Origin of the sequence: Streptomyces sp. NPDC087263, from assembly GCF_044744645.1 — a bacterium.
Lineage (GTDB): Bacteria > Actinomycetota > Actinomycetes > Streptomycetales > Streptomycetaceae > Streptomyces.
Map to the genome: position 1 here is coordinate 56,986 of NZ_JBIUYT010000004.1, position 57,671 is coordinate 114,656.

Here is a 57,671-nt window from a genome sequence, read left to right on the forward strand (position 1 = left end):
CCGTGCCACGCATGGGCCGCCGCCGCCACCGACCCACGCACGCTCACCTCGCCCACGTGGACGCTTGCATGGCGTCAGGCCGTGGCGGTCGCCTACCACCCCGGTGGCGCGTCGGTGACCGTGGTCGACCTCGACAACGCGGAAGCCCTCGCATGGGCCCGTGCGTCCCTGCCCGCCACCCGTACGGTGACCACGACGCGGGGCGAGCACTGGCTGTACCGGGGGGTCATGCGGTCCGCCAACGCCGTACGGCCCGGCGTGGACGTCAAGTCGTCCATGCAGTACGTCCGTTGGCTCGGGCCCGGCACCGGCCGCATCATCGCCCTGCCGGACTGCGTCCGCGCGTTGGTCGTGAAGGAAGAGACCACCCCCGCCCCTGGGAAGGTGGTCTCTTCCCTCCACCGACGCGCCACCTGGGACCGCACGGTCGCCGCGGGATGCCGCCATACCGAGCGCTACGTCCGCACCGGCCTGAACCGAGGCCTGGCCCTCGTACACAGCCGCACCGAATCCGGCGCCGGATCACAGGCGTTCGGGGTCGCGCGGTTCCTCGCAGGACAGCATCAACACTGCCCCGGCCCCTGCGGGCTGCCCGTCATCGGGGAAGAGATCGTGACCGCCGCCGTCAGCGTCGGCGTCCCCGAGCCCTACGCCCGACGCGCCGTCACCAACGGCCTCCAGACGGCACAGGGACGCGCGGCATGAACAAAGCATCCCGTAATACCGCGAAAAGGCCTCAGGGCGCCGTACAGAGCCCGCCACGGCCATCCGTGGGCGACCCGAAGGTCGCCGCCCGCAAGGGCGTCCTTTCTGCCCTTCCGCGCTTGAAGCGGTTCCCGGCGGGCGAGGGACGCGGCAACGGCGGTGACCCGACGCCGGATCAGCCCGGTATCCGCATCTACGCCCCACCGGTCTACCGCCACCACAAAGACGGCGCCCGCTGGTCCAAACGACCAGGTGACACCCCGAACGCCGCCTACGCCTGCATCTGCGGGCAGACCCGCATGGCCACCGGCTCCCACGCCGTGGCCGCACTGGTCGCCGACTACGACGCACACAAAGCCGCCTGTAGCGGCGCCCTTGCCCGGCTCCCCGAAGGGAGGACCGCCGCATGATGAGCCGCCCCGAGACTGACACCGAGGAACTACCCCCGCCCACCAACCCGTTGGCCGTAGCCCGCCGGCTACTGCCCGACTGGCAGACCGAGGACGGACGGCTCCTGTACCGGCGCTGGCGGGCATCGTGGATGCGCTGGAACGGCTCCTGCTGGCGCGAGATGGACGACGCGCAGATCCGCGCCGGCATGTACACCCGCCTCGAACACTCCATCTACATCGGCCTCAACAAGAAGGGCGAGCCGGAACCGCACCAGTGGGCCCCGACAAAGCAGAAGATCGGCAACCTGCTCGATGCCCTCGGGGCAATCACCCTGCTGCCCACGGATACCGACGCCCCGGCATGGATCGATGGGCAGGGTGCCACGGGGCAGGATGAGGGGCCCATCGTGGCCTGTGAGAACGGGCTCCTGCGCATTCAGGGCCGGGCGCTGCTGCCGCACGGTCCTGAGTTCTTCAACCTCGTGTCCGTGCCGTTCGCCTACGACCCCGACGCGACCGCGCCGACGTGGGAACGGTTCCTCGCGCAGCTCTGGCCCGACGACCCGGACACCATCGCCGCACTTCAAGAGTGGTTCGGCTACGTCCTGTCCGGGCGTACCGATCAGCAGAAGATCCTGCTCATCGTCGGCCCCTCTCGCTCCGGCAAGGGCACCATCGCCCGCGTGCTGAAAGCGCTGGTCGGCAAGGAGAATCTCGCTGGCCCGACCCTGGCGGGGCTCGGGACGAACTTCGGTCTGTCCACGCTGATCGGCAAGTCCCTCGCGATCATCTCGGACGCGCGTCTGTCCGGGAACGACAACAGTCAGGTAGTGGAGCGGCTGTTGACGATCTCGGGTGACGACACGATCGACATCGACCGTAAGTTCCGTGAGCCGTGGACGGGCCGGGTCCCCTCGCGGCTGATGATCCTGTCCAACGAGCTGCCGCACTTCGGCGACTCATCCGGTGTCATCGCCAATCGGTTCATCCTGCTCAGCATGCGCGTGTCATGGCTCGGCAAGGAAGACCCGACCCTCACCGACCGTCTCACCGCGGAAATGCCCGGGATCCTCAACTGGGCTCTGGATGGGCTCGCACGTCTCCAGCGCAACGGGCGGATCACGCAACCGTCTTCCAGCCGTGACGCGATCACCACCATGCAGGACACTGCTTCACCGACCAGCGCATTCGTCCGTGAACGCTGCACCACCGGCCCGGCATGCACCGTCGCCGTGGACGACCTGTGGAACGTCTGGCGCGAGTGGGCCGAGGACAACGGCGTCCGCCACGGCACGAAACAGATCTTCGGCCGCAATCTGCTCTCCGTGATCCCGCAACTCACCCTCACTCGCCCCCGCGATGGCGGCACGCGTGTCCGCATCTACACCGGAATCACCGTGCGTCCCTCCCCAGACACATCCGAGTAGGGCAGCGCTGACATTCCGCCGGGTCGCGGACCATCGCGGACCACCTCGCCTGACCTGCGCATTCACCAGCCCCGAAACGCGCCCATCGCGGACCACGCTCCCACAGGTGGTCCGCGATGGTCCGCACACCAGGCTCTACAAAACCGCAGGTCAGGCGGGGTGGTCCGCGATGGTCCGCGACCCACGACATTGTGCCGCCAACCACACCCCGAGAGTCCCGCAGAGGAGTCGCACCATGGCTCGCCCCCAGATGCTCAAGCTCCCCGAAGTCCTCGAAGAGATCGAGATGAGTCGCGCCGCCTTCTACCGGATGCGCGCCCGTGGCAAGGCGCCGAAGCTCATCAAGCTGCCGAACGGCCAGATCCGTTGCCGTCGCAGCGACTTGGACGCGTGGTGGACAAAGCACGAGATCGCGGCCTGACCGTTGACCGACCCGATGGGGCCCGCCGTACGGCAGGCCCCATCTCCGTGAGGAGCACAATGCACAGCTACGACGTGCGCATTTGGAACGTTAGGAAGCGTCCAAGCAAGGCCGCTCCGTTCCAACTTCGCTGGCAGGTGGACGGGACGGAGCACCAGGAGAAGTTCTCAACCAAGACCCTCGCGGACGCGCGCCGGGCAGAGCTGCTGACCGCGACCCGCAAGGGCGAACCGTTCGACCCGGAGACTGGCCTCCCCGTCTCGGAGGTGCGCGAGCGGAACCGTACGAGCTGGTACGCCCACTCTCGCGCGCACGCCGCGCGGAAGTGGCCGACTGCGGCGGCAAAGCACCGGGCGAGCATCGCGGAAAGCCTGACCATCGCCACGATGGCTCTGTGCCCGGCAGGCAAGGGACGCCCGGCAGACGACCTCTTGCGCCGCGCCCTCTACCAGTGGGCTTTCAACGCTGGGCGCCACGATCAGGATGTGCCGGAAGCGGAAGCCAAGGCTCTGGCATGGGTGGACCGCAACGCGCCGGCCGTGGTCGACCTGGACAGCGCCAAGCGCATGCGCACGGTGCTGGAACACCTGGCTACACGTCAGGACGGCAAGGCCGCCGCCGCGAACACGTTCCGGCGGCGCCGCGCGGTGCTGAGCAACTGCCTACGCCTGGCCGTAGAACACGAGTTGCTGCCCGGAAACCCCCTGCTCCGCGTGCACTGGGAGACACCCAAGGCAGTGGAGGAACTGGACGTGCGGAGCGTCGCCACGCCCGCACAGGCACGGGCGCTCCTGGACGCGGTTCGTGCGCAGGGGCCGCGCGGTGTTCATCTGGTCGCGTTCTTCGCCTGCATCTACTACGCCGCGATGCGCCCGGAAGAGGTGTCCATGTTGAGCGCTGACCAGTGCGAACTACCCAAGGAGGGGTGGGGGCGGCTCATGCTCGCCGGCGCCCGGCCGCAGGTTGGTTCCGCGTGGACAGATGACGGCAAGCCGTACGAGGAAAGGCAGTTGAAGCACCGGGCTCGCCGCGCGGTCCGGCCCGTGCCGATTCCGCCTGTCCTGGTCGCCATACTGCGGGTGCATCTCGAAGCGGTCGGGACCCCGTCCGAAGGTCAGTTGTTCAGCGCCGTCCGCGGCGGGCCGATCCGGTCGCAGGAGTACGGCGCCGCGTGGAAGGAAGCCCGCCGAAAAGCGCTCACGCCGGCGCAGGTGGCCTCTCCACTGGCAGCTATCCCGTACGACCTGCGGCACGCCTGCGTGTCGTTCTGGCTCCGCTCCGGGGTGAGCCTCGCCGAGACCGCGCGGCGGGCCGGCCAAAGCGTCGCCGTTCTCCAGCGCTACTACGCCAAGGTGCTGGACGGCGAGGAAGCCACGATGAACGCGCTGATCGAGCAGGGGTTCGCGGACCATGAGGAGGGTGCCGAGGGCGCGTGAATCCTGGCCGCAGGTTGGCCGCACGCGCTGGTCAGAAGTGGGATACCGGCGAATCAGGGTGAGACAAGGTCATGCAGAAGGGGTACCGCTCCGGAGAGTGGCACCCCTTCTGACCTGCATAGCTTCTGACCTGCGCGGTGGGTGTGGGATTTGAACCCACGGTGACATCGCTGCCACGACGGTTTTCAAGACCGTTCCCTTAGGCCGCTCGGGCAACCCACCCTCGCCCCGGCCCACCTGGGACGGAGCGGGTACAGCGTACCCGCCCCGGGAGGTGTCGTGGGCTGGTGGGCCACTTGGGGGCCACGGTCAGCTGTCGCCCTCGCGTTCGCCCAGGGTGACGTCGGTGGTGTGGGTCTTGCCGTCGCGCGTGTAGGTGAGCTTGACGGTGTCGCCGGGCTGGTGGGTCCAGATCTCGCCGATGAGGGTGGGGCCGCTGTCGATCACCTGGTCGTCGAGCTTGGTGATGACGTCACCGGACTTGAGGCCGGCCTTGTCCGCGGGACCGCCGGACGTGATCGAGGCGGAGCCGCTCGCCCCCTGGTCGGTGATCTTCGCGCCGCCGGTGCCCTCTTCGAGGGAGACCGACGCGCCGATCACCGGGTACACCGGCTTGCCCGTCTTGATCAGCTGCTGGGCGACGGTCTTCGCCTGGTTGATCGGGATCGCGAAGCCCAGGCCGATGGAGCCGGACTGGCTGGTGCCGTCGAGGCTGCCGCTCGACTGGATCGCCGAGTTGATGCCGATGACCGAGCCCTGTGCGTCCAGGAGCGGGCCGCCGGAGTTGCCGGGGTTGATCGAGGCGTCCGTCTGTAGGGCGCTCATGTACGAGGCAGCGCTGGACGTGCCGTCGCTGGAGGCCACCGGGCGGTTCTTGGCGCTGATGATGCCCGTGGTCACCGTGTTCGAGAGACCGAAGGGCGCGCCGATCGCGATCGTCGAGTCGCCGACGGCGACCTTGTCGGAGTCGCCGAGGGCGAGGGGCTTCAGATCCGACGGCGCGTTCTTCAGCTTGATGACCGCGACGTCGTAACCCTGCGCGTGGCCGACCACTTCGGCGTCGTACTTCTTGCCGTTGGAGAAGGTCGCGGTGAGCTTGCCGTTGTCGACCGCGTCCGCCACCACGTGGTTGTTGGTGAGGATGTGGCCTTCCTTGTCGAAGACGAATCCGGTGCCGGTGCCGCCCTCGCCGCTGCTGCTCTCGGCCTCGATGGTGACCGTGCTCGGCAGCGCGTTGGCGGCCACGCCCGCGACGGAGTCCGCGGCGCGCTTCACATCACCGCTGCTCTGCGGGGCGGAAACCGTCGTCGAGCCAGTGGAGTCGTCGTTGTCCTTGGCCAGCGTGTAGCCGATGCCGCCGCCCACGCCGCCCGCGACCAGCGCGGCGACGAGGATCGCGGCGACCAGACCACCGCGTCCGCCACCGGACTTGGGGGCGGGCTCCTGGTAGGAGGAGCCCCAGCCGGTGCCCGAACCGCCGCCGTCCGCGTACGAGGGGGTGGCGGGCGGCGGGGGCGGCCAGCCCGCCTCGGCCGCGGAGACCGGCGCCCCGGAAGGCCCGGTGGCCCCGGAGTCGTGGCCCTGCGCGTCAGGAGCCCCGGCGCCCACGGAGGCGTACGCCGGTGCATGGTCCGGAGTTCCGTAGGCCGGTGCCTGGTCGGGTGCGCCGTAGGTCGGCGTCTGGTCCGGGGAGCCGTACGCAGGCGCCTGGCCTGATGTGCCGTACGCCGGTGCGTGCTCCGGTGTGCCGGGGACGCTCGGAGGCACCGCCGGGAGTTGAGCGGTCGGCACGCTCTCCCCCGGCGCGGCCGTCTGCGCGGAAGCAGCGGGAGTGTCCACCGGCACAGGAGGTGCGGACGGGGCCGGGGGTACCGCAGTGCCCTCGTTCTCGGTGCTCACAGCTCTTCTCCTCGATCCACGGCTGTTGTTCTCGGTCGCACTCGGTCACGCTCGCTCACGCTTGTCGGCGATCCGGCGCGAATCAGCTGTGCATGTGTTCTTGTCTGCCGTCAGCTTTTCCCACTGGACGTCAGAGCACCATAAGCGGTGCCTGTGTGTCCGAGACCGTTCTTTATAAGGGTCTTGTCAGGCGAAATTAACCCATTCCTGGCATATCCACCCTCACGCCTGCCCTTCAACGGTGGCACCATGACGCGGTGACCCATGCACGACAGCACCCGATTCAGGTCGTCGCCCACCGCGGAGCCTCCGAGGAGGCACCCGAGCACACCCTGGCCGCGTACAAGAAGGCGATCGAGGACGGTGCGGACGCCCTCGAGTGCGATGTACGACTGACCGCGGACGGCCATCTCGTCTGCGTCCACGACCGCCGCGTCAACCGTACGTCGAACGGCCGTGGAGCGGTGTCGGCCCTGGAACTCGCCGATCTCGCGGCGCTGGACTTCGGCGCCTGGAAGAACCGCGACGAGTCCCCCGACTGGGAGTACGGCCCCGGGGACCGCGAGGACACCTCCGTCCTCACCCTGGAGCGGCTGCTCGAACTCGTCGCCGACGCCGGCCGCCGGGTGGAACTGGCCATCGAGACCAAGCACCCCACGCGCTGGGCCGGCCAGGTCGAGGAGCGGCTGCTGCACCTGCTGAAGCGTTTCGGCCTGGACGCCCCGGAGTCCGCCGCGGAGTCGCCCGTACGCGTCATGAGCTTCTCGGCGCGCTCACTGCACCGCGTCCGGGCCGCTTCGCCGACCCTGCCCACGGTCTATCTGCTGCAGTTCGTCTCACCCCGGCTGCGCGACGGACGGCTGCCCGCGGGTGTCCGGATCGCGGGCCCGTCGATGCGGATCGTACGCAGTCACCCCGGGTACATCGACCGTCTGAAACGCTCCGGACATCAGGTCCACGTCTGGACCGTGAACGATCCCGAGGATGTCGACCTCTGCGTTGAGCTGGGCATCGACGCCATCATCACCAACCGCCCGGGCGCGGTCCTGGGACAGTTGGGCCGCTGACGCAGCCGCACATTTTCAGCCAGCGATCTCCCAAAACTCCACAAGAAACCATCGAAATCCAGCCATGCAATGACCGGGAGTGCTCCGGCGCGTTCGCTCCGTATTCGATCGTTACGAGTGCGTCAGCAGACGTTGATTGGCCGGTTTCCGGTCCAGTTCAAAGGGGCATCCACACCGTGGCGTGGGGCAAAGGAGGTCTCGGGGGTGGCGTTGGTGGTGGCACAGGAGGTGCCCGCGTCGTCAAGCATGGCCGTACCTCATGGCCCTGCGGGCGTGGGGGAAGCAAGACACCGGATGCGGGATCAGCTGCGTACCGGTGGCATAGCGGAAACGGTCATCGATGACGCTGTACTGATCCTTTCCGAACTGCTCAGCAACGCGTGCCGACACGGCAGGCCACTGGGCGACGCCCTGGCGGGGGACGGCGACGTCCGCGCCGCGTGGTGGGTCGACGCGTCCGGAAGGCTCATCGTCGAGGTGACGGACGGCGGCGGTCCGACCCGTCCGATTCCGGCCACACCCTCGGTCACCGCACACGGCGGCCGCGGGTTGAACATCATCACGGCGCTGGCCAAGGCCTGGGGCGTCCGGGACGACGCCCGCGGAGAGATAACGGTCTGGGCCGTCGTCCAGGACGACGTGAAGGCTTCGCGCCGAGGCGACGACCTGGGACGCGACGACCTGGCTACGCGCGTCGCCTCACCGGCCCAGCGCAGGCAGCCGCTGATTCCGCAGCAGCCGACGATACCCGGCCTGGACTTCGCGGACGCCTTCGACGACTTGGCCTGAGCAGACCCGATACGACACCGACAGCAGGCCCGATAAGACACCGACCTGGACCGAAGTGTCGGTTCCGGGACGACCTGGTGCGTTGTCCACAGGGTCCCGTCGGCCCCCGTACGAACGGCTAGGCTCGCGCCCGTAACGAGACGAGCCGTAACCGGGAGACACCCACGATGGCCAAGAAGCGACCCCAGACGAAGGCCAAGCAGCCGCAGCTGAAGGATGGTGCCCGAGCCGGAGGCGCTGATGGACACGTATCGGTGGTCGGCGCACGCGAACCCTGCCCCTGCGGCAGTGGCCGCCGCTACAAGGCCTGTCACGGCCGGGCCGCCGCGCACGCGGCGACCGAGCTGGTGCAGCGCCCCTTCGAGGGCCTGGCGGGCGAGGGCGACTGGATCGCGCTGCGCGAGCTGGTGCCCGCCGCGACCGTCGAACTGAAGCTCAGGCAGAGCCTGCCGGAGGGCGTCCCCTCGGTCACGCTCGCCACCGTCCTGCCGATGGCCTGGCCCGCGCTGCGCCGCGACGACGGCTCGGTCCTGATCGGCCTACAGAACGACACCGCGTCCGGCGACATCAGCCGCGACCTGGCCGACACCCTCCAGCGCGCGCTCACCGCGCAGCCCGGCACCCCGGTCGAGGGCCGCCGCGCCCCGTCCGACGCTCCGCGGCTCCAGGATCTCCTCGACCCGGAGGGCACCTTCGAGCCAGTTGTGCACGCGGGCTTCGAGTTCTGGGTGCCGGACGCGGAGAACGCGTCGCCCGAGGTGACCGCCTCCCTGGAGCGGGCCAACGCCGCCGCCATTCCGACCGTGAAACTCTCCGGCGTCGACGCCGCCTACTGGTGCGAGACGCCCGACAAGAATCACCTGCGCTGGGTCATGCAGTACCCGGAGGAGCGTCTTCTGGACGCACTTGCACGGCTGCACGCGGCCGGGAGGTCGAGCCTCGGCGAGGGCACCCGACTGGTCGGCTCCTTCCGCGCACACGGGCTCACCGTGCCCGTCTGGGACCTGCCGACGGGGGTCACGGCGGACGACATCGAGAAGCCGGCGGCCGAGTTCGCCGAGCGCCTCACCACCGCCCTGGCCACGGACGCACCGCTCACCTCGGACGAGCGCCGGGCCCGCGGCGGCCTCACCAACCGACAGGTGACACTCAGCTGACATACAGACAAGGCAACTGACCTCCCGGTCAGGTGGTCAGGAGTCACTCAACAGGTGACTCCTGTCACAACTCCCCGTACCGGCAGGTAAATTCGTGTCCGAATAGCCAAGACCGAATTTGCGAACCGCCGATCTCTTGTTACCGTTCGAGTAGCCCGGTTGCTGGTGCATCCCCCGTCGCCAGCAACCGGGTCTTTTCATGTGCAAGATCCCGTACGGTGCCAACCGCCTTGCTGCGTCGCCGAGTTGCCTCCCCAACGCACGGCGCCGAGTTCCTCCCTGGGCTTACGGCGCCAAAGTTGCTCCACGGCCTACGGCGCCGAGTTGCTCCCCGAGCGCAGCAGCAGCGGCCCGTCCTCGCCGCCCCTCGCGAACTCCGCGACCGCCGCGTACGCCGCCACATCCCCCGTCGTACGCCCCCGCGGTGTCTCGCACACCCCCGGGTCGTCCTCCGCGCCCACCGCGCAGCGCATCAGCACGGTGCGGCCACCGGGCTCCATGAGGCTCAGTACGGAACTCAGCCCGCCACCGGTCGCGTTGCGGTAGTAGGTGCGCGCCCAGGTCTCCTCACCCTGCGTCAGGACGCAGGTCTGCGCCTCGATGCCGTCGTCCGAGGTGAGTTCGGGGCCGCAGCGGGCGGCGGTGGCGAGACCGAGGCCGAGCAGCCGGGGCGACGGCGCGGGGTCGGGAGCGGGGTCGGGGGCCGGCGCCTTGTTGCCGCCACTGCCGACGTCGTGTTCGGAACTGCTGGAGTGTGCGGACGCACGTGCATCCGCAGGACCCTCGTCACCGACAGGTCCTGCGGATGCCACGGCCAACGGAAGAGCGACCGTGACCGCCACTACGCCCGCGAGTGCGAGCAGGCGAAGGTTCATAGAGGGGAAGATAACGACCATGGGCGGGCACCCGGTTCGCCGCGCGCCCGACACCCCTACAACTCGGGCGCGCTCACACCCGTACGAGTGAGGGCCTCCACCACCGCGTCCACCACGGCCTCCACATCGGGCACCCAGGGCGCGGCCGAGCCGGGCAGTGGTGCACGTTCCCAGCGGATCTGGCCCTGGCCCGTCCCGGACGGGGGCAGGGCGATGTAGCCGCCCTCTCCGTGGAAGCGGAGAGAGCCGGGGACGTAGTCCTTGGCGTACAGCAGTTCGCCGAGCTGCTCCAGGGAGTACGGCGCGACGAGGATCGCCCATCGCGTGGGGGCCGCGACGACCGGGCCCAGGCGCATGCCCTGGCGGTCGAGCGCGGCGAGTGCGCGGGCCGCCGCGAGGGCGGGCAGGCTCACCGCGCAGGGCGCCGTCTCACCGGTGGCCAGCACGATCGGTGCCGTCGGCCGGTTGGTCCACCACCAGCGCACCATGCGCTCGTCGGTGGTGGCCGCGAGGAGGCCGGGGTCGAAGGGGTGGGCGCCGGGCACCGTGCACTCCGGGTCAGGGCATCCGCAGCGGGCGCGCCCCTGCGGGTCGGCCGCCACACCCGGGAGTACGGGCCACTGCCATTCGGTCGCGAAGGTCAGGGCCGACTTGAGCATCTCAGTCCTCCCGTTGTTTCGCCTGGACAGGAGCCTGCGTCGCCTTCCGAGGATCTCGCGCATGAGCGCTCGTTCCTTTCCGTTGCACGCCTGGCAACACTGTGGACCATTCACATCATGTGTCGATCACTTCACTGTGCGTACCTGCTGGCGCATCACACCCTTGCTGGAGGCAAGGGGAACCCATCTGGGCCGAGCGTCGGGCTGCGTCCGCGTCCGTACTGCTGTGCCTGAATCATGGGCATGGCGTGGGGTGGCGGCGCCTGGCGTTTTGCCGTCCCGTGTATTTCTGGCCGCCTACGCCACGGGAGGATGGGGCACGGTCGTCGGTGGTTAAGACGCCCGGGTCCGTTGCCAGGTTCCGGGCGATACGCAATCGCCCCTGGCCTTCACCGAGTACGTACCCATCACGACCGCTGTGACGCTCCGTCGAACTAGGCCAGTCGACCTCAATAAGCCGCTACCCGAGTCAGTTTTAAGCCAACTTTACTTTCCCGCAAGGGTTACCGCCCGTCTCACGGACACCAGGAATCCCGGCAGGACAATGCTGGACATCCCCTCACGAGTGCGTGTACATGTGGAGACACTGCTTGCGGCGCAGAACGACATGGGGGTTTGCGATGCTATTGAGCAATACGCACCGGTCGGAAAGCCGGATGACATGACCGCCCCTCACCTTCCGAAAGTGGCCGGAATCGATTCCACGGTTCCCTCGCCCGCACACACTGTCGCGCCGAGGTCCACCACCGCGGTCACCCCCTCGGCCACCTCCTCCACCGGCCCAGGAGCCGATCTCCAAGATCGTCTCGCCGGACTGGTCTCCGATCTCACCACCCTCCACGAACTCACCGAACGCCTGGCACGCACCGCGACACTGAGCGACGCACTCGAGGAGCTGCTGCGCGCCGGAGCCGCCCTCGTGGGCGCCCGGCGCGGTCTCGTCGTCATGGAACCGAGCGACGGACTCGGCCCGGACACCACGATCGGACTGGGCCTCGCGCGAGCCGATCTCGGCCACATCGAAACGGTCCCGCGCAGCTGTATGGCGTACGGGAAACTCCTGGACACGGCGGCCGGACTGCCCGGCGGCGAGGCGGAGATCACACAGCCCGACCTGTTCGCCGAGGACGGGCTCGACCCCCGCCACCGCGAGGTGGCCGCCCAGCTCGGCTACGCGGCGAGCTACGCGCTGCCCCTGTCCACGGACGCCGCGGGCCGCCTGGGCGCCGCCGTATGGCTCTACGACGAGCCCGCGGAACCGGTCGAGCGTCAGCGCCACCTCATCGGCCGGTACGCCCGGCACGCCACCGAACACCTGGCACGGCTGCTGGAACTGGAGCGCACGCGCGCGTGCCTCACGACGATGTCCGAGGAGCTGCTGCCCTCGCGGCTGCCCCGGGTCTCCGGCGTCCAGCTCGCCGCCCGGCACCGCACAGGACCGCGCGGCGGCGGGGACTGGTACGACGCGCTGCCGCTGCCCGACGCCGCGCTCGGCCTCGCGGTCGGCTCCGTCACCGGGTCCGGGCCCAGCGCGGTCGCCGCGATGGGCCGGCTGAGGGCGTCCCTGCGGGCGTACGCGGTCATGGAGGGCGAGGACCCCGTCGCCGTCCTGTCCGACCTCGAACTGCTGATGCGGCTGACCGAGCCCGCGCGCTCCGCCACCGCCCTGTTCGCCTTCTGCGAGCCCGCGCTGCGCAAGATCACCCTCGCCGGGGCCGGACACAGCCCGCCCCTGGTGATCGGCCCGCGGCGCACGGAGTTCGTGGAGACCTCCCTGTCGGCGCCCCTGGGCATGCTCGCCTGTTGGGAGGCACCGAGCGTCGAACTGAGCGCCGAGCCCGGCGAGACGGTGCTCCTGTACACGGACGGCCTGCTGCACCGCACCGGCGATCCCATGGACCGCGCCTTCGCCCGGCTGCACGCGGCGGCGGCGAGTGTCCCGAGGACACTGCGCGACGATCCGGGCGCGCTCGCCGATCACGTCCTACGGAGTGTGCTGCTGGACGGGCTGGACGAGGCGGACTCCGAGGAGGACGTCGTACTTCTGGCGGCGCGCTTCGAGTGAGCCGTGAGTCGCGTGGGGCGTATGCCGCAGGAGTCGTACGTCGCGTGGGACGTACGCCAAAGGAGCCGCACGCCACGTGGGGCGTACGCCGCGGGAGCCGCACGTTCGCGTGGGCCGCACGCCACGTGAGCCGCACGCCGCGCTTCGGGTGAGTCGTGAGCAACGCACTGCGAGCGAGCCGTAAGTAACGGCCTTCGAGCGAGCCGTGCGCAACGCACTCCGAGTGAGCCCTGCGTAACAGGTCTTCCAGCTCTGGACCCCCTTCAGTACGACCGTACGATGGTGGGGGTCCAGAGTCGTATCTAGGAGGCAGACCGTGGCGGACGAGCTCAACCCGGAGACCCCGGACGAGACTCCCGAAGAGCCGATCAAGCAGCGCAAGAACGGCCTGTACCCGGGCGTGTCCGACGAGCTGGCCGAAAGCATGAAGTCCGGCTGGGCCGACACGGAGCTGCACGGCCTGGAGCCGATCGCACAGGCCGAGCACACCGCCGCCCGCCGTGCCGCGCTCTCCGCGCGCTTCCCGGGCGAGCGTCTGGTCATCCCCGCGGGCAACCTGAAGACCCGCTCGAACGACACCGACTACCCTTTCCGGGCCTCGGTCGAGTACGCGTACCTCACCGGCAACCTGACCGAGGACGGCGTCCTGGTCCTGGAGCCGGCCGACGCCCCGAACGGGAACGGCAGCCACAAGGCGACCATCTACCTGCTGCCGCGCTCCGACCGCGAGAACGGCGAGTTCTGGCTCAACGGCCAGGGCGAGCTGTGGGTCGGCCGCCGCCACTCCCTGACGGAGGCCGGGGAGCTGTACGGCATCCCCGCCTCGGACGTCCGCGAGCTCGCCGGCGCGCTGCGCGAGGCCACCGGTCCGGTCCGCGTCGTACGCGGCTACGACGCCGGCATCGAGGCGGCACTCACCGACAAGGTGACCGCCGAGCGCGATGACGAGCTGCGGGTCTTCCTGTCGGAGGCCCGGCTGGTCAAGGACGAGTTCGAGGCGGGCGAGCTGCAGAAGGCCGTCGACTCGACCGTGCGCGGTTTCGAGGACGTCGTGAAGGTCCTCGACAAGGCCGAGGCGACCAGCGAGCGCTACATCGAGGGCACGTTCTTCTTGCGCGCGCGGGTCGAGGGCAATGACATCGGGTACGGCTCGATCTGCGCCGCCGGTCCGCACGCGTGCACCCTGCACTGGGTACGCAACGACGGTCCGGTCCGCTCCGGTGACCTGCTCCTGCTGGACGCCGGCGTCGAGACGCACACGCTCTACACGGCCGACGTCACCCGCACGCTGCCCATCAGCGGCACGTACACGGAGATCCAGAAGAAGATCTACGACGCCGTGTACGAGGCCCAGGAAGCCGGAATCGCGGCCGTCCAGCCGGGCGCCAAGTACCGCGACTTCCACGACGCCGCCCAGCGCGTGCTGGCCGAGAAGATCGTCGAGTGGGGGCTCGTCGAGGGCCCCGTCGAGCGCGTACTGGAGCTGGGCCTTCAGCGCCGCTGGACCCTGCACGGCACCGGTCACATGCTCGGCATGGACGTCCACGACTGCGCGGCCGCGCGGACCGAGTCGTATGTGCAGGGCACGCTGGAGCCGGGCATGTGCCTGACCGTCGAACCCGGCCTGTACTTCCAGGCGGACGACCTGACGGTGCCGGAGGAGTACCGCGGTATCGGCGTGCGGATCGAGGACGACATCCTGGTGACCGAGGACGGCAACCTGAACCTGTCGGCCGCCCTGCCGCGGCGCTCCGACGAGGTCGAGACGTGGATGGCCGCCCTGAAGAGCTGAAACAACACGGCTCTTGAAGACTTCAGGACCTCAGGACCTCAGGACCTCAGGACCTCAGGACCTCAGGACTTCAAGGGCTGATACGAGACTGGTGGCCGGGTGCCTGTGGCGGTGCCCGGCCATTCGTGTGCCTGTTCGGGCGGGGTGTTCGCGCTGGAAGCGATGACATTTCTGCTCTGCGCGACCCTGCTGCTGCGGCTGCCGGCCGTGTCACCGTCGGTCGCCGTGCACCGCGTTCACGGACTCGGCGTTCTGCGCGACCGCCCCTACCTCCTGGTCACGTTCCTCAACACCGTGCTGCTGCTGAGGATGCCGCTGCTCAGCCTCGGCATCCCGCTGTGGATCACCGAGCGGACCGAGGCGCCCGCCTGGCTGGTCTCCGCGCTGTTCGTGCTCAGCACGGCTGCGGTGATGGTCTTCCAGGTACGGGATGGCCCGCGGTGCCACGGGCCTCGCGTCCGCCACGCGCGCTATACGCCACTCCGGGCTCGTCATGCCGGCGTCCCGCGCGGTCTTCGCCCTGTCGTCCGGCGTCTCGGCGTGGGTCGCGGTGAGTGCGCTGGTGGCGGGGGCGGTACTGCAGGTCCTCGCCGAGATGCAGCAGTCCGCGGGTTCCTGGCAGTTGGCCTTCGACCTCGCTCCGGCCGACCGCATGGGCGAGTACCAGGGCTTCTTCGGCACCGGCGTCACGGTCGCCCGCACGATGGGCCCCTCGTCCTGACCGCGCTGCTGGTCGGCTGGGGGACGCCGGGGTGGCTACTCCTGGGCGGGGTGATGCCGGCGGCCTCGTACGCGATGAGGCCGGCGACGCGGTGGGCGAGCGCCGGGTCTCCGAAAGGGCGCGTCAGACAGCCCGCGCCGGTGCCGGTGAACGGTGAACGGTGCCGGCGCCGGTGCCGGTGAGCTGACCGCGTAGAAGCGCGGTCGGGCAGCCCGCGCCGATGAACCCACCACACAGGAGCGCGATCAGGCAGCCCGCGCCGATGAACTCACCGCCACCGGCAGTAAGTCCACGAACAGCGCCCCCGCGAGCAGCCCTCCGCTGCCGCGGGGGCTCCACGCGCGCGCGTGGAGGTCGTCGTCGAGGGCGGACAGGGCCTCGCGGCCCGCCTCCGTGGACGTACCGCCCGCTTCGAGGACTCCGCGCGCGCCCGCCTGGACATGGCGCAGGCCATGCGGGCCCGCCGTGTGGAGCAACTCGGTGTCCTGGAGGGTGGACATGACGGTGAGGAGGGCGTCGAGCCGGGCGTCCGGCTCGGACGCGCCGACGTCACGGGCAGCGGTGAGCGCCTCCAACGCGCGCCGTACGTGTGGGAATCCCGCCCGCGCCTCGCCGCGCGCCCCGGCGGCGCCGTACTTCGCCGAGACGGACGACCCCCGGGAAGGCCGCCGCGGCGCCCGCCGGTCCTGGTGCGCCGCGATCTGCTTGGCGGCCGCGGTGAGGTCGTTGCCGGTGGCCCTGGGCTCCAGGGCCGCGGCGGCGACCAGGAGCCCGAGGACCCACAGGGCGCCGCGATGTCCGCCGCCCGCGAGGGCCACCGAGTGCTCGGTGGACCGGCCGATCGCGCCCAGTTCCGTACGGAGTTCGCGCGTGGGTCCACCGATACGGCGGGCGGCGGCCGCCATCGCCAAGAGGCCGGGCTCCAGCGCCTTGGCCGACCAGCGCAGGGCGCGGTGGTCCTGGCGGGTGACCCGGGCGTCGAGGTCGCGCGGGTCGGGCAGTCCGGGCTTGGGAGCCAGCTCCAGCTGCCAGGTCAGCGCGGCCACGGCGGCCCGCGCGAGCATCTCGTCCTCGCGGCTCCTCATGGGCGTACCTTACGAAGACGCCACCCGATCGCGGTGACCGGAGGTACGGTCGCGGCCGACGGATTCGGGGTCGCGGGGCCACCCGCCTTTGCCAGTCGACTTCCCGCCGACGCCCAACCTGGCCGTCAGCTGTCGGCGGTCACCGCCGCCGCGGAGTACGTGCCGATCAGGGTGGCGTTCTCGCGGGTAGGGCCCGCGGTCAGGCGGTCGCCGAGGTTTCGCTGGAACTCCTGGAAGGCGATCAGCTCGGGCAGGCCCTCGCCATCGACGACGTGGACGAAAGTGACTCCGTCCGCCAGTCGGAAGCTGCTGTACCGCAGGCCGGATGGTGCCGTGGCCGCCAGTTCGGCGAAGACGTTCTCGATCAGGCGCTGGTTCTCGTCGGCCGCCTCGGGCTTGGTCTCGTAGCGGATCACTGCTGTGCTCATCGGGCTCCCTCAATTGGTTTCGCTGTCACTGGTACTGACAGTGCGAAACCGGCAATCTCATCGCCGCGATTACTTCGGTCCTCCGCAGTTGTCAGTACCAGTGACAGCGAATTCATGGAGGAGCCTCGTGAGCAGCACGGAACGGACGACCGTCGACCAGCGCTGGGTGCTGGGCCTGACTGCGATCGGCTCGGTGATGGTGGCGCTCGACGCCCTGGTGGTCGCGGCGGCACTGACCACCATCAGGCAGGATCTCGGCGCCTCGATCGAACAGCTGGAATGGACGGTGAACGCGTACAGCCTCAGCTTCGCGATGTTGTTGCTGACCGCGGCGGCGATCGGTGACCGGTGGGGCCGGCGCCGGACGTTCGCGGCCGGCCTCGCCCTCTTCTCCGTCGCCTCGGTCGCCTGCGCGCTGGCTCCCTCGGTCCCGTGGCTGATCGCTGCCCGCACCTTCCAGGGGATCGGCGCCGCCGCGGTGATGCCGCTGGCGATGGCTCTGCTCGGCGCCGCCTTCCCACCCGAACGCCGCGGCTGGGCGATCGGCATCTTCAGCGGTCTGACCGGCCTGGCCGTGCTCAGCGGCCCAATGATCGGCGGCGCCGTGACGGAGGGCCTGGCCTGGCAGTGGATCTTCTGGATCAATGTGCCGGTCGGAGCAATTGCGATCCCCCTCGTGCTCCGTAGGATCCCCGAGAGCCAGGGAGCGGATCGCCAGGTGGACCTGCGCGGCACCGCCCTCATCACCCTGGCCGTCCTCGGCGTTGTCTGGGCTGTGGTCCGCGGCGAGACGGCGGGCTGGGCAAGCCTTGAGGTCATAGGCGCGTTCGCCCTCGGAACCCTGCTGTTGCTGGCGTTCCTGGCCTGGGAGCACCGCGCCCGGCAGCCGATGGTGCCGCTGTCCTACTTCCGTATCCGGGCGTTCTCGGCCGGCAACGCGGCCGGCTTCTTCCTCACCGCCGCACTCTTCGGCGCGGTGTTCTTCCTCGCCCAGTACATGCAGGTCGCTTTCGGCTCCGGCCCGATGAAGGCCGGGCTGCAGCTGCTGCCCTGGACCGCCACGCTCTTCCTGGTGGCGCCGGTCTCCGGCCGTCTGGTGGACAGGATCGGCGAACGCCCACTCGCCGTGACGGGACTGACGCTGCAGGCGGTCGGCATGCTCTGGATCAGCCAGGTCACAGGGGGATCGGTCCAGTACCCCGAACTGGTGCTGCCCCTGATCGTGGCCGGCTGCGGCGTCTCCATGGCGATGCCGGCGACGCAGAGCGCCAGTGTCGGAGCACTGCCACGCGAAGCTGTCGGAATCGCCTCCGGCATCTACAGCATGATGCGGCAGCTCGGCGGAGTCGTCGGAGTCGCCGTCCTGGCCGCGGTGTTCGCCGCCGCCGGCGGCTACGAGTCCTCCGCCACGGCATTCACCCGGGCCTTGGCCGTCTGCGGCGTACTGTCCTTGCTGGGAGCACTTGCCGGACTCGGGATCGCCGTCCGGCGTAGTCCCGGCCCGGAAGGCCGGGTTGCTCGGCCGGAGCGGGTCGAGGAGTTGCGATGAACCTGGAGGACGAGTTCGCGCAGTACCGAGGTGACCTGGTCGCGTACTGCTACCGGATGCTCGCCTCGCTGCACGACGCGGAGGACGCAGTCCAGGAGACATACCTGCGTGCGTGGCGCGGGTTCGCGGAGTTCGAGCAGCGCTCGTCGGTCAAGACGTGGCTCTACCGGATCGCCACTCGGGTCTGCCTCAACGCGTTGAAGCACAGCAGCCGCCGGATGGTGCCGTCGGCGGTAGGTGCTCCTGGCACCGATCCTGACGACCTGGCTGCGCAAGCGCCGGAAGCGACCTGGCTGGAGCCGTTTCCGGACCTCATGTTGAACGCTGACCCGGCTTTGGTCGTGGGGACTCGTCAGAGCCTGAGGCTGGCGATGGTCGCCGCGCTGCAGCACCTGCCGCCACGTCAGCGCGCCGTACTGATTCTCCGGGACGTCGTTGCGTGGCAGGCGTCAGAGGTAGCGGATCTGCTCGAAACGACGACCGCGGCGGTGAACAGTTCGCTCCAGCGGGCGCGTACGGAGATCGCCAAACTCGCACCGGCCGAAGACCAGTTCAGCGAACCGGACGAACCGGTGCGCCGTGCACTGCTCGACCAGTACGCCAAAGCCTTCGAGTCGGCCGACATGGTCGCCCTGAAGAGCCTGCTGGCGCAGGACACCCGCTGGGAGATGCCGCCGGTCCCCACCTGGTTCGACGGCCGCGAGGACGTATTGCGCCTGCTCACAGCGAAACTGCGGCCAGGAGAGGGGCAGCGGATCATGGTGGAGACGTCCGCGAACGGACAGCCCGCATTCGCGGTGTACATCCGCGGACGGGAGGGCACCTTCCACGCGCACCAGCTGCAGGTGCCGACCCTGACCAGGTCCGGCATCTCCGCGGTGCTGGCGTTCCACCGGGCCGACCTGTTCCCCCTCTTCGGACTGCCGATCGACCGCGCCGCCACGGACTGACCACCGTCTCTGGAGAGTCAGCCCGCCTCGTCGTTCAGGCGGGCCGGGCCGGGTTCGGGTAATCGACCAGGTACTCAGTCAGAGTGAGCCGTCAGCTTCATCTCGATGGCAAGTGCGCCGAGCGCCTCCTTCTTCGGCGGGTGGATGGCTCGGATGTTGGCCAGCTGTTCGTCACGGGAGGCAGTGGCGTTGACGTTTGACGGGCCCTCTCCGTCGAGGAGAGCCCGGAAGTCGGGGTACTCGGTGACGCGCAGGACATTGACATCGCAGGTCTCGTCGGTGCCCTTGATGCGGAAACGGATGGTGTCGCCGGCGGCGAGGTCTTCGAGGTGCAGGTACTTCACCCGTACTTCGATGGTCTTGGTGCCCGCCGCGACGAGGTCGAAGTACTTGCGGTAGAGGGACTTGGACAGCTTCGCGCCGGTGCCGGTGACGGTGACGGTGACGGTGACGATCTGGGGGCAGAAGAGGCGGGCGGGGAGCCGGGCTCGTGTGAGGCCCACCGCCTGGAGGGCTTCGTCGACGAGGTGGGAGCCAAAAACCCGGTCGCCGCCCATGACCATGACCATGACCATGACCATGACCATGACGTGGAACGTGCCTTCAGCCAGACGGGCACGGACTCAACGGACGAGTCGGCCACGTCGAACGAGGGCACCTCTTCGGCCGTGTGCCCTGGCTGTGCCCTCGCGGCCTGCTCGAGCCCACGCGACGGCACTCAGACCGGCCCGTCACGCCGCTCCCTCGCGGTTCAGCGAGATATAGCCGCCTCACACCGCCATCAAAGGCGCGCCCTTCTTCCACTTGAGGATCTTGTCGAAGCTGACCACCGCGCCGCCCCGCCCCGGCTTGTTGCCGATCTGGACGTGGTCCGCGAGTTCCCGGATGAGACACAGGCCCCGGCCGTGCTCGGCGTCGCTGCGGGCCGGAACCGGGCGGAGCGGGGTGTGCGTAACACGGCCTGACGGAAGGTCGGGGTCGGACGGAACGTAGGGGTCGGACGGGAAACCCGGGCCGGAGTCGGCGACTTCGATGCGGCACGTCTCGCCGTCGAGGTAGGCGGTCACCCGGTAGGCCTCGGAGAAGCCGCCCCGCGCGGTGTCGCCGCCGTGCTCGACGGCGTTGGCGCAGGCCTCGCTCAGGGCGATGGAGAGGTCGAAGGAGACGTCCGGGTCGACGCCCGCGGTCTCCATCGTGCCGAGCAGCAGGCGCCGGGCGAGCGGAACGCTCGCAGCTTCACGCCGCAAATGGAGTGACCACCAGATGCTCATGCTCCAGCCTCCCGGCCGCGGCTCGACATACCGTTACGTATTGCCGCAACCACGCGTGCGCAATCGCCCACTTGACGTGATGCCGCCCATACGGCGGATGCGCAGGCGACAGGAGTCGGTGTATGTGCAGGCGGCGGGACCGCCGTACCCGTGAAGAACACGGACAACATGGGCGGCCCGGACCTCGCGAACTGCACTGACAGCACTGGCGGCACTGGCGGCACTGGCGGCACCGATACGGGTGGCGCGGACGGAATCGACACGACCGGCACGGCCGCCCCGCGCAAGGACGGTCGCCCGGATCGCCGCCCTCCGGACCAAACGTCATCTTGCGGACCTGCCGTAGGGAACGGGTAAGCCCAGTGCGATGATGAGCCCGCCATGACTGCCCCCCACAAGCGCACGGCGCGCTCCGGATGCGATATCCGGATGCTCCGGGCCGCGGTGTTCGCCGCGGTCTGCGTCGTGCTGGCCGCGGCCGGTCATGTGCTCGCCTCCTCCGCCACGGTCCCGCCGTGGACGCTGGGCGCCGGTTTCCTCGCGGTCTTCGCCGTCGCCGCGCCGCTGGCGGGACGCGAGCGTTCCCTTCCGGGCATTGCTGCCGTCCTCACGATCGGCCAGTGCGTACTGCACACACTGTTCGGACTCGGCCAGCACGGCGGTACGACGATGACGATGGGGTCGGCCGTCACGTCAACCACCGGCGCGAGCACCGGGTCAGGGACCGGGTCCGGCATGGCGTCGGACATGGCGTCGGGCATGGTCATGGCCGACGCCTCGGTCGTCGAGCGCGCGGCGCGCCTGCTGTGCGGCGCGACCGCGGCGGCGATCAGCCCCGCGCAGGCCCAGCAGATCCTCGCCGACGCCCGGCTCGACACGGGCGCGACGCAGTCCATGCACCACCCCGCGGACGCCATATCGGCGACCGGTTCCCCGATGTCCGTGCTGCCCTCCCTGCCGATGCTGCTCGGCCACGTCCTCGCGGCCGTCGCCGCCGGATGGGTGCTGCGCCGAGGGGACATGGCGCTGCTGCGCCTCATCCGGCTGTCGGCGCACGGGGTCACCGAGGGGGCTCTCGTACGTTCCCTGCGCGCCGCGCTCGCACTCGTACGCGCCCTGCGCACAGGCCTTCCGGGTACGCCCGGCGCGGCACCGCGCACTCCGCGCCCCGCGCCGCTCACGCCACCGAAGCCTCGTACCACCGCGCTCCAGCACACCGTCATCCGGCGCGGACCGCCGCTCTCCACCGCGCTCGTCCTCGCTGCCTGACGCGACGCACCACTCCACGGAGGGGCTGCCGTCGTGCGGCACACGCGCGTGCCCGCGTTTTCGACGCCTCCAAGGGGCGCCCCACGGGTGCCTTCCGCACGCGCATCGCGTACCACGCGCGCCCCAGCTCACCGGATCCCATCCGATCGCACCGGATCTCGTCCGACCTGGCCGGATCCCGTTCGATCTGGTCGGACCTCACCCGATGTCACCGGATCGCATCCGATCCCGTCGGACTCACAGTGGAGTGCTTCCTGTCATGAAGGTTTCCCGTATCGCCGCCGCCGGTGCCGTCGCCGCCTCGGCCGTCCTCGTCCTGTCCGGCCCCGCCTTCGCGCACGTCAGCGTGCAGCCGGAGGGCGCGGCCGCCAAGGGCGGATACGCCACGGTCAACTTCAAGGTCCCCAACGAACGCGACAACGCCTCGACCACCAAGCTCGAGGTGAGCTTCCCGACCGACCACCCGCTCGCCTCCGTCATGCCGGAGGCGGTCGCCGGCTGGACCGCCAAGGTCACCACGTCCAAGCTGGACAAGCCGCTCGAAATGCACGGCGAGTCGATCTCCGAGGCCGTCACCAAGGTCACCTGGACCGCCACCGGCAAGGGCATCGCGCCCGGCTTCTTCCAGAAGTTCCCGCTCTCCATCGGCGCGCTCCCCGAGGACACCGACGAACTCGTCTTCAAGGCGGTCCAGACGTACGACAACAAGGAGGTCGTCCGCTGGATCGAGGAGCAGAAGGAGGGCGCGGAGGAGCCCGAGAACCCGGCCCCGGTGCTCGCGCTCAGCGCGGCGAGCGAGGAGGGCCACCACGGAGCGACCTCTACGGCCACCCCCTCGGACGAAGCCGCCGCGGAGCACACGGAGACCACCGAAGTCGCCGCCGCTTCCACCGACAGCAGTGACACCACCGCGCGCGTGCTCGGCGTCGTGGGCATCGTCGTCGGCGCGGCGGGCGTGGCGTACGGCGTACTGGCCGGCCGTCGGCGCACCGACGCCTGAGGCCCATCGCACTCCCGGTGCGCGCCGGAGGTCGTACGACATCGCCGTACAGGCCCTCGTACGACCCCGGTGCGCACCGGCCTCCTCACATCTGGGACATTTTTGTATGCGCAAGAAGACGTATGCCGCGGCCGCCCTGTTCGCTGCCGCCGCTCTCACCCTCTCCGCCTGCGGCAGCGGTGACGACAGCAACAAGCCGATCGCCGACGTGTCCGTCGAGGCCGACTCGGGCAAGGCCGCGACCGTACTCGACCAGCCGTTCGAGAAGCCGGACCTCGTACTCACCGACGCCGAGGGCAAGAAGTACGACCTCCGCGCGGAGACCAAGGGCGACCCGACGCTGATCTACTTCGGCTACACCCACTGCCCCGACGTCTGCCCGCTGACCATGAACAACCTCGCCGTCGCCAAGAAGGCGCTGCCCAAGGCCGAGCAGGACAAGCTCCGCGTCGTGTTCGTCACCACGGACCCCGACCGCGACACCCCCGCCGCGCTCCGCGAGTGGCTCAAGGGCATCGACTCCGACTTCATCGGCCTGACCGGTGACTACGCCACCATCCAGGCCGGCGCCCGCACCCTCGGCATCTCCATCGAGCCGACCACCAAGGACAAGAACGGCAAGCTCGTCTCCGTGCACGGCACCCAGGTCATCGCGTTCTCGCCGAAGACCGACGGGGGCTATGTGCTGTACGGGGAGGACGCCACCGTCGACGACTACATCAAGGATCTCCCCAAGATCATCAAGGGACAGAACCCGTGAGGCGTCGCACGACGGGAGCCGCCGTGCTGACCCTCGCGGCCCTGACACTCGCCGGGTGCGGCGCGGACAGTTCCGCCAACACCTCGGCCAGGCCCGAACTCAAGGTCACCGGCGCCTACATGCCCGCTCCGAGCATGGACACCATGGCGGCAGGCTTCTTCACCGTCACCAACTCCGGCGGGGCCGACACCCTGACCTCCGTCACCAGCGATCTCTCCGACGACGTCACGCTGCACTCCACCAAGGACGGCACGATGGAGGAGGAGACGGCCTTCACCGTGCCCGCCGACGGCACCCTCGACTTCGCCAGCGGCGGCAACCACCTCATGTTCGAAAAGCTCACCCACCGACCGAAGCAGGGCGAGAAGGTGTCGCTGGAGCTGCACTTCGCCAAGTCCGGCACGCTGAAGATCTCCATGCCGGTGCAGTCCGCGACGTACAACCCGAAGACCGGGCACTGAGGGAGGGATCACCTGTGACGCCGACCATCGCTCCCCGTGGCGCCACGCAAGGCGTCGCGCGGATACGGACGCTGCTGTTGCTGTTCCTCGCCGTCACCGGCGCGCTCCTGGCCGGCGCCGCGCCCGCCTCCGCGCACGCAGCGCTGACCGGGAGCAACCCGACGCAGGGGTCGGTGGTCGACAAGGCGCCCACCCAGGTCTCGCTGACGTTCTCCGAACAGGTCGCCCTGTCCGACGGCGCGCTCCAGGTGCTCGACCCCAAGGGCAAGCGAGTGGACACCGGCAGGGCGACCAACCCGAGCGGCACCACGTACGCCATGAAACTGCACGCCGGGCTGCCCGACGGCACCTTCACCGTCACCTACCAGGTGGTGTCCGCGGACAGCCACCCCGTCTCGGGCGCCTTCACCTTCTCCATCGGCGCGCCCTCGCAGACCACCGTGGCCGTGTCCGACAAGGAGGTCGGCGGCGGGATCGTCGGCGCGCTCTACGAAGCCGGGCGCTACATCTCGTACGCCGGGTTCATCCTCCTCGTCGGCGGCGCGGCCTTCATCCTGGCCTGCTGGCAGCGGGGCGCCGGAGTCCGCGCGGTACAGCGACTCGTGGTCTCCGGGTGGCTCGCACTGACCGGCGCAACCCTCGCGCTGCTGCTCCTGCGCGGTTCCTACGTCGGCTCGGGCAAGGTCGGCGACATCTTCGACCTGGCGCTGCTCGGACAGGTGCTGCAGACGAAGGCGGGTGCGGCGCTGGTGTCGCGCCTGCTGCTGCTCGCCGCGGGCGCGCTGTTCATCGCGGTGCTCTTCGGGGCGTACGTGAAGCGGGACGAGGCAGAGGCTGGGGCTGGGGCTGGGGATTCTGCAGCGGATGCGGACGCCGAGGACGCCGCCGCGAACAGGGACCTCACCTTCGGGCTCGCGGTCGGCGGTGCCGTCGTCGCGGCCGGACTGGCCGCGACCTGGGCGATGGCCGAACACGCCTCGGCCGGCATCCAGACGGGCATCGCGATGCCCGTCGACGTCCTGCACCTGCTGGCGGTCGCCCTCTGGCTAGGCGGCCTCTCGACGCTGCTCGTGGCCCTGTTCCGGGCACCCGCAGACGCCCAGATCGAGGCGGCGGCCGTCCGCCGCTTCTCGCGCGTCGCGTTCGGCAGCGTGATCGCACTCGTCGCGACCGGCATCTACCAGTCGTGGCGGCAGGTCGGCTCGTGGTCGGCGTTCACCGACACGACTTACGGACAGTTGCTGCTCGTCAAGATCGGCCTGGTGACGGTACTCGTCGGCATCGCGTGGATCTCGCGGCGCTGGACCGGACAGCTGTCCGAGCTCCCGGCTCCGGAAGCCGTCGCGGCGGCCGTGGTCGGACAGCGCGCGAAGACACGGACCAAGATTCCCGCAGGCTCCGGTGACACACGGCGGGCAGCCCAGCTCGCGCGACAGGAGGCCGCCGTGGCCACCACGCGCGACAAGCGCCTCCGCGACGCCGACCCGCTCCGCTCGGGCCTGCGCCGCTCAGTGCTCGTCGAGGCCGGTGTCGCCGTCGTCCTCCTCGCGGTCACCACCGTGCTGACGTCCACCGAGCCGGGACGCACCGAGGAGGAAGCCAAGGCAGCCACCTCGGCCACCTCCCAGCAGGCGGGACCACTGTCGCTGAAGATCCCGTTCGACACGGGCGCCGAGGACGGCAAGGGCACCGTGGAGGTCACGCTCGACCCGGCCCGCGTGGGCGGCAACGAAATGCACGTCTTCGTAGTGCGGCCCAACGGCAAGGCCTTCGACGTCCCCGAGGTGAAAATCGCCTTCACGCTCGAGTCGAAGAACATCGGACCGCTCCCCGTGACCCCCGACCGCGTCGCCACCGGCCACTGGACGGCAAGCGGGGTACAGATCCCCATGGCGGGCGACTGGAAGATCGCCGTGACCGTGCGGACGTCCGACATCGACCAAGCGACCGTAGACAAGAACGCGAAGATCGGCTGAACCACACCATGGCTGACCAGTCCACGCCGGCGGCCCCCTCCCAGGGAGGCGCCGCACAGGAGACATCCCCTGATGCCTCTCCCGAAGAGGGCGCTCTCGGTGCTCTCGAGGTGAGCCCTCCCAGAGAGGCCGTTTCCGAAAACGCCTCCCCCAAGGAGGGCATTTCGCGGCGGCGACTACTGGGAACCGCCGGGGCCACCGGGCTCGCACTCGGTGCGGCGGGCGGCGCCGCGGGGTACACCGCCGCCCCTTCCGACAGAGCCCTGCCACTCACCTCACTTGGCGCGGACACGGTGATGTTTCACGGGAAACATCAGGCCGGCATCACCACCGCACTCCACTCCAGCGGCCACCTCATCGCCTTCGACCTGGCGGCGGGCGCGGGCCGCAAGGAAGCGGCCGCACTGCTGCGCCGTTGGTCGACGACAGCCCAACGGCTGATGGCGGGCGAGGCCGCCACGCAGGACGACACGGACGTCGCGCGGGACGCCGGACCGTCGTCCCTGACGGTCACCTTCGGCTTCGGGCACAGCTTCTTCGCGCGCACCGGCCTGGACAAGCAGCGCCCGGTCGCCCTCGACCCGCTGCCCGACTTCTCCTCCGACCACCTCGACAAGGCACGCAGCAACGGCGACCTGTGGGTGCAGATCGGCGCGAACGACGCCCTCGTCGCCTTCCACGCCCTGCGCACGATCCAGAAGGACGCGGGCAGCGCGGCCCGCGTGCGCTGGCAGATGAACGGCTTCAACCGCTCGCCGGGCGCCACCGCCCAGCCGATGACGGCCCGCAACCTGATGGGCCAGCTCGACGGCACCCGCAATCCGAAGCCGTCCGAAACCGACTTCGACGAGCGCATCTTCGTCCCCGCCTCCGGCGACCCTGAGTGGATGACGAACGGCTCGTACGCCGTCGTACGCCGTATCCGCATGCTCCTCGACACCTGGGAGCAGCTCTCGGTGAAGGCCCAGGAGGAGATCATCGGGCGGAAGAAGTCCACCGGGGCAGCGCTGAGCGGCGGCACCGAGACGACCGAGATGAACCTCGACGGGACCGACGCCGACGGCAACCTCGTCGTCCCCATCAACGCGCACGCCCGGATCACCCGGCCCGACCAGAACGGCGGCGCCGCGATACTGCGCCGCCCGTTCTCCTTCCACGACGGCTTCGACCCGGCCGGGGTGCCCGACGCGGGCCTGCTCTTCATCTGCTGGCAGGCCGACCCGGTACGCGGCTTCGTCCCCGTCCAACGCAAACTCGACCGCGGCGACGCGCTCTCGGAGTTCATCCGCCACGAGGCGAGCGGGCTGTTCGCGGTGCCCGGCGGGGCGGCGGAGGGGGAGTACGTAGGGCAGCGTTTGCTGGAGGGGTGAACCGGGTCGCGTAGGGCCCATTAGGGTGAGGTCATGCCAGCCAGTTACGCGTATCTCGGCCCGCAGGGCACCTTCACCGAAGTCGCCCTGCGGACGCTTCCGGAGGCTGCCACCCGGGAGCTCGTCCCGATGGTCTCGGTTCCCGCCGCACTCGACGCCGTCCGCAACGGCGAGGCCGAGGCCGCGTTCGTGCCGATCGAGAACTCCGTGGAGGGCGGCATCACCACGACCCTCGATGAACTGGTCGCGGGCAAGCCGCTGATGATCTACCGCGAGGTGCTGCTCTCGATCACCTTCGCGCTGCTGGTCAGGCCCGGCACGAAGCTGTCCGAGATCAAGACCGTGACCGCGCACCCCGCCGCGCAGCCGCAGGTGCGCAACTGGATGAAGGCCAACCTCCCGGACGTACTGTGGGAGTCCTCCGCCTCGAACGCGGATGGTGCCCGACTCGTCCAGGAGGGCCGGTACGACGCCGCCTTCGCCGGGGAGTTCGCGGCCGGCCCCTACGGCCTGGAGGCCCTGGAGACCGGGATCCACGACGCCGAGAACGCGCAGACACGGTTCGTGCTGGTGGGAAGGCCCGCCCGGCCCGCCGCGCCGACCGGCGCGGACAAGACGTCCGTGGTCCTGTGGCAGCGCGACGACCACCCCGGTGGGCTGCGCGACCTGCTGGGCGAGTTCGCCACACGGGGCATCAACCTGATGCTGCTGCAGTCCCGGCCCACTGGCGAAGGCATCGGCAACTACTGCTTCTGCATCGACGCCGAGGGCCACATCTCCGACCGCCGGGTGGCCGACGCCCTGATGGGACTCAAGCGGATCTGCCTCCAGGTGCGGTTCCTCGGGTCGTACCCACGCGCCGACATCGGTGTCGAGGACGTACGCACTCCGCTGCGGGGGACATCGGACGACGAGTTCGTCGCGGCCGCCGACTGGGTGGCGCGCTGTCACGACGGACGGTTCTGAGCGGTCGGTCACTTCTGCCGCGCCCGGCGTGCGGACGTGCCGTGTCAGAGCTCAGCGCGGCCTTGCGCAGCGCAGCCTTGTCCAGCCCGCCCCGCCCCGCCCCGCTCATCTCTGGCCATCTCCGCTCCGCTCTGCTCTGCTCTGCCACCAGTCGTACCTGCCGATTTTCCTCATCCACAAGAGTTATCCACAGGTGCGCTTCTCGACCTGGGGACAAGTCGACAACGAAGGCCTACATCGTCGACAAATCGGCCTGTGGGCCCCTGGTTCATCCACAGGGCGGCATGTCACCCCTCGTCCACTCTTTTCCCTTGGTCAATCCTATGGAGCGAAGCATTTCTGCTCGAATCCACTCGAACGTGGGTGTAGGGATGGTTTGACCCGAGAATCCTCCGCCCTCCTTGCGCTTTTCGGAATGATCACTTCCATAGTCCACAGATCTTCCACACACCCTGTGGATAACTTTCGGAAGGTACGGCCCCCTGTGGACAACCCTCTGCTCAAGTCCCCTTCTCCGTAAGGGGATCCGGTCAACAGGCCAACCGCAATATGCCCCGATTCAGGGAGAATCGTCCGCTTCATTGACGGAAAATGCCGATCAAGAAAAACAGTCCGGCATTTCGCCCATAACGTGACAGAAGTCACGGCGCGGAATATCGAGTCGTTGACCGGAAGCACGCACCGGTAACCTTCAGGGGTGATTGACCTTCGCCTGCTCCGTGAGGACCCCGACCGTGTTCGCGCCTCCCAGCGCGCCCGTGGAGAGGACGTCGCGCTCGTCGACGCCCTCCTCTCCGCCGACGAGCGACGCAGGTCGTCCGGCCTCCGGTTCGACGAGCTGCGCTCCGAGCAGAAGGCGCTCGGCAAGCTGATCCCCAAGGCCTCGGGTGACGAGAAGGCCGAGCTGCTGAAGAAGACCGGCCAACTGGCCGCCGACGTCAAGGCGGCCGACGCCGAGCAGCACGAGGCGGATGAGGCGACCAAGCACCTCCTCCTCCAGCTCGGCAACCTGGTCCACCCCGACGTCCCGGTCGGCGGCGAGGAGGACTTCGTCGTCCTGGAGACGCACGGCACCATCCGTGACTTCGGCGCCGAGGGCTTCGAGCCCAAGGACCACCTGGAGCTCGGCGAGGCGCTGGGCGCGATCGACGTCGAGCGCGGCGCCAAGGTGTCGGGCTCGCGCTTCTACTACCTCACCGGTGTCGGCGCACTCCTGGAGCTCGCCCTCGTCAACGCGGCGATCGCGCAGGCCACCGAGGCCGGCTTCATCCCGATGCTGACCCCGGCACTGGTGCGCCCGCGCGCCATGGAGGGCACCGGTTTCCTCGGCCAGGCCGCGGAGAACGTGTACCACCTGGAGAAGGACGACTACTACCTGGTCGGTACCTCCGAGGTCCCCCTCGCCGCCTACCACATGGACGAGATCCTCGACGCCGACAAGCTGCCCCTGCGGTACGCCGGCTTCTCGCCGTGCTTCCGTCGTGAGGCCGGCACGTACGGCAAGGACACCCGCGGCATCTTCCGCGTACACCAGTTCGACAAGGTCGAGATGTTCTCGTACGTCCATCCCGATGACGCGGAGAACGAGCACCAGCGGCTCCTGGACTGGGAGAAGCAGTGGCTGACCGGTCTTGAGCTGCCCTTCCAGGTGATCGACGTGGCCTCGGGCGACCTCGGCGCCTCCGCGACCCGTAAGTTCGACTGCGAGGCGTGGATCCCGACCCAGGGCAAGTACCGCGAGCTGACCTCGGCCTCGAACTGCGACGGCTTCCAGGCCCGCCGCCTGTCGGTGCGGATGCGCGACGGCAAGAAGGTGCAGCCGCTCTCGACGTTGAACGGCACGCTGTGCGCCGTACCGCGCACGATCGTGGCGATCCTGGAGAACCACCAGCTGGCCGACGGCTCCGTAAGGGTGCCGGAGGTTCTGCGTCCGTACCTGGGCGGCCGCGAGGTCCTGGAGCCGATCTCCAAGTGACCGGCACCACCACCGGGGCGACAGGCTCGACCGGACCGAGTGGATCGACCGGTTCGGTCACTTCGGCTGGATCGGCTACTTCGGCTGGATCGACCAGTTCGGCTGGATCGACCAGTTCGGCTGGATCGACCAGGGCGTTCCCCTACAAGCTCGTCGCGACCGACCTCGATGGGACGCTGCTGCGTTCCGACGAGTCGATCTCGGCGCGTACGCGTGAGTCGCTCGCGGCGGTGACCGCCGCGGGCGCCGCGCACATCGTCGTCACCGGGCGCGCGGTGCCCTGGACCCGGCACATCCTCGACGACCTCGGTTACGAAGGCCTCGCGGTGTGCGGGCAGGGCGCGCAGGTGTACGACGCGGGGGAGCACCGGCTGCTCACCTCGGTGACCCTGGACCGGCGGCTGGCCGTTCTGGCGCTCGCCAAGATCGAGGCGGAGATCGGCCCGCTGCTGCTGGCCGCAAGCCGCGACGGGCTCGACGGCGAGGTGCTGGTCGGGCCCGGCTACCGGGTGCACGAAGGGCCGCTCCCGGCCATGCCGATCAAGGACACGGCGGACCTCTGGGCGGCGCCTCTGAACAAGGTGTACGTGCAGCACCCGACGCTCTCCGACGACGAGCTCGCCGCGGTGGCCCTGGAGGTCGCGGGCGGTCTGGTCGGAGTCGTCATGGCCGGCGCGGGGATAGTGGAACTCCTCCCCCTCGGCCTCTCCAAGGCGACCGGGCTTTCCCTGGCGGCGCGCCGTCTCGGTATGAAGGCCGCGGACACGATCGCCTTCGGTGACATGCCCAACGACATCCCCATGTTCGCCTGGGCCTCGCACGGGGTGGCGATGGCCAACGCCCATGCGGAGCTCAAGGCGGTGGCGGACGAAGTGACGCTGTCCAATGAGGAGGACGGCATCGCGGTCGTACTGGAACGGTTGCTCGGCTGACGGCCTGCGTTACTGCTGTGCCTCAGGTCTGAGGAGGATGCGCGGATCGAACGCGCGCGGGGTGTGATCCCCGATCACGACTTGCTTCTGACTGAACAGCGCAAGCCGGTGCCTTACCTCTCGGCCAATCCTCCGGGTGGGCGGCCCGCGCGAATACGCGCTCGAAGCGGCCGCCCCGGACAGCCCCCCGTGCGGCGCGGGTTCGACGGAGGTGACTACTCCGGAACCCGCCGCGGGCTGTCCTGTCGGGAGCGCGACGAACTGCTCCTGACGAACATCGTCGCGCTCCTCTCCCCGATCGTGGCGCCGATTCGAACCGGCGGTGTTGACACAACCAATGTGCCCGTACGCCGAGTTGGGCGCCACTGAATAAAACCGGGCGGGAAGCCGAGGCCGGGGGCCGGAAGCGGTGGTCAGCGGCGGGAAGCCGAGGCCGACGGCCGGAAGCGGTGGTCAGCGGCCGCAGGCCGTGGCCGACGGCCGGAAGCCGTGGCTAGCGGCGGCGCCACCTGCGCCGGCGTCCCTTGCTGAAGAACCATCCCGCGGGCGGCTCGTCGGACCGCCAGGGCTGCGGATCGGGTCCCCCGTTGCGCCAGCGGGCGGCAAGCATCCGCGCGCGGGCCGACGGCTCGGCCGTCTCGGCGGATCGTATGAAGTCCTCGTCGAGCACGAGGTCGTCCCAGACGTCCGCGCCCGCGCCCCCGTCCCCGGACTGCTCGCGACCGTCACTGCGTGGTTCTTCGGCTGCCATCCCCGTTCCTCCTGGACGTGCGTCCCCGTCTGCCCAGTGTGCACAGACAGACGTGAAGCCTCTGTCAAGAAAAAATGAGGGCTCCACGCGCGCGTGCTCAGTGGGATTCGGGCACGCGCGCGTGGAGCCCCCGCTCACTCCTCGCCGGCCAGTGTCAGCGTCCGCAGCTTCTGCCCGGCGTACCAGGTGGCGAGGACGGTGACCAGGACCAGCAGCACTGTCGCGGTCGTCAGGCTCACCTCCGAGGTGACGAGGTCGCCGCCGGTGACCTTGTGGCCCACTGCGAGCGCCCACTGCTGGACGCTGAGCGTGCGCGCGCCGGACACCAGTGACCCGAAGAGGGCCTCCCAGACCAGCGCGTAGACAAGCCCGAAGACGACCGCGTGCCGGGTGATCGTCCCCAGGAGCAGGAACAGTGCGGCGTACGCGATCGAGGCGACCAGGGCGGCCACGGTGTAGGCGACGGCGATCTGCTGGCCGTTGCCGTTGAGGATCATGCCGGCGATGAAGGTCGGCACCGCGGAGAACGCCATGGTGACGGCGACGGCGACGATCAGCTTGGTGAAGATGATCGTCGGCCGCTTCAGCGGCTTGGCGAGCAGGTACACCACCGAGCCGTCGTCGATCTCGGGGCCGATGGCGCCCGTGCCGGCGATGACGCCGATGATCGGGACCATCGTGGCGAGGGCGAACCCGCCGAGGACGTCGGCGGCCGTCTGGTCGTCGGCTCCGGTGAAGCCGCGTACGGCCGCGGAGATCACGATGAGCAGGACGGGAAGGGCGCAGAGAATGAGGGCTCGGCGGCGGCCGAGCAGGGCTCGATAGGTGAGCCGGGCGACTGTGGGGTCGTACATCTTCGGCCTCCTACGCCGCTACGAGATACGAGAAGACGGACTCGAGGGACTCGTCGGACGGCGAGACCGTGAGCAGCCGGATGCCGCTGTCGCGTGCGACCCGGGGCAGCAGGGCGGTGAACCGGCCGAAGTCGACGGCCTGGATGCGCAACGCGCCCTCGGCGAGGTCCACTTCGATGCCGGACGTGGACGGGTCGGCGATCAGCGCGGCGGCGAGGGCCCGGTCGTCGCTGGAGCGGATGAGGTAGCGGTGCGGGCGATCGGTCATCAGGCGGCGGATGCGCCGGAAGTCGCCGCCGGCCGCGTGCCGTCCGGCGACGATCACCTCGATGTGGGCGGCGAGTTGCTCGACCTCTTCGAGGATGTGGGACGAGAACAGCACCGTGCGGCCCTCGTCGCCCATGCGGCGCAGCAGGTCCATGAGCTGCATGCGCTGGCGCGGGTCCATGCCGTTGAAGGGCTCGTCGAGCAGCAGCAGGGATGGCTCGTGGACGAGCGCGGACGCCATTTTCACGCGCTGTCGCATGCCCTTGGAGTACGTCGAGATCTTGCGGTCCTGCGCGTACTCCATCTCGACCGTGGCGAGCGCCTTCTGGGCGGCCTTCTTGCCCAGGCCGTGCAACTCGGCGTTGGCGACGACGAATTCGAGGCCGGTGAGGAAGTCGTACATCCCCTCGCGCTCGGGGACGATGCCGATCTTCTTGTAGATCTGTTCGTTGCGCCAGGTCGGCTTGCCGTCGAGGGTGACGGTGCCCGTGGAGGGTGCCAGGAAGCCGCCCATCATGTGGATGAGGGTGGACTTTCCGGCGCCGTTCGGGCCGAGCAGGCCGGTGACTCCGGGGCCGATCGACATCGTGATGTCGTTGACCGCCACCACGTTGCCGAACCAGCGGGAGACGTGGTCGATGTTGAGCGTGGTCACAGCCCGACCTTTCGGTAGCGGCGCATCAGGAGGCCGTAGCAGCCGGCGATGAGACCCAGGACGACGATGAGGTAGACGACGCCCTGCGCGGACGAGGGGCCTTCCCCTCCGGGGAAGGCGGAGGTGGCGCCCAGGAAGGCCGTCTGTACTCCGTCGATGAGGGTGATCGGCGAGAAGAGGCCGAGCCACGAGACGGCCGTGAGGTCGCTGGACTGGTTGAAGGCGATGGCCTGGACGGTGGACACGGCTCCGTAGGAGATGGTCAGCACGGCGATGACGGCCGCGATGCCGAAGCCGCGGCGCGGGGTGATCGCCGAGATGACCAGGCCGATGCCGGCGAAGAGGAGCGACAGCAGTGCCACGGAGACCAGTCCTTGTGCGAAGCCCTTCGTCTGGTCGGCGAAGTCGAGCTTGGCCAGAAGGGCCCCTACGTAGAGCACGATCAGCGGCGCGGCGGTGAGGGCGAAGAGTGCGGAGGCGAGGGCCGCGTACTTGGCGCGTACGTAGTCGGCGGTCTCGATGGGGCGTGAGAAGTACAGCGGTACGGTCTTGAAGCGCAGGTCCCGGGAGACGGACTGGGGTCCCTGGGAGGCGACGTAGAGGCCGATGACGGCCTGCATGAGGATCGCGTAGCGCGTGTAGTCGACGGGCAGGTCCTTGGCCTTGGTGGCGACCGCGACCGCCACCATGATCAGCGCGGGTACGCAGATCACCACGAAGAGCAGCATGGGCAGGACCTTGGACTTGACCGAGCGGCCGAGTCCGTAGGAGCCGCGCAGCGACTGCGAGTACAGCGAGCGGCGGGCGTACGCGCGGCCCAGACGCGGTCCGTCGTAGTTGCGGTAGCCGATGTTGTGGATCCGGGTCTGCTCGCCCGCATGGGCTGTGGGCTGGACCTGGGGCTGCTCAACCGCCATGGCCGACCGCCTCCTTCCGCTGCTCGCGCTCGTCACGTTCGCCGTTCTGGGCGCTCTCGGTGTGGAAGACCTCGGCGATGTGGTGCCTGCGCTGTTCCATGCGGACCAGGCCGAGGCCGAGGTCGGCGACGATGTCGCGGACGAGGTCGTAGGTCTCCTCGCCCTCGGCGGTGAGCAGCAGGATGTGCCCGGCGCCGGGCAGGCCGCTGCCGTCGTGGGTCTCCACTCCGCGCGCGTGGAGCACGTCGCGCACCGCGCCGGTGCCGTCCGGGTGCTCGTCGGTGTCGGTGACCTCGATGGCGAGGGTCGTCGTCTTCTGGGTGAAGTCCGTGGTGGAGCTGGACCGCAGCAGTTTGCCGCCGTCCACCACGACGACGTGGTCGCAGGTGCGCTCCAGCTCGCCCAGGAGGTGCGAGGTGACGAGCACCGAGATGCCGAAGTCGGTGTGGATCCGGCGGATCAGGCCGAGCATCTCGTCGCGGCCGACCGGGTCGAGGCCGTTGGTCGGCTCGTCGAGGAAGACCAGTTGCGGGTCGTGGACGAGGGCCTGGGCGAGCTTGACGCGCTGCTTCATGCCCGTCGAGTAGCCGCCGATGGGGCGGTACCGCTCCTCGTACAGGCCGACGTGGCGCAGTGTGTCCGCGGTGCGCTCGCGGGCCGCGGCCGGCGGGAGGCCGGACATGCGCGCCATGTGGACGACGAACTCGGTGGCCGAGACGTCGGGCGGCAGGCAGTCGTGCTCAGGCATGTACCCGACCCGCTCGCGAATGGCGCCGCCTTCGGTGGCGACGTCCAGGCCGAGCACTTGCGCTCGGCCCTCGGTGGCGGGGGACAGACCCAGCAGGATCTTGATCAATGTGGACTTGCCGGCTCCGTTGGCTCCGACGAGTCCGGTCACACCGGGCCCGACGTCCACGGAGAGCCGGTCAAGAGCGGTCACCCTGGGGAACCGCTTGCTCAGGCTTTCGGTCGCGATCACAGTCACGGTTCGAAGGTAGTGGCGCACGCCACAGCCGGTCGTCAGACCAGGGAGCTGTATCGGCGTCCCTCTCCAGTCGTACGGGCCCGTAGGGGTCCCCCTGAGGTCGAACAACCGGCCATGGGTTATCCACATCGGTCCCGCTGTCCACAGGGGTCGCGCAGGCCTATTGACTCAGCCTCCAACCATTGTCACATTCATCAGTGTCAAGTTACGGGCACGTACGGCGATCGTGGTGGACGGACGGTGGCATGAGCAGTGCAGCGACAGGTGAACTCTCCGCGGAGCTGCGAGGGTTCCGGGAAGTGCAGCGTCTCGCCTACGAGTGCGCGGAGGCGGTCGCGGCGCGGCTGAAGCCGGGGGTGACCGAGCGCGAGGCGGCGCGGATGCAGCGCGTGTGGCTGCGCGAGCGCGGTGTGCGGGACTGGTTCCATCTGCCCTTCGCCTGGTTCGGCGACCGCACGGCCTTCGTCAACTTCCGCATCCCGCTGCAGTTCTTCCCCACCAACCGCCGTCTGGAGGCGGGGATGCCGTTCATCCTCGACCTGGCCCCGGTCCACAAGGGTTTTACGGCGGACATCGGTTATTCGGGCTCCCTGGGCCCCAATCCCGTGCAGGACAAGCTGATGGCCGACCTGGAGGCGCACCGCGAGCTGATCCTTCGCGAGGTGCGTGAGCGCCGCCCGCTGCGTGAGATCTATGAGGACGTGGACCGGCTCATGGTCCGCCAGGGCTATGCGAACCGGCATCGCGCGTATCCGTTCGGCGTGATCGCCCACAAGGTCGACCGGGTGAGGGAGCGCCCCTGGTCACCGCATCTGTTCGGGTTCGGCACCCAGTCCCTGAAGGGGCTGGCGAGCGACGTGATCCACGGTCACCGCGACGGCTGGTCGCCGCTGTGGTCGCCGTACAAGTTCTCCGACCATCCGCCCCGGCCAGGGCTGTGGGCGGTCGAACCACACCTCGGATTCCGGGGTACGGGCGCGAAGTTCGAGGAGATCCTGGTCGTCACCGACTCCAGGGACCCCGAAGCGAGCGCGTTCTGGCTGGACGACGAGCTGCCGCATGTGCGGCGCTGGGCGGAGGACAAGTGAGTCTCACGGGGGCGCGGGAGCGCTGGGTGCGGACAGGTGGAGTCGACTTGTGCGTCGCCGAGTTGGGCGATTCGCAACAGCCCACGGTCGTGCTCGTGCACGGCTATCCGGACTCCAAGGAGGTGTGGTCGGAGGTCGCCGGTCGACTCTCCGAGCGCTTTCACGTCGTGTTGTACGACGTCCGCGGGCACGGCAGGTCCTCGGCGCCGCAGCCGCTGCGGGGCGGGTTCACGCTGGAGAAACTCACGGACGACTTCCTGGCCGTCGTGGACGCGGTCAGCCCTGACAAACCCGTACATCTGGTGGGGCACGACTGGGGTTCGGTGCAGTCGTGGGAGTTCGTCACGGTCGCGCGCACCGAGGGCCGCATCGCGTCCTTCACGTCGATGTCCGGTCCCTCCCTCGACCACTTCGGGCACTGGATCAAGCAGCGCGTGAAGCGGCCCACCCCGCGCGCGATCGGCCAGCTGCTCGGCCAGGGTGCCAAGTCCTGGTACGTGTATCTGCTGCACACGCCCGTGCTGCCCGAGCTGGCCTGGCGCGGCCCCCTGGGCAGGCAGTGGCCGAAGATCCTGCGGCGCGTCGAGAAGATCCCCTCCGACGGCTACCCCACACCGTCACTGCCCTTGGACGCCGCGCACGGAGCCTGGCTGTACCGGGACAACGTACGGGCCCGGCTGAGCAGGCCGCGCGCGGACGCCTACGCACACGCGCCCGTGCAGCTCATCACGCCCTTGGGGGACGCGTTCCTCTCCGAGCGGCTGTACGACGAACTGGAGCAGTGGGCACCGGAGCTGGTGCGCCGTACGCTCCCGGCCAAGCACTGGGTTCCGCGCACCCGGCCCGATCAACTCGCTTCCTGGATCACGGAGTTCGTGCACGCCAACGAGGACGGAGTAACCGTGGAGGACACCGCGGCCACCGGCAGGTACGCGGGCCGGTTCGGTGGGCAGCTCGTGCTGATCACCGGCGCGGGTAGCGGCATCGGGCGGGCCACCGCCTTCGCGTTCGCCGAGGCCGGCGCGCGCGTGGTGGCCGTCGACCGAGACGCGGAGAGCGCGGCCCGCACGGCGGAGATGTCCCGGCTGATCGGCTCCCCCGCGGCCTGGGCCGAGACCGTCGACGTCTCCGACGAGCAGGCCATGGAGAAGCTCGCCGAGAAGGTCGCCACCGAGTACGGCGTGGTGGACGTACTGGTGAACAACGCCGGGATCGGGCTCTCCGGGTCCTTCTTCGACACGACCCCGGAGGACTGGAAGAAGGTCCTCGACGTCAACCTGTGGGGCGTGATCCACGGCTGCCGGCTCTTCGGGAAGCAGATGGTCGAGCGAGGGCAGGGCGGCCACATCGTCAACACCGCGTCGGCGGCGGCGTACCAGCCGTCAAAGGCACTGCCCGCCTACAGCACCTCCAAGGCGGCCGTGCTGATGCTCAGCGAGTGTCTGCGGGCGGAGCTGGCGGGCCAGGGCATCGGCGTCTCGGCGATCTGCCCCGGCTTCGTCAACACCAACATCACCTCGACCGCACGCTTCACCGGCGTCGACGCGGGCGAGGAGCGGCGGCGCCAGAAGAAGTCGGCGCGGCTGTACGGGCTGCGGAACTACCCGCCGGAGAAGGTGGCCGACGCGATCCTGCGCGCCGTCGTCCGTAACCAGGCGGTCGTGCCCGTCACCCCGGAGGCGCGCGGCGCCCGCCTCATGTCCCGCTTCACACCGAGGGTGTTGCGTGCGATCGCACGATTGGAGCCACCGCTGTGAGCGACTCGATGGACGAGTCGAAGGACGAGTGGAGGGGTGAGTCGACGGACGAGTCGATGGGTGACTCCCTGATCGATGACGGCCACTACGCGATCACCCCGCGGCGGGTGTCCTTCGACTGGGAGAAGACCCCGCTCCACTGGATCCCGGACGAACCCACTGCCACCCATGTCATCAACGTGCTACATCTGCTGCTGCCGGCGGGGGAGCGGTGGTTCGTGAAGGTCTTCAAGGAGGCGCTCGCGCTCGTCGAGGGCCCTGAACTCCTCAAGGACGTCAAGGGGTTCATGGGGCAGGAGGCGACGCACAGCGTGCAGCACGCGTACGTCCTCGACCACCTGGCGGCGCAGCGGCTCGACACCGCGGACTTCACGAAGTACGTCGACTTCCTCTTCGAGAAGCTGCTCGGCGAGCGGCCGCCGCTGAGCGCTCCGGTTCCACCCGAGGGGTGGCTGCGGTTCCGGCTGTCGGTGATCGCGGCGATCGAGCAGTTCACGGCGGTGCTGGGGGACTGGGTCCTGGCGGCGGAAGGCCTGGATCTCGCCGACGCCGACGAGGTCATGCTCGACCTGCTGCGCTGGCACGGCGCCGAGGAGGTCGAGCACCGCGCGGTCGCCTTCGACATGTTCCAGCACTGCGGCGGCGAGGGCCTGCCCCGCTACGCACGCCGGGTCGCGGGCATGGCGGTCACCGCGCCCGTGATGCTCTACCTGTGGGGGTGGGGCGCCGCGTACCTCATACGCCACGACCCCCAGCTCGCCGGACGCCTGCGCTATTCGCTCGCCGCCCACAACAGGGCCGTACGCAAGGGGCTGTTGCCCACGTGGAGGGAGCTCGGCGCGGCCGTACCCCGCTATCTGCGGCGGTCGTACCATCCGTCGCAGGAGGGCTCGCTGCGCCGGGCGGTGGACTATCTGGCGCAGTCCCCGGCGGCCCGGTCGGCGGCGGGAGCGATCGGGCGGGCGGCCATCGCGTAGCGGGGTGGGGAGGGTGAGGGTGAGGGTGAGGGTGAGGATCGTGAACGAGGAGTCGGTGGACGTGGCGGGCGGGGTGCCCGGTGCCGGCACGGCGGCCGGTGCCGGCACGGCGGGCGATGTCGGCACGGCGGGCGGTGTCGCGTACCGGATAGAGGATCTGGCGCATCACAGTGGTGCCACGGTCCGCACCATCCGTGCCTATCAGGACCGCGGCCTGCTCCCCCGCCCCGAGCGGCGGGGCCGCGCGAATGTGTACGCGGACGCGCACCTGGCCCGGCTGCGGCAGATCGCCGGCCTCCTCGACCGGGGGTACACGCTGGCGTCCATCAAGGAACTCCTGGAGGCCTGGGACGCGGGCCGGGGTCTCGGCGGGGTCCTCGGGCTGGTCGCGGAGGTCGACGGGCCGTGGACCGACGAGGAGGCCGTACGGATCTCCCGGGCCGACCTGGACGAGCGGTTCGGCGGCAACCCGGACGACGCGGCGGTCGCCGACGCGATCGAACTCGGCGTACTGGAGCCCGTACCGGGGGACGAGGATCTCTTCCTTGTCCCGAGCCCTCAAGAGCTCGCCGTGGCGGTCGAGTTGTACGCGGCGGGGGTGCCGTTGTCCGCGATCTCCGTCCACCTGCGGGAGTTGAGGGGGCAGGTCGAGCACATCGCCTCCCGTTTCCTGGAGTTCACGACCGAGCATGTGTTCGCCCGCTATTTGGGGGAGCACCCACCGACGGATACGGAAGCGGCCGAGGCTGCCTCTCTGGTACGACGGCTGCGGCCGCTCGCACAGCAGACCGTGGACGCCGAACTCGCGCGTGCCATGCGGCTGTTCGCCAACCGGCATCTGCGCCGGCACCTTGGCGCGGACAAGGTGCCGCAGCCCCCGGACGAGACACATTTCGTGGCGCTTCCGGCCGGGACAATAGGGGCGGTGGAGAAGCTGGTTGGTGCCGGGCAGGTCGCCGCCTTCGTCGCCTCCGCGGCCGAACGAGAGCTACAGGCCCGCACCTTGGACCGGCTCACGGCAAATCATAATAAAAATCCTATAGTTGATGAACATCCGTAAACGGCCTGCGGGTTGTCCACAGAATCGCCAAATCCCCTGTGGATAACTGGACTTGGCTGTGGATCAAACCTCAGGACCAAAATCAAATGCGTGATCTCCGTCCCGCCAGGCACCCTTGCGGGATGGACGAAAGACGCACCGTGAAGGTGTCGAAGTACCTCTCCAAGCACCTGCGTCACCAGCCGGAGAGGATCGGGCTCACCCTCGGCGAGGGAGGCTGGGTGGAGATCGACACGTTGATCGCCGCGGCGTCGGCGCACGGTTTCGGGTTCACGCGTGAGGAGCTGGACCACGTGGTGGCCGCGAACGACAAGCGGCGCTTTGCGGTCGAGGGGACCCGGATCCGCGCCAGCCAGGGCCACTCCGTCAAGGTCGACCTCGGACTGCCCACGGCGACTCCGCCCGCGTACCTCTACCACGGGACCGTGGCCCTCAGCCTGGACGCGATCCGCGCCGAGGGACTCAGGGCGATGAACCGGCACGACGTGCACCTCTCGCCCGACCGCGAGACCGCCACCCGCGTCGGCGCCCGCCGCGGCCGACCGGTCGTGCTCTCCGTGGACGCCGCCGCCATGGACCGCGACGGTCATGTTTTCCGCGTCAGCGCGAACGGGGTGTGGCTCACGGAGGCCGTACCGCCGCGGTACATCCGGTTCCCGGCTCCGCACTGACGTGATTCAGGACCGACGTGATTCAGGGATGATCGGGAACATGCAGCAGCTGCCCAGCACCGAAGCCGCCGTCACCGCGCTCCGCGCGATCGCGACCGAGTACGCGCGTGAGATCGAGGTCACGCACGACATCGGCGCGGACCAGACGTCCCGCCGCAGCGCTGCGGGCGTCGGTGTGACCGCCGATCCCGACGGCTCGCTTCCGCACGAGGCCTTCGTGGAGTTCGGCGGGCTGCCCAGGCTGAGTGTGCGGCTCTATCCGGAGGAAGACGCGCTGATCACCGTCGAGGGCGTCGAGTTCCCCGACATTCCACGCGACGACGTGCCGGCCTTCCTGCGCTCGGTCTTCGGCGGCCTCGCGTATGTGAGTGCGCGCCGGTTCCCGCCCGGCTACCGGCTCATCGTGCCGCTGCCCGGCGACCGGACGTACAAGGAGCACCTACTGATGATCAACCTCAGCCCGTGGCTGAGCGGGCGGGTGCGCTGAGCGGGTGCGGGGGGGCGGTGCGGGTGCGAGCGGGCGGTGCGGGTCCATGCGCTGAGCAGGTGTGCGCGGGGCGGGCGCCCGGCTCGGCGGGCACGGACGGGGCAGGCACGGACGGGGCAGGCACGCGCAGAGCAGGCACCTGCTCAGCGGGCGCGGGCCGAGGGGGCGGGCCAAGCGGGCGCGGGCGCTGACCGTTCGCTCCTGCGCTTAGGCTCGATGGCATGAGTCTGCGTCTGAGCACCGTGATCCTTCCGTACCTCCGCTGGCACGAGGGCGGTCGTGCCGCATGGCAGCGCGCGGAGCAGCTCGGGTTCCACACCGCTTTCACGTACGACCACCTGTCGTGGCGGACCTTCCGGGACGGCCCGTGGTTCGGTGCCGTCCCGACGCTGACCGCCGCGGCCGCCGTCACCGACCGGCTCCGCCTCGGCACGCTCGTGACCTCGCCGAACTTCCGGCATCCGGTGACCCTCGCCAAGGAGCTGATCTCCCTCGACGACATCTCGGACGGCCGGATCACCCTGGGGATCGGCGCGGGCGGCACCGGTTTCGACGCGACGACGCTCGGCCAGGAGCCCTGGACCCCGCGTGAGCGCGCCGACCACCTCGCGGAGTTCGTTCCGCTGCTCGACCGGCTCCTGACGGAGGACTCCGTGTCGTACGGGGGCGACTTCTACTCGGCGCACGAGGCCCGCAACATCCCTGGATGCGTCCAGCGCCCTCGACTGCCCTTCGCGGTGGCCGCGACCGGGCCGCGCGGACTGAGGCTCGCGGCGCGGTACGGGCAGGCGTGGGTGACGACGGGCGATCCGAAGCTTTACGAGACGGGGACCTCTGAACAGTCGGTTCAGGCCATTCGTGGGCAGGTCGAAAAGCTGGGAGTCGCCTGCGTCGAGGCCGGCCGTGACGTGGACGAACTGGACAAGATCCTGCTCACCGGCTTCACTCCGGACCGCGGCCGTCCGCTGGAGTCGCTGGACGCGTTCGTCGACTTCGCAGGCCGTCACGCCGAGCTGGGCTTCACCGACCTGGTGATCCACTGGCCGATCCCCGACTCCGACTTCGCGGCGGACGAGAAGATCTTCGAGCGGATCGCCATGGAGGCCGCCGCACAGCTGGCCTGAACCCTCGGCCGGAACCTGACTCCGTCGGCTTGAGCTTGACGGGGCGTAACGTCCCTGGTGAGGACGGTAATCACTCACATGTGCGGACCGTCGCACGCACGTGCGCGCATATGCGGGAGAATGACCCGGTGACCTCCGCGACTCGACGGCCCGAGACCCCGGCCTCCATGGTTCCGCCCCGGCTGATCGCCACCGACCTCGACGGCACTCTGCTGCACGACGACAAGTCGGTGTCCGAGCGCACGGTCGCCGCCCTCGCCGCCGCCGAGCAGGCCGGCATCGAGGTGTTCTTCGTCACCGGCCGCCCCGCCCGCTGGATGGACGTCGTCAGCGACCACGTCCACGGCCACGGCCTGGCGATCTGCGGCAACGGCGCCGCCGTGGTCGACCTGCACGGCGGCCCCGGAGCCCACCGCTTCGTCAAGATCCGCGAGCTGGCGCCCGACGTCGCTCTCGACGTCATCCAGTTGCTGCGCGCCGCCGCCCCCGGCACCACGGTCGCCGTCGAGCGCACATACGGGCTCCACCTCGAACCGGCTTACCCCTCACTGCACATGGAGCCCCCGGAGATCATGGCGCCCGCCGAGAAGCTCCTCGCCAAGGACGCGCTCGACGCAGATCAGCCGGTCCTCAAGGTGCTCGCGTACCACCCCGAGATGGACCCGGACGACTTCCTCACCGTCGCCCGCCTGGCCATCGGCGACCGCGCCGGTGTCACCCGCTCCAGCCCCAGCGCGCTTCTCGAGATCAGCGGCCCCGGCGTCTCCAAGGCGAGCACGCTCGCCCTGTGCTGCGCCGAGCGCGGCATCTCCCACGAGGAGGTCGTCGCCTTCGGTGACATGCCGAACGACGTCGAGATGCTCACCTGGGCGGGCCGCTCGTACGCGATGGGCAACGCCCACCCCGCCGTGATCGCCGCGGCCTCCGGGCGCACGGTCGCCAACAACGAGGACGGGGTGGCGGTGGTGATCGAGCAGATCATCGCCGAACGACAGGTGTAGCCGAACGGCCGGCGTTGCCGAACGGCCGGCATCCGCGGTGGCCCTTTTCCGCCTACGGCTGTAGCCGCTCCGGCAGGCACCGGCGGCGGCCTTTGCCGACTTCGACCGTCGCCATTGCCGCTGCCGCTGCCATCGCCGCTGCCATCGCCGTTGCCATTGCCGTCGCCGTCGCCGTCGCGCGGAGCTACAGCTGGACCCCGTGCTCGGCCAGCCACGGCACCGGATCGATCCCCGACCCCAGCTCCGGCGTGACCCGCACCTCGAAGTGCAGATGCGGCCCGGTCGAGTTGCCGGTCGTGCCCGACTGCCCGATCCACTGCCCGGCCGCGACCTGCACCCCCTGGTCGACGGTGACGGCGGCGAGATGCGCGTACTGCGTGTAGTAGCCGCCCGGATGCTGGACGACGATCTCGATACCGAAGGCCCCGCCGCACGACACCTTCACCACCCGGCCCGCACCGACAGCCCGCACCGGCGTGCCGATCGGCACCGCGAAGTCCTGTCCGGTGTGCCGGCTCGCCCAGCGCTCGCCTCCGCTGCCGAAACCCGCGGAGAGTTCGTACGTCTCCACCGGCGCGACCCACGCGCGCGTGAGGTCCGTTTCCTGCTGGTCGAGCTGGACGGCACCACGGCAGGAGCCGGCCACCACCGCGGCGTCCGCCTGGCCCTGGAGCACCGATCGCGCCTCGTCCAGCTTCGCCTGGATGGTCCGCTTCATCTCGGCGAGTTCACCGTTGCGCTTCTCCAGGGCCTGCCACTCCGCCTGGGCCTCCGCCTCGTCGGCGGCGAGCCTTGCCTCGGCCCGGCGGCTCTTACTGACCGCGTTGTTGACGGCGAGATCCGCCTGCCACACGGCACGCTGACCGCGCATCAGGTCCTCGGGGCTGTCGGCGAGCAGCAGCTGCGCGGTGTACGGCAGGCCGCCGCCCTGGCGGTACTGGGTGCGCGCGATCCGGCCGAGGTCGTCGTGGAGTACCGCGATGTCCTGCCGTTCCCGCGCAAGGAGTTCCTCGGCCCGCTGCGCCCTGCCCCGCTGCGCTTCGGCCTCCTGCTGTCCCGTCTCGTACTGCCGCGCCGCCACGGAGGCGTCCTCGTAGAGCCGCGCCACCTGGGCACTGATACCGGGCTCGCTCCCGGACTCGCTCTCGGCGGCGGTGGGCCGGGCCGCGAGAACCGCGACCGCGCACAGCAGGGCCGGCACGAGGAGGGGATGGCGGCGAGGTGAGCGCATGACAGCGATCGTGTCCTGCGTCCCAGCTCGAGGTCCTGTTCAAGGGGTGCGCCCGGGGGAACGAGCTCCACGGATGGCTCCGTCGGCTGGGCCGAACAGGGGCCCGGCTTGGGCGTGTTGTCCCGGCTGGGCGGTGGAGTGTGCGTGGGGCACCCACATGGCGTGTTCCGGTCGAGCCGTCGAGCGTCCTCGGGGAGGCCGCGCAGTGCGCCCAGGTGAACCGTCGAGTGTCCTGGGGAAAGCCACGCGGAGCGCCCGGCGGAGCGAGCTGTGCGGCACGCGCGGTGAAGCAGGGTGCCGAGTGCGCTCAGTAGGGCGCCTGCCACACCAATGTCGTACCGCCCGCATCCTCTGGCGTACCGCCCTCGTCCTCGCCCGCCCCCGGCCCGTACCAGCTCTCGCCGCCCAGGGACTCGGCGCGCCGTTCAAGGTTCCGCAGGCCGCTGCGCCGACCGCCGTCCGTGATGCCGACGCCGTCGTCGACGACGGTCAGCCGGACGCCCTGGCGCCCGTCCCGCAGGGTCACGGTCGCGTCGACGACGACGTCGATACGTGAGGCTCCGGCGTGCCGGAAGGCGTTGGAGAGGGCCTCGCGCAGAGCGGCGATGAGGTTCTTGGCGGTGAGTTCCCCGACCATGGTTTCCACCGGGCCGACGAAGCGGTGGGTGGGCTTGAAGCCAAGAGGTACGGCGGCCATGTTGATCTCGCGCAGCACGCGGGTGCGCAGGCCGGACGGCGTCTCTGTGGGGTCCTGCCGGAGCGCGAAGATGGCGGTGCGGATCTCCTGGATGGTGACGTCGAGTGCGTCGACCGCCTTGCCGACGCCTTCGCGGACCTCGGGAGCGACGGACAGCCGCTGGGCGCTCTCCAGCATCATCCCGGTGGCGAAGAGCCGTTGGATCACGAGGTCGTGCAGGTCACGGGCGATCCGGTCACGGTCCTCGTAGACCGCGAGCCGCTCCCGGTCGCGCTGCGCCTCGGCCGTCATCAGCGCGAGAGCGGCCTGCGCGGCGAACTGCGCGGCCAGAGTCCGCTCGGTCTCGGTGAACAGGCGGGCGCCCGGCGCACGAGGTGTGACGAGGCACCCGAGCACGCGGCCGCCGCACTGCAGGGGGAGCATCATCATCGGCCCGTACACGCGGGCGAGGTCGGAGACCATGCGGGGGTCGGTGGCCGCGTCCTCGACGAACACGGCCTTGCCGTCGAGGAGTTCGGCGACCAATTCGTTCTCCGGCGGGAAGGCCATTCCCAACGCCTTCGAGGGGTGTTCCGAGGCGACGGCGACGACCTCAAGTCCGCCCTCGGCGGCGGGCAGCAGCACGGCCCCGGCCGCCGAACCGGAGAGCCGGCGGGCCTGTTCGGCGACGACCTGAAGGGCGTCCTCGGCGCCGCCGCCCGACAGGAGGGCGGTGGTGACGGCCACCGAGCCGTCGATCCAGCGTTCGCGCTGTTGGGCAGCCTCGTACAGACGGGCGTTGCCGATGGCGATGCCCGCCTCCGTGGCCAGCACGCCGACCATGTCGAGGTCGTGGTCGCTGAAGGACCCGCCGCCCCGCTTCTCCGTCAGGTACAGATTCCCGAAGATCTCACCCTGCACCCGGATGGGAACCCCCAGGAAGCTCCGCATCCGCGGATGGTGTTCCGGAAAACCGCAGAAGCGCGGATCGTCTTCCAGGTTCGCGAGCCGTACCGGCTCCGGTTCGTGGATGAGCGCCCCGAGCAACCCCCTGCACCCGTCGGGGAACCGTCCGATCAGCCCGGCGGCATCCCTTTCGACCCCGTGGAACACGAAGTCCACGAGCCCGTCGCCTTCCTCCGCCACGGCACCGATCGCCGCATACCGCGCGTCCGCCAGCTCGGCCGCCGTCTCACAGATCCGATCCAGCGTGGAGTGCAACTCCAGCCCCGCTCCGACCGACCGCACCGCCTCCAGCAACTGGGGCACCCGCACGGCCAGCTCGGCGGGCAGCCCCCGGCTGCCGTGGACCGCAGGACCGGCTGTTCCAGAGCCGTCATCGGGCTCAGGCGCAGGCGCAGGTTCAGACTCGGACTCGGACTCGGACTCGGACTCGGGCGACGTGGGGGCTGCCGACATACCTTGAGCGTAGTTAGTCCTATTTGTCACGCAAAGTCGAGTTCGTGGCCGCACCGTGAAACACCCGGCGCCACCACGCCACCACGCCGCGAAGCCGAATCACCGAGACCGGCCGGTCACTGGGCCACGGCACCGGCGGCCACGGCACCGACCAGCAGATCCCCCGCAGCCTCCCGGTCCACCATCTCCCGCAGCGGACCCTCGACGGCCGCCAGCTCCGCGTACGGCCCCCGCTGGGCCACCCGGCCCTCCGCCAGCACGATCACCTCGTCCACCGCGTCCAGCCCGGCCAACCGGTGGGTGATCAGCAGCGTCGTACGGCCCTCGGTCGCGGCGAGCAGATCCTCGGTGAGGGCGTCGGCCGTCGGCAGGTCCAGGTGCTCGGCGGGTTCGTCGAGGACGAGGAGGGGGAAGTCGGCGAGCAGCGCGCGGGCGAGCGCGAGCCGCTGCCGCTGGCCCCCGGACAGCCGGGCGCCGTGCTCGCCAATGAGCGTGTCGAGCCCGTCGGGCAAACCGTCGGCCCAGTCGAGGAGCCGGGCCCGCGCGAGCGCGTCACACAGCTCGGCCTCGGTCGCGCCCTTCCGGGCCAGCAGCAGGTTCTCGCGCACCGAGCTGTCGAAGAGGTGCGCGTCCTGGGCACACAGCCCGACCAGTCGGCGTACGGCGTCCCCCGCCATCGCGTTCGCGTCCACTCCGCCCAGCGTGTACGTCCCCGCGTCCGCGTCGAGGAACCGCAGCAGCACCTGCGCGAGCGTGGTCTTGCCGGACCCGGAGGGACCCACGACGGCGACCCTGCGACCCTGTTCCAGGGTCAGGTCGAGCCCGCCGAGCGCGTCCCGGTCCTGTCCGGCGTGGCGCGCGCTCAACTCCTTGAGGACCAGGGGAAACGCGGAAGCGGGGGCCTGCGTCGGCTCTTCCGGTTCGCGTACGGCATCGGGGGCGTCCAGCACCTCGTACACCCGCTCTGCGCTCTTGCGTACCCGCTGTCGGTGCTGGACGGCGAGCGGCAGCCCGAGGACGGCCTCGAACGCGGCCAGCGGGGTGAGGACGACGACGGCCATCGCCACACCGCTCAGCCGCCCGGCGGCGACCGCCTGGGCGCCCACGAGGGCCGCGGCCGCGACGGTCAGCCCGGACACCAGCGCGGTGAGCCCGTCGCCGAGCGCGGTCGCGGTGGCGGCCCGCGAGGCGATACGGGTGAGCACCGAGTCGGCCCGTCGCGTCTCGGCGGTACGGGCGGGCAGCGCACCCGCGACCGTCAGCTCCGCCGTTCCCGTGAGCAGATCGGTCACCCGTGTCGCCAGGACACCGCGCGCGGGTGCCAGCCGCCGCTCCGCATGGCGCGCCACGGCGCCGGTCAGCAGCGGCACCCCGAGCCCGGCCGCCAGCAGCCCCACGGCGAGAACGGCACCGGCCTCGGGCAGCAGCCACGCGGTGAAGCCGACGGAGGCGGCAGACACGACGACCGCGGCCCCGACCGGCAGCAGCCACCGCAGCCAGTAGTCCTGGAGCGCGTCCACGTCGGCGACGAGCCGCGACAGCAGATCACCGCGTCGGGTCGTCCGCAGTCCCGCGGGCGCCAGCCGTTCAAGGCGCCGGTACACGGCGACCCGGGTGTCGGCCAGCATCCGCAGCACCGCGTCGTGCGATACGAGCCGCTCCGTGTACCGGAATACGGCCCGCCCGATCCCGAACGTCCGGGTGGCCGTCACCGCCACCATCAGATACATCACAGGCGGCTGCTGAGAGGCCCGCGAGATGAGCCACCCGGAGGTGGCCATCAGCCCAACGGCACTCCCGAGGGCGAGACTGCCGAGCAGGAGAGCGAGGGCGAGCGCTCCCCGCCGGGGAGCAGCCATGGCACGCACACGGGCAAGCACGCCGCCACGCCCTCGCGGAGCCGGAGCCGGAGCCGAGGCCGAAGACGACGCCGGAGACAGGTCCGGAGCCGAAGCGGAAACCGAAGCCAAAGCCGAAGCCGAAGCCGGGGACAAAGCCGAAGCCAAGGCCGGGGACGAGGCCGAAGCCGGATGCAACTCCCCTTCCGCCGCCACGGGCACCTTCCCCACCCCGACGGACCGAGCCCCCCTAACCTCCGCGGCATACACGGACCCCGCCGCCTGGACGGGCACCCCGGACGCCCCGGACCCTGCGGCAACCACCCCGGGCTCCAGCCGTACCACCCGGTCAGCCACCCCCAGCAAGGCCGGCCGGTGCACCACCAACAGCACCGTCCGACCCACGGCGAGCCGCCGCACCGCCTCCACGACCTCCGCTTCCGTCGCCCCGTCCAGCGCGGCCGTCGGCTCGTCGAGGAGCAGCACCGGGCGGTCGGCGAGGAACGCCCGGGCCAGAGCGAGGCGCTGGCGCTGGCCGGCCGACAACCCGGCACCGTCCTCACCGAGCACCGTGTCGGCCCCGTCGGGCAACGCGTCGACGAAGCCGACGGCGCCCGCGTCGGCCAGCGCCCGGCGTACCGCCGTGTCGTCCGCGTCGGGCCGCGCCAGCCGTACGTTCTCGGCGATGGACTGGGCGTACAGGTGAGGTCGCTGCGGCACCCAGGCGATCCGCGAGCGCCAGTCCGCCAGGTCGGCCTCGGAGAGATCGACTCCCCCGGTCCGCACGCACCCCTCGGCGGGCTGCACGAATCCCAGCAGTGCGTTCAGCAGCGTCGACTTGCCCACACCGCTCGGCCCGACAAGAGCTACCGTCTCCCCGCGCCCGACCGTGAAGGAGACGTCCGAGACCGCATCTCGTGAGCGCCCCGGGTAGCGCACGGTCACACCCTCGAAGGCGATCTCACCCTCAGGCGCGGGAAGCGAGCCTGAGGCCGCCAATGGCGTCTCCAGCACCGAGAAGATCTCCTCGGCCGCCGAGAGCCCCTCGGCGGCGGCGTGGTACTGCGTCCCCACCTGTCGCAGCGGCAGATACGCCTCGGGCGCGAGGATCAGGATGACGAGACCGACGTACAGATCCATCTCACCGTGGACGAGCCGCATTCCGATGGTCACCGCGACCAGCGCGACCGAGATCGTGGCGAGCAGTTCCAGAGCGAAGGACGACAGGAAGGCGATCCGCAGCGTCCGCATGGTCGCCTGCCGGTAATCGCCGGTGATCTTCCGGATCGACTCGGCCTGCGCCTTGGCCCGGCCGAACACCTTGAGCGTGGGCAAGCCCGCGACCACGTCCAGGAAGTGTCCCGAGAGCCGCGACAGCAGCCGCCACTGACGGTCCATCTGGTTTCGGGTGGCCCAGCCGATGAGAATCATGAAGACGGGGATCAGCGGCAGTGTGCCGGCGATGATGGCCGCCGACACCCAGTCTTCGGTGACGATCCGTGCGAGCACCGCCACAGGGACCACCACAGCCAGCCCCAACTGCGGCAGATAGCGCGAAAAGTAGTCGTCGAGTGCGTCAACTCCCCGTGTGGCGAGGGCGACCAGTGAACCCGTCCGCTGCCCGCTCAGCCAGCCGGGACCGAGCAGCGCCGCCCGCTCCAGCAGTCGCCCTCGCAACTCCGACTTGACCGCCACGCTCGCCCGGTGCGCGGCGAGCTCGGTGAGCCACGAAACGACCGCCCGCCCCACCGCTACCAGGACCAACAGACCCAGCGGCGTGCGGAGTTCAGCGACCGAGAAGCCGTGCTGGAAGGCGCCGACCACCACTTCGGCGATGAGCATCGCCTGGGCAATGACCAGCGCCGCCCCGGCAGCCCCCAGACCGACAACCGCCGCGAGGAAGAAGCGAGTGGCACGGGCGTACCGAAGCAGACGCGGGTCGATTGGTTTCACGTGAAACACACCCTTGACTCATCAGGCATGTTTCACGTGAAACATGCCGTTACTCGGACTCTGCACACCGTTCCGGACTAGGCATGCCCTGCCGGGCTCCGCGCGCCATGCGGACCCTGCGTGCCTACCCGACTCGGTGCGCCATGCGGACCCTGCGTGCCCTGTCCGACTCGGTGCGCACGGCAGGAATCAGTGCGCGCCGTCCACGGCGATGTGATGCGTACCGATCCGCTTGCGGAACACCCAGTACGTCCACGACTGGTAGAGCAGAACGATCGGCGTCGCGATCCCCGCACACCAGGTCATGACTTTCAGGGTGTAGGGGCCCGACGAGGCGTTGGTGACCGTCAGGCTCCACTCGGCATTGAGCGAGGACGGCATGACGTTGGGGAAGAGCGACAGGAAGAACATCGCGACGACCGCCACAATGGTCAGCCCCGAGAGCATGAACGCCCAGCCCTCACGCCCCGCCCTGACCGCCACGAGTGCCACGACGAGCGAGGCCACCGCGACGATCACCGCGGCCAGGGACTTGCCGTTGCCGCTGTCGACCTGGGTCCAGATCAGGAAGCCAAGTGCCAACACGGCTGTCACCAGGCCGAGTGTCAGCGCCAGCTTCCGCGCGCGCTCCCGGATGTCCCCGACGGTCTTGAGCCCGATGAACACCGTCCCATGGAACGTGAACAGCGTCAGTGTGACCAGACCGCCGAGGATCGCGTACGGGTTGAACAGGTCCCAGACGGTGCCGACGTACTCGAAGCTCCTGTCGATCTTCACGCCGTGCACGATGTTGCCGAAGGCCACACCCCACATGAACGCGGGGATCAGCGAGGCCCAGAAGATCGCGTTCTCCCAGTTGCGCTGCCAGTACTCGTCGGGCCGCTTCACGCGGTACTCGAAGGCGACACCGCGCACGATCAGGCAGACCAGGATGAGCAGCAGTGGCAGATAGAAACCGGAGAAGAGCGTGGCGTACCACTCGGGGAAGGCGGCGAAGGTCGCGCCGGCCGCGGTGAGCAGCCATACCTCGTTGCCGTCCCAGACGGGTCCGATGGTGTTGATGAGGACCCGCCTCTCGGTACGGTCACGGGCCAGCAGCTTGGTGAGGATGCCGACCCCGAAGTCGAAGCCCTCCAGGAAGAAGTAGCCGGTCCAGAGGACCGCGATGAGGACGAACCAGACATCGTGGAGTTCCATGGCTCAGTGGCTCCCTTGGCCTAGTAGGAGAAGGCCATCGGCTTGTCGGCGTCACTGGAATCGCCGCCGATCTTCGTGGGCGGGTTGAGGTCGGCCTCGGTGAGCTCGGGCGGACCCTGCTTGACGTACTTGACCATCAGCTTCGCCTCGATGACGGCAAGGGCCGCATAGAGCAGGGTGAACACGGTCATCGAGATCAGCACCTCGGTCGTGGAGACTTCCGGCGAGACCGCGTCCTTGGTCTTCAGCAGGCCGTACACCACCCAGGGCTGACGCCCCGTCTCGGTGAAGATCCAGCCCCAGGAGATACCGATGAGCGGGAAGATCAGCGTCCACTGGGACAGCCACCACCACCACTTGCCGAGCTTCGGTGCCAGCGCCCTGTGCTTGGTGAACATGAGCTTCGGCACTTCCTCGTCCCCGGTGCGGTGTTCCGGCGCCAGCCAGAACTTCCGCCGGGTCAGCCAGAGTCCGGCCACGCACACGGCCATCGAGACCCCGCCGAAGCCGATCATCCAGCGGTAGGCCCAGTAGGCGGTGGGGATGTTGGGACGGTAGTCGCCGGGGCCGTACTTCTCCTGCTCGGCCTTGTTGATGTCGTTGATGCCGGGGAGCCTGGACGTGAAGTCGTCCTTGGCGAGGAAGGACAGCAGCCCCGGAATCTCCAGGGCTACCGTGTTGTGCCCCTTGGCGACATCGCCGTACGCGAAGAGCGAGAAGGGTGCGGGCTGCTCCGAGTCCCACAGGGCTTCGGCGGCCGACATCTTCATCGGCTGCTGTACGTACATCACCTTGCCGACGGTGTCCCCGCTGAGGGCGACGAGGATCGTGCCGACGAGTGCCGTGACCAGGCCGAGCCGCAGCGACATCCGCATCGTGGGGATGTGCCGCTTCTTGCGGAGGTGGAAAGCGGCGATGCCCGCCATGAAGGCGCCGCCGACAAGGATGGAGGCGGACATGACGTGCCAGAAGTTGACGAGCGCCGTCTCCTGGAAGAGCACTTTGGGAAAGTCGGTGAGCTCGGCCCGTGTACTGCCGTCCGCCTTCTTCACGATCCGGTAGCCGACCGGATGCTGCATGAAGGAGTTGGCCGCCATGATGAAGTACGCCGACAGGATCGTGCCGATCGAGACCATCCAGATGCAGGCGAGGTGGAGCTTCTTCGGCAGCTTGTCCCAGCCGAAGATCCACAGCCCGATGAAGGTGGACTCGAAGAAGAACGCGATCAGGGCTTCGAGGGCGAGCGGGGCTCCGAAGACGTCACCGACGAAGCGTGAGTAGTCGGACCAGTTCATGCCGAACTGGAACTCCTGCACGATGCCGGTCACTACACCCATGGCGATATTGATCAGGAACAGTTTTCCCCAGAACTTGGTCGCCCTGAGGTAGTGCTCCTTGCCCGTTCGCACCCAGGCGGTCTCCAGGATCGCCGTGAGTGCGGCGAGCGAGATCGTCAGAGGGACGAAGAGAAAGTGGTAGACGGTGGTGATGCCGAACTGCCAGCGCGCCAGAGTCTCGGGCGCCAAAGCCAATTCCACGTCGTCAGTCTCCTTATATCGCCGTGGTACAGCGGCAGTTTGCCCCCTTTGTCACGCACATCGCGGGAGCAACCGGGACACGTTTGTGAACGCGTTCACATTCACAAGCAATTATGACGCATGCCCGTTCGAGGGTTGACAGGAGGGGGGTGCCTAAGCGGGGACCGGCTGGTCACCGACGGGCTGCCGGCTCAGAGGGGCCGGCCCGGAGCAGGGAAGGCTGCTCCGACACCGGCGTCACCGTCACTCCGCGAGGACGGCGCCCAACAGATCGTCGAGCCCGGCACGGCGGCCTTCCGGACCGACGGCGACGACCCCGCGCTCCCCTACTGGGCGGGCGCCGGTCTCGCGGGGGCATCGCATACCGCCCCCGCAAGCCCGTCCGGCGTGCCGGCCGCATCGACGGCGACCCGCACACCTCCGCCACCGTGGTCGACGGCGCCCCCACACGCTCACCACCACGCGCGACGGCGACGACCCCGCGCACACTCGCCGTCACGCGCGACGGCGACCTGGTTCACGTAGAAACGGCGACCCCGTACGCGTACAACCAGTGGCGGACCACGGGCCGCCACCAGTCACTGGAGCTCCTTGAGGAACCCCTCTGTCGCCTTGAGGAAGATGTCGTTCGCCTCGGTCTCGCCGATCGTCACCCGGACCCCCTCGCCGGCGAACGGCCGCACGACGACCCCGGCCTGTTCGCAGGCGGCGGCGAAATCGAGCGTGCGCTCCCCCAGCCGCAGCCACACGAAGTTGGCCTGTGTCTCGGGCACCGTCCAGCCCTGCCCGCGCAGCGTCCCGACCACCCGCACGCGCTCCGACACCAGGGAGCCGACCCGGCCGAGCAGTTCGTCCTCGGCGCGCAGCGAGGCGACCGCCGCGTCCTGTGCGAGCTGGCTCACACCGAAAGGCACTGCCGTCTTGCGCAGCGCGGCCGCAACCCGGTCGTGGGCGATCGCGAAACCGACCCGGAGGCCCGCGAGTCCGTACGCCTTGGAGAAAGTGCGCAGCACGCAGACGTTGGGCCGGTCACGGTAGAGCACGACGCCGTCCGGCACCTCGGCATCGCGGATGAACTCGCGGTACGCCTCGTCCAGGACCACCAGCACATCGCTGGGCACCCGGTCCAGGAACCGCTCCAGCTCGGCCCTGCGCACCACCGTGCCGGTCGGGTTGTTGGGGTTGCAGACGAAGATCAGCCGGGTCCGGTCGGTGATCGCGTCCGCCATCGCGTCGAGGTCGTGCACCTCGCCGGGCGTCAGCGGCACCTCGATCGGGGTCGCCCCGCTGATCTGGGCGATGATCGGGTACGCCTCGAAGGACCGCCAGGCGTAGATGATCTCGTCGCCCGGGCCGCTCGTGGCCTGCACCAGCTGCTGCGCGACCCCGACGGAACCGGTTCCGGTGGCCAGGTGCGAGAGGGGGACGGCGAAGCGGTCCGACAGTTCGTTGATCAGCGCGGTGCACGCCAGATCCGGGTAGCGGTTGAAGGAGCCGGCCGCGGCGGTCACGCTCTCGATCACACCGGGCAGCGGCGGATACGGGTTCTCGTTGGAGGACAGCTTGTACGCCACCCCACCCCCGACCGCGGCGGGCTTGCCGGGCTTGTAGGTGGGGATACCCTCCAGCTCGGCACGCAGCTTGGGGCTCGTCTCGCTCACCGCAGTCCTCCTCGCGACCACCGTCGGCTCATGACCGCCGTCGGCTACCAATACTCCTCACCTTATGAGGATTGGGCTCCGCTGCGAATGGCCTGTGGACAACCACCTCGCCGCCACGAGCTGCCCGAGTGATCATCCCCGTACGAAGGTGCACGAATGGGGGCGCGCCGCACTTCGCGCCGCGCGCCGGTGGCTCACGCCGTGGCGCGCATCCCTCGTCAAGGTGAGTTGAGACCTCTTCGAGACATGGCCTGGTTGGCAGGCCCATGCGTGCCGACAAGTCACGTCCTGCCATTGGATCGTTCAACTGACTTTCTTTCTAAGGCAGTTGGCCAATTTTGACCATGCAGAAACGTGCCTGTCAACGAGTGCATATGCGTCCGCCCTACCCCACCGCATGAGCCCTACTATCGGCTCGCCATGACAGCAGCAGGGAAGCACCAGGTGAGCCGGGCGGAGACAACCCGCCGCGGCGGTCGGCCGGGACGGGCGGGCATCAGAGATGTGGCCGCAGCCGCCGGAGTGTCCATCACGACCGTCTCCGATGCCCTCAACGGCAAGGGCCGGCTCCCGGACGCCACCCGACGCCATGTCCGCGAGGTCGCCGACCGGCTGGGCTACCGCCCGTCGGCCGCGGCCCGAACCCTCCGTACCGGCAAGTCGGGCCTCATCGGCCTGACCGTGACGACGTACGGGGATGAACCTTTCACCTTCACCGAGTTCGCGTACTTCGCGGAGATGGCCAGAGCCGCCACGTCGGCAGCGCTGGCCCGGGGCTACGCCCTGGTCATCCTCCCCGCGACCTCGCGCCACGACGTGTGGTCCAACGTCGCCCTGGACGGAACCGTGGTCATCGACCCGTCCGACCACGACCCGGTCGTCAGCGAACTGGTCCGCCAGGGCTTACCGGTCGTCTCCGACGGCCGCCCGGCGGGCTCGCTGCCGGTCACCGCATGGGTGGACAACGACCACGAGGCCGCCGTCCTCGGCATCCTCGACCACCTGGCCGACGCCGGCGCCCGCCGGATCGGCCTCCTCACCGGCACCACCACCGACACCTACACCCATCTCTCCACCACCGCTTACCTGCGCTGGTGCGAGCGTGTGGGCCAGGATCCGGTCTACGAGGCCTACCCGGCGCACGATCCGTGCGCGGGAGCCGTCGCAGCCGACCGGCTGCTCGCGCGCCCCGACCGCCCCGACGCCGTCTACGGGCTCTTCGACCCGAACGGCACCGACCTGCTGGCCGCAGCCCGGCGCTACGGTCTGCGCGTACCGGAGGATCTGCTCCTGGTCTGCTGCAGCGAGTCCACCGTCTACGCCAGCACCGAACCGCCCATCACGACGCTCTCACTCAAACCACGCCGGATCGGCACAGCGGTCGTCCAGCTCCTCATCGACGCCATCGAGGGAGTGGAATCGGACCAACCGGTCGAGCAGGTGATACCGACCGAGCTGATCGTGCGGACCTCCTCGCAACGCCGTCTGCCTCGTACGACGGTGAGTCCGCCCCGATCACCCGAGAAAGGTTGACTCCCGCCGAGGACAGGGCGGGAATGCACCGCCCAATTCGGGCAAAAACCCCGGTGAACTGGGCTCCTGCTCCGATTCACCACCCCTGGGTCATCACATGGCGCGATCCGCATTCCTATGATGGGCCCACGACACCGCGGGCCGCTGCGACCAGGCAGTCCGATCCGGTGCAGATGCGGCGCGATGGTGGTGGAGGGGTCGATGACTCAGGGGGCCGGTCAGGGACCCGAGGTGGCGCGGACGGCGACGTTGCGCGACTTCCGGGTGCCCGCGTACGTCCACGAGACCGGTCCGTTCGCGCAGGACACTCCACCCGACGAGGACGCGGGGCCGACCGAGGAACCCGAGGGGTACACGCCTACGCGGCGCGATCTGCCCGTCATCAACCGGAGTGACACGGTGCAGGTCGCTGTTGACCCCGCCGCTTCGGAGGGCGCCGACGGACCGGGTCCGCTGTACGTCGTAGGTGATGTGCACGGTTATCTCGACCAGCTCGTCGCCGCGCTCCAGGAGCAGGGCCTCATCGACGGCGCCGGCAACTGGTCGGCCGGGACCGCGCGCCTGTGGTTCCTCGGCGACTTCACCGACCGCGGCCCGGACGGTATCGGTGTGATCGACCTCGTGATGCGGCTGT

General features: G+C 69.6%; 51 protein-coding genes and 2 tRNA genes (2 of these 53 only partly in view). 32 read left to right on the forward strand and 21 right to left on the reverse strand.

The genetic code is table 11. The annotated features are described in order from the left end of the window. The 5 genes from ACIPC1_RS13560 to ACIPC1_RS13580 form a co-directional block, all read left to right on the forward strand. Positions 1-705, forward strand: partial view of a DNA primase gene (locus tag ACIPC1_RS13560; RefSeq protein ID WP_402516428.1) — the 3' portion only. It extends 174 nt beyond the left edge of the window; only the last 705 of its 879 coding nucleotides appear in the window; its start codon lies beyond the left edge, outside the window; it ends in the stop codon at positions 703-705. Between the two features lie 119 nt (positions 706-824). Further along, the gene (locus tag ACIPC1_RS13565) at positions 825-1,115 is read left to right on the forward strand and encodes a hypothetical protein (protein ID WP_402516431.1); all 291 of its coding nucleotides are present in this window, start codon (positions 825-827) and stop codon (positions 1,113-1,115) included. After that, positions 1,112-2,524: a phage/plasmid primase, P4 family gene (locus tag ACIPC1_RS13570; protein ID WP_402516433.1), complete on the forward strand. Its 1,413-nt coding sequence runs from the start codon at positions 1,112-1,114 to the stop codon at positions 2,522-2,524. The genes ACIPC1_RS13565 and ACIPC1_RS13570 overlap by 4 nt, the downstream gene beginning before the upstream one ends. A gap of 235 nt (positions 2,525-2,759) precedes the next feature. Then, positions 2,760-2,945: a helix-turn-helix transcriptional regulator gene (locus tag ACIPC1_RS13575; RefSeq protein ID WP_402516436.1), complete on the forward strand. Its 186-nt coding sequence runs from the start codon at positions 2,760-2,762 to the stop codon at positions 2,943-2,945. Positions 2,946-3,082: 137 nt separating this feature from the next. Further along, the gene (locus ACIPC1_RS13580; protein WP_402516437.1) at positions 3,083-4,381 is read left to right on the forward strand and encodes a tyrosine-type recombinase/integrase; all 1,299 of its coding nucleotides are present in this window, start codon (positions 3,083-3,085) and stop codon (positions 4,379-4,381) included. A 135-nt stretch (positions 4,382-4,516) separates the two neighbouring features. Here ACIPC1_RS13580 and ACIPC1_RS13585 read toward each other — a convergent pair. Together ACIPC1_RS13585 and ACIPC1_RS13590 are read right to left on the reverse strand one after the other, a co-directional pair. After that, positions 4,517-4,603: transfer RNA gene (locus ACIPC1_RS13585), tRNA-Ser, on the reverse strand. A gap of 87 nt (positions 4,604-4,690) precedes the next feature. After that, the gene (locus ACIPC1_RS13590; protein WP_402516439.1) at positions 4,691-6,280 is read right to left on the reverse strand and encodes a trypsin-like peptidase domain-containing protein; all 1,590 of its coding nucleotides are present in this window, start codon (positions 6,278-6,280) and stop codon (positions 4,691-4,693) included. Between the two features lie 257 nt (positions 6,281-6,537). On the opposite strand from ACIPC1_RS13590, the gene ACIPC1_RS13595 reads away from it, so the two are divergent. The 3 genes from ACIPC1_RS13595 (at position 6,538) to ACIPC1_RS13605 (ending at position 9,293) form a co-directional block, all read left to right on the forward strand. Next, positions 6,538-7,347: a glycerophosphodiester phosphodiesterase gene (locus tag ACIPC1_RS13595; protein ID WP_402516442.1), complete on the forward strand. Its 810-nt coding sequence runs from the start codon at positions 6,538-6,540 to the stop codon at positions 7,345-7,347. Positions 7,348-7,464: 117 nt separating this feature from the next. Then, complete coding sequence (locus ACIPC1_RS13600; protein WP_402516445.1) at positions 7,465-8,136, forward strand: ATP-binding protein; 672 nt, start codon at positions 7,465-7,467, stop codon at positions 8,134-8,136. 167 nt (positions 8,137-8,303) lie between these two features. Further along, positions 8,304-9,293, forward strand: a complete 990-nt coding sequence (locus tag ACIPC1_RS13605) for a DUF5926 family protein (protein ID WP_402516446.1) — start codon at positions 8,304-8,306, stop codon at positions 9,291-9,293. Positions 9,294-9,604: 311 nt separating this feature from the next. On the opposite strand, the gene ACIPC1_RS13610 is transcribed toward ACIPC1_RS13605, so the two are convergent. Then, complete coding sequence (locus ACIPC1_RS13610; RefSeq protein WP_402516448.1) at positions 9,605-10,168, reverse strand: hypothetical protein; 564 nt, start codon at positions 10,166-10,168, stop codon at positions 9,605-9,607. A 56-nt stretch (positions 10,169-10,224) separates the two neighbouring features. After that, a complete protein-coding gene (locus ACIPC1_RS13615) occupies positions 10,225-10,890 on the reverse strand; it encodes a bifunctional DNA primase/polymerase (protein ID WP_402516450.1) in 666 nt (221 codons plus the stop codon). Between the two features lie 481 nt (positions 10,891-11,371). On the opposite strand from ACIPC1_RS13615, the gene ACIPC1_RS13620 reads away from it, so the two are divergent. Both ACIPC1_RS13620 and ACIPC1_RS13625 read left to right on the forward strand, forming a co-directional pair. Next, a complete protein-coding gene (locus ACIPC1_RS13620) occupies positions 11,372-12,892 on the forward strand; it encodes a PP2C family protein-serine/threonine phosphatase (RefSeq protein WP_402516453.1) in 1,521 nt (506 codons plus the stop codon). A 316-nt stretch (positions 12,893-13,208) separates the two neighbouring features. Next, positions 13,209-14,684: an aminopeptidase P family protein gene (locus ACIPC1_RS13625; protein WP_402516454.1), complete on the forward strand. Its 1,476-nt coding sequence runs from the start codon at positions 13,209-13,211 to the stop codon at positions 14,682-14,684. Positions 14,685-14,950: 266 nt separating this feature from the next. On the opposite strand, the gene ACIPC1_RS13630 is transcribed toward ACIPC1_RS13625, so the two are convergent. Next, positions 14,951-15,085, reverse strand: coding sequence for a hypothetical protein (locus tag ACIPC1_RS13630; protein ID WP_402516457.1), 135 nt, complete (start codon positions 15,083-15,085; stop codon positions 14,951-14,953). Positions 15,086-15,177: 92 nt separating this feature from the next. On the opposite strand from ACIPC1_RS13630, the gene ACIPC1_RS13635 reads away from it, so the two are divergent. Next, positions 15,178-15,405, forward strand: a complete 228-nt coding sequence (locus tag ACIPC1_RS13635) for a hypothetical protein (protein WP_402516459.1) — start codon at positions 15,178-15,180, stop codon at positions 15,403-15,405. 245 nt (positions 15,406-15,650) lie between these two features. Here the strand turns inward: ACIPC1_RS13635 and ACIPC1_RS13640 are convergent, their stop codons facing one another. Next, positions 15,651-16,490 (reverse strand): triphosphoribosyl-dephospho-CoA synthase, encoded by an 840-nt coding sequence (locus ACIPC1_RS13640; protein WP_402516461.1) that lies wholly within the window; start codon positions 16,488-16,490, stop codon positions 15,651-15,653. Positions 16,491-16,615: 125 nt separating this feature from the next. Further along, positions 16,616-16,918: a hypothetical protein gene (locus tag ACIPC1_RS13645; protein ID WP_402516463.1), complete on the reverse strand. Its 303-nt coding sequence runs from the start codon at positions 16,916-16,918 to the stop codon at positions 16,616-16,618. A gap of 127 nt (positions 16,919-17,045) precedes the next feature. Between ACIPC1_RS13645 and ACIPC1_RS13650 the strand changes: the two genes are divergently transcribed. Both ACIPC1_RS13650 and ACIPC1_RS13655 read left to right on the forward strand, forming a co-directional pair. After that, entirely contained in the window at positions 17,046-18,467 is a 1,422-nt protein-coding gene (locus ACIPC1_RS13650; protein ID WP_402516465.1) for an MFS transporter, read from the forward strand. Then, the gene (locus ACIPC1_RS13655) at positions 18,464-19,417 is read left to right on the forward strand and encodes a sigma-70 family RNA polymerase sigma factor (protein WP_402516467.1); all 954 of its coding nucleotides are present in this window, start codon (positions 18,464-18,466) and stop codon (positions 19,415-19,417) included. Before ACIPC1_RS13650 ends, ACIPC1_RS13655 begins: the two co-directional genes overlap by 4 nt. A gap of 74 nt (positions 19,418-19,491) precedes the next feature. Here ACIPC1_RS13655 and ACIPC1_RS13660 read toward each other — a convergent pair whose 3' ends face one another. Together ACIPC1_RS13660 and ACIPC1_RS13665 are read right to left on the reverse strand one after the other, a co-directional pair. Then, a complete protein-coding gene (locus ACIPC1_RS13660; RefSeq protein ID WP_402517610.1) occupies positions 19,492-19,830 on the reverse strand; it encodes an ASCH domain-containing protein in 339 nt (112 codons plus the stop codon). Between the two features lie 357 nt (positions 19,831-20,187). Further along, positions 20,188-20,688: an ATP-binding protein gene (locus ACIPC1_RS13665; RefSeq protein ID WP_402516469.1), complete on the reverse strand. Its 501-nt coding sequence runs from the start codon at positions 20,686-20,688 to the stop codon at positions 20,188-20,190. Between the two features lie 381 nt (positions 20,689-21,069). On the opposite strand from ACIPC1_RS13665, the gene ACIPC1_RS13670 reads away from it, so the two are divergent. The 9 genes from ACIPC1_RS13670 to ACIPC1_RS13710 all read left to right on the forward strand — a co-directional run bounded on the left by ACIPC1_RS13670 (position 21,070) and on the right by ACIPC1_RS13710 (position 31,397). Beyond that, positions 21,070-21,957 carry a hypothetical protein gene (locus ACIPC1_RS13670; protein ID WP_402516471.1) on the forward strand — a complete coding sequence of 296 codons (888 nt, stop codon included), beginning with the start codon at positions 21,070-21,072 and terminating at the stop codon, positions 21,955-21,957. A 259-nt stretch (positions 21,958-22,216) separates the two neighbouring features. After that, positions 22,217-22,957 carry a YcnI family protein gene (locus tag ACIPC1_RS13675; RefSeq protein ID WP_402516473.1) on the forward strand — a complete coding sequence of 247 codons (741 nt, stop codon included), beginning with the start codon at positions 22,217-22,219 and terminating at the stop codon, positions 22,955-22,957. 106 nt (positions 22,958-23,063) lie between these two features. Beyond that, positions 23,064-23,717 (forward strand): SCO family protein, encoded by a 654-nt coding sequence (locus tag ACIPC1_RS13680; protein WP_402516475.1) that lies wholly within the window; start codon positions 23,064-23,066, stop codon positions 23,715-23,717. Beyond that, positions 23,714-24,178 carry a copper chaperone PCu(A)C gene (locus ACIPC1_RS13685; protein WP_402516476.1) on the forward strand — a complete coding sequence of 155 codons (465 nt, stop codon included), beginning with the start codon at positions 23,714-23,716 and terminating at the stop codon, positions 24,176-24,178. Before ACIPC1_RS13680 ends, ACIPC1_RS13685 begins: the two co-directional genes overlap by 4 nt. 14 nt (positions 24,179-24,192) lie before the next feature. Beyond that, on the forward strand, positions 24,193-26,154 hold the full coding sequence (locus ACIPC1_RS13690) for a copper resistance CopC/CopD family protein (protein WP_402516478.1): 1,962 nt from the start codon (positions 24,193-24,195) through the stop codon (positions 26,152-26,154). Between the two features lie 8 nt (positions 26,155-26,162). Further along, complete coding sequence (gene efeB, locus ACIPC1_RS13695; RefSeq protein ID WP_402516480.1) at positions 26,163-27,524, forward strand: iron uptake transporter deferrochelatase/peroxidase subunit; 1,362 nt, start codon at positions 26,163-26,165, stop codon at positions 27,522-27,524. 33 nt (positions 27,525-27,557) lie between these two features. Beyond that, complete coding sequence (gene pheA / locus ACIPC1_RS13700) at positions 27,558-28,490, forward strand: prephenate dehydratase (protein ID WP_402516482.1); 933 nt, start codon at positions 27,558-27,560, stop codon at positions 28,488-28,490. A gap of 697 nt (positions 28,491-29,187) precedes the next feature. Then, on the forward strand, positions 29,188-30,465 hold the full coding sequence (gene serS / locus ACIPC1_RS13705; RefSeq protein WP_402516484.1) for a serine--tRNA ligase: 1,278 nt from the start codon (positions 29,188-29,190) through the stop codon (positions 30,463-30,465). Beyond that, entirely contained in the window at positions 30,462-31,397 is a 936-nt protein-coding gene (locus tag ACIPC1_RS13710) for an HAD family hydrolase (protein ID WP_402516486.1), read from the forward strand. Before serS ends, ACIPC1_RS13710 begins: the two co-directional genes overlap by 4 nt. A 31-nt stretch (positions 31,398-31,428) precedes the next feature. Here the strand turns inward: ACIPC1_RS13710 and ACIPC1_RS13715 are convergent. The 6 genes from ACIPC1_RS13715 to ACIPC1_RS13740 all read right to left on the reverse strand — a co-directional run bounded on the left by ACIPC1_RS13715 (position 31,429) and on the right by ACIPC1_RS13740 (position 35,820). Beyond that, positions 31,429-31,531, reverse strand: a tRNA-OTHER gene (locus ACIPC1_RS13715). A gap of 359 nt (positions 31,532-31,890) precedes the next feature. Then, positions 31,891-32,148, reverse strand: a complete 258-nt coding sequence (locus ACIPC1_RS13720; protein ID WP_384381233.1) for a hypothetical protein — start codon at positions 32,146-32,148, stop codon at positions 31,891-31,893. 134 nt (positions 32,149-32,282) lie between these two features. Further along, the gene (locus ACIPC1_RS13725; protein WP_384381235.1) at positions 32,283-33,002 is read right to left on the reverse strand and encodes an ABC transporter permease; all 720 of its coding nucleotides are present in this window, start codon (positions 33,000-33,002) and stop codon (positions 32,283-32,285) included. 10 nt (positions 33,003-33,012) lie between these two features. Beyond that, on the reverse strand, positions 33,013-33,924 hold the full coding sequence (locus tag ACIPC1_RS13730; protein WP_402516489.1) for an ABC transporter ATP-binding protein: 912 nt from the start codon (positions 33,922-33,924) through the stop codon (positions 33,013-33,015). After that, positions 33,921-34,841: an ABC transporter permease gene (locus ACIPC1_RS13735; protein ID WP_402516492.1), complete on the reverse strand. Its 921-nt coding sequence runs from the start codon at positions 34,839-34,841 to the stop codon at positions 33,921-33,923. The genes ACIPC1_RS13730 and ACIPC1_RS13735 overlap by 4 nt, the downstream gene beginning before the upstream one ends. Then, on the reverse strand, positions 34,831-35,820 hold the full coding sequence (locus tag ACIPC1_RS13740; RefSeq protein ID WP_402517612.1) for an ABC transporter ATP-binding protein: 990 nt from the start codon (positions 35,818-35,820) through the stop codon (positions 34,831-34,833). The genes ACIPC1_RS13735 and ACIPC1_RS13740 overlap by 11 nt, the downstream gene beginning before the upstream one ends. A gap of 251 nt (positions 35,821-36,071) precedes the next feature. Between ACIPC1_RS13740 and ACIPC1_RS13745 the strand changes: the two genes are divergently transcribed. The 8 genes from ACIPC1_RS13745 (at position 36,072) to ACIPC1_RS13780 (ending at position 43,991) form a co-directional block, all read left to right on the forward strand. Continuing rightward, positions 36,072-36,914: a M24 family metallopeptidase gene (locus ACIPC1_RS13745; RefSeq protein WP_402516493.1), complete on the forward strand. Its 843-nt coding sequence runs from the start codon at positions 36,072-36,074 to the stop codon at positions 36,912-36,914. Further along, positions 36,911-38,671, forward strand: a complete 1,761-nt coding sequence (locus tag ACIPC1_RS13750) for an SDR family oxidoreductase (RefSeq protein WP_402516494.1) — start codon at positions 36,911-36,913, stop codon at positions 38,669-38,671. The genes ACIPC1_RS13745 and ACIPC1_RS13750 overlap by 4 nt, the downstream gene beginning before the upstream one ends. Before the next feature lie 56 nt (positions 38,672-38,727). Continuing rightward, a complete protein-coding gene (locus tag ACIPC1_RS13755) occupies positions 38,728-39,648 on the forward strand; it encodes a metal-dependent hydrolase (protein ID WP_402517614.1) in 921 nt (306 codons plus the stop codon). A gap of 73 nt (positions 39,649-39,721) precedes the next feature. Beyond that, a complete protein-coding gene (locus ACIPC1_RS13760; RefSeq protein WP_402517617.1) occupies positions 39,722-40,708 on the forward strand; it encodes a MerR family transcriptional regulator in 987 nt (328 codons plus the stop codon). Positions 40,709-40,830: 122 nt separating this feature from the next. After that, positions 40,831-41,379, forward strand: a complete 549-nt coding sequence (locus tag ACIPC1_RS13765) for an RNA 2'-phosphotransferase (RefSeq protein ID WP_402516496.1) — start codon at positions 40,831-40,833, stop codon at positions 41,377-41,379. 28 nt (positions 41,380-41,407) lie between these two features. Then, the gene (locus tag ACIPC1_RS13770; protein ID WP_384381249.1) at positions 41,408-41,866 is read left to right on the forward strand and encodes a hypothetical protein; all 459 of its coding nucleotides are present in this window, start codon (positions 41,408-41,410) and stop codon (positions 41,864-41,866) included. Between the two features lie 221 nt (positions 41,867-42,087). Beyond that, positions 42,088-42,990 carry an LLM class flavin-dependent oxidoreductase gene (locus ACIPC1_RS13775; protein WP_402516499.1) on the forward strand — a complete coding sequence of 301 codons (903 nt, stop codon included), beginning with the start codon at positions 42,088-42,090 and terminating at the stop codon, positions 42,988-42,990. Between the two features lie 110 nt (positions 42,991-43,100). Beyond that, on the forward strand, positions 43,101-43,991 hold the full coding sequence (locus tag ACIPC1_RS13780; protein WP_402516501.1) for a Cof-type HAD-IIB family hydrolase: 891 nt from the start codon (positions 43,101-43,103) through the stop codon (positions 43,989-43,991). Positions 43,992-44,175: 184 nt separating this feature from the next. Here ACIPC1_RS13780 and ACIPC1_RS13785 read toward each other — a convergent pair whose 3' ends face one another. The 6 genes from ACIPC1_RS13785 to hisC all read right to left on the reverse strand — a co-directional run bounded on the left by ACIPC1_RS13785 (position 44,176) and on the right by hisC (position 55,504). After that, positions 44,176-45,222, reverse strand: coding sequence for a M23 family metallopeptidase (locus ACIPC1_RS13785; protein WP_402516503.1), 1,047 nt, complete (start codon positions 45,220-45,222; stop codon positions 44,176-44,178). A gap of 307 nt (positions 45,223-45,529) precedes the next feature. Then, entirely contained in the window at positions 45,530-47,317 is a 1,788-nt protein-coding gene (locus ACIPC1_RS13790; RefSeq protein ID WP_402516505.1) for a GAF domain-containing sensor histidine kinase, read from the reverse strand. 116 nt (positions 47,318-47,433) lie between these two features. Further along, complete coding sequence (gene cydD / locus ACIPC1_RS13795) at positions 47,434-51,108, reverse strand: thiol reductant ABC exporter subunit CydD (RefSeq protein ID WP_402516507.1); 3,675 nt, start codon at positions 51,106-51,108, stop codon at positions 47,434-47,436. A gap of 189 nt (positions 51,109-51,297) precedes the next feature. After that, positions 51,298-52,305 carry a cytochrome d ubiquinol oxidase subunit II gene (gene cydB, locus ACIPC1_RS13800; protein ID WP_402516509.1) on the reverse strand — a complete coding sequence of 336 codons (1,008 nt, stop codon included), beginning with the start codon at positions 52,303-52,305 and terminating at the stop codon, positions 51,298-51,300. Between the two features lie 20 nt (positions 52,306-52,325). After that, complete coding sequence (locus ACIPC1_RS13805; protein WP_402516511.1) at positions 52,326-53,843, reverse strand: cytochrome ubiquinol oxidase subunit I; 1,518 nt, start codon at positions 53,841-53,843, stop codon at positions 52,326-52,328. A 578-nt stretch (positions 53,844-54,421) separates the two neighbouring features. Continuing rightward, positions 54,422-55,504: a histidinol-phosphate transaminase gene (gene hisC, locus ACIPC1_RS13810; protein WP_402516512.1), complete on the reverse strand. Its 1,083-nt coding sequence runs from the start codon at positions 55,502-55,504 to the stop codon at positions 54,422-54,424. A 420-nt stretch (positions 55,505-55,924) separates the two neighbouring features. Between hisC and ACIPC1_RS13815 the strand changes: the two genes are divergently transcribed. Both ACIPC1_RS13815 and ACIPC1_RS13820 read left to right on the forward strand, forming a co-directional pair. Then, entirely contained in the window at positions 55,925-57,037 is a 1,113-nt protein-coding gene (locus ACIPC1_RS13815; protein ID WP_402516514.1) for a LacI family DNA-binding transcriptional regulator, read from the forward strand. Positions 57,038-57,223: 186 nt separating this feature from the next. Further along, on the forward strand, positions 57,224-57,671 hold the 5' end (the start) of the coding sequence (locus tag ACIPC1_RS13820) for a metallophosphoesterase (RefSeq protein ID WP_402517619.1). The gene runs 629 nt beyond the window's last position; 448 of the gene's 1,077 nt are visible here — the first part of the coding sequence; it begins with the start codon at positions 57,224-57,226; its stop codon lies beyond the right edge, outside the window.

Coding starts and splice junctions, on each gene's coding strand:
- ACIPC1_RS13570 (WP_402516433.1), top strand. CDS start 1,112: ATGATGAGCCGCCCCGAGACTGACACCGAGGAACTACCCCCGCCCACC.
- ACIPC1_RS13575 (WP_402516436.1), top strand. CDS start 2,760: ATGGCTCGCCCCCAGATGCTCAAGCTCCCCGAAGTCCTCGAAGAGATC.
- ACIPC1_RS13605 (WP_402516446.1), top strand. CDS start 8,304: ATGGCCAAGAAGCGACCCCAGACGAAGGCCAAGCAGCCGCAGCTGAAG.
- ACIPC1_RS13610 (WP_402516448.1), bottom strand. CDS start 10,168: ATGAACCTTCGCCTGCTCGCACTCGCGGGCGTAGTGGCGGTCACGGTC.
- ACIPC1_RS13615 (WP_402516450.1), bottom strand. CDS start 10,890: ATGCGCGAGATCCTCGGAAGGCGACGCAGGCTCCTGTCCAGGCGAAAC.
- ACIPC1_RS13620 (WP_402516453.1), top strand. CDS start 11,372: ATGCTGGACATCCCCTCACGAGTGCGTGTACATGTGGAGACACTGCTT.
- ACIPC1_RS13635 (WP_402516459.1), top strand. CDS start 15,178: ATGCCGGCGTCCCGCGCGGTCTTCGCCCTGTCGTCCGGCGTCTCGGCG.
- ACIPC1_RS13640 (WP_402516461.1), bottom strand. CDS start 16,490: ATGAGGAGCCGCGAGGACGAGATGCTCGCGCGGGCCGCCGTGGCCGCG.
- ACIPC1_RS13645 (WP_402516463.1), bottom strand. CDS start 16,918: ATGAGCACAGCAGTGATCCGCTACGAGACCAAGCCCGAGGCGGCCGAC.
- ACIPC1_RS13655 (WP_402516467.1), top strand. CDS start 18,464: ATGAACCTGGAGGACGAGTTCGCGCAGTACCGAGGTGACCTGGTCGCG.
- ACIPC1_RS13665 (WP_402516469.1), bottom strand. CDS start 20,688: ATGAGCATCTGGTGGTCACTCCATTTGCGGCGTGAAGCTGCGAGCGTT.
- ACIPC1_RS13670 (WP_402516471.1), top strand. CDS start 21,070: ATGACTGCCCCCCACAAGCGCACGGCGCGCTCCGGATGCGATATCCGG.
- ACIPC1_RS13675 (WP_402516473.1), top strand. CDS start 22,217: ATGAAGGTTTCCCGTATCGCCGCCGCCGGTGCCGTCGCCGCCTCGGCC.
- ACIPC1_RS13680 (WP_402516475.1), top strand. CDS start 23,064: ATGCGCAAGAAGACGTATGCCGCGGCCGCCCTGTTCGCTGCCGCCGCT.
- efeB (WP_402516480.1), top strand. CDS start 26,163: ATGGCTGACCAGTCCACGCCGGCGGCCCCCTCCCAGGGAGGCGCCGCA.
- pheA (WP_402516482.1), top strand. CDS start 27,558: ATGCCAGCCAGTTACGCGTATCTCGGCCCGCAGGGCACCTTCACCGAA.
- ACIPC1_RS13720 (WP_384381233.1), bottom strand. CDS start 32,148: ATGGCAGCCGAAGAACCACGCAGTGACGGTCGCGAGCAGTCCGGGGAC.
- ACIPC1_RS13725 (WP_384381235.1), bottom strand. CDS start 33,002: ATGTACGACCCCACAGTCGCCCGGCTCACCTATCGAGCCCTGCTCGGC.
- ACIPC1_RS13735 (WP_402516492.1), bottom strand. CDS start 34,841: ATGGCGGTTGAGCAGCCCCAGGTCCAGCCCACAGCCCATGCGGGCGAG.
- ACIPC1_RS13745 (WP_402516493.1), top strand. CDS start 36,072: ATGAGCAGTGCAGCGACAGGTGAACTCTCCGCGGAGCTGCGAGGGTTC.
- ACIPC1_RS13755 (WP_402517614.1), top strand. CDS start 38,728: ATGGGTGACTCCCTGATCGATGACGGCCACTACGCGATCACCCCGCGG.
- ACIPC1_RS13765 (WP_402516496.1), top strand. CDS start 40,831: ATGGACGAAAGACGCACCGTGAAGGTGTCGAAGTACCTCTCCAAGCAC.
- ACIPC1_RS13770 (WP_384381249.1), top strand. CDS start 41,408: ATGATCGGGAACATGCAGCAGCTGCCCAGCACCGAAGCCGCCGTCACC.
- ACIPC1_RS13775 (WP_402516499.1), top strand. CDS start 42,088: ATGAGTCTGCGTCTGAGCACCGTGATCCTTCCGTACCTCCGCTGGCAC.
- ACIPC1_RS13780 (WP_402516501.1), top strand. CDS start 43,101: ATGCGGGAGAATGACCCGGTGACCTCCGCGACTCGACGGCCCGAGACC.
- ACIPC1_RS13785 (WP_402516503.1), bottom strand. CDS start 45,222: ATGCGCTCACCTCGCCGCCATCCCCTCCTCGTGCCGGCCCTGCTGTGC.
- ACIPC1_RS13790 (WP_402516505.1), bottom strand. CDS start 47,317: ATGTCGGCAGCCCCCACGTCGCCCGAGTCCGAGTCCGAGTCCGAGTCC.
- cydB (WP_402516509.1), bottom strand. CDS start 52,305: ATGGAACTCCACGATGTCTGGTTCGTCCTCATCGCGGTCCTCTGGACC.
- ACIPC1_RS13815 (WP_402516514.1), top strand. CDS start 55,925: ATGACAGCAGCAGGGAAGCACCAGGTGAGCCGGGCGGAGACAACCCGC.